Annotated in this window: 47 protein-coding genes and 1 tRNA gene (2 of these 48 running past the window's edge); 16 read left to right on the top strand and 32 right to left on the bottom strand. The window is 65.9% G+C overall.

The window, feature by feature from the left end; genetic code table 11:
• Positions 1-293 carry the 5' portion of a Crp/Fnr family transcriptional regulator gene (locus N825_RS00525; protein WP_037445883.1) on the bottom strand. It extends 439 nt beyond the left edge of the window, so 293 of the gene's 732 nt are visible here — the first part of the coding sequence; the start codon lies at positions 291-293; its stop codon lies off the left edge, out of view.
• 209 nt (positions 294-502) lie between these two features.
• Between N825_RS00525 and N825_RS00520 the strand changes: the two genes are divergently transcribed.
• Positions 503-1,390: a universal stress protein gene (locus N825_RS00520; RefSeq protein ID WP_037445881.1), complete on the top strand. Its 888-nt coding sequence runs from the start codon at positions 503-505 to the stop codon at positions 1,388-1,390.
• 18 nt (positions 1,391-1,408) lie between these two features.
• On the opposite strand, the gene N825_RS00515 is transcribed toward N825_RS00520, so the two are convergent.
• Genes N825_RS00515 through N825_RS40715 form a run of 3 tightly spaced genes read right to left on the bottom strand, consistent with a single transcriptional unit; the run spans position 1,409 to position 3,733 of the window.
• Entirely contained in the window at positions 1,409-1,894 is a 486-nt protein-coding gene (locus tag N825_RS00515) for a GNAT family N-acetyltransferase (protein ID WP_245612957.1), read from the bottom strand.
• 60 nt (positions 1,895-1,954) lie between these two features.
• Positions 1,955-2,947, bottom strand: a complete 993-nt coding sequence (acuI, locus tag N825_RS00510) for an acrylyl-CoA reductase (NADPH) (protein WP_198038124.1) — start codon at positions 2,945-2,947, stop codon at positions 1,955-1,957.
• Between the two features lie 42 nt (positions 2,948-2,989).
• Complete coding sequence (locus tag N825_RS40715; protein ID WP_281174344.1) at positions 2,990-3,733, bottom strand: FadR/GntR family transcriptional regulator; 744 nt, start codon at positions 3,731-3,733, stop codon at positions 2,990-2,992.
• A gap of 172 nt (positions 3,734-3,905) precedes the next feature.
• Between N825_RS40715 and N825_RS00500 the strand changes: the two genes are divergently transcribed.
• The 5 genes from N825_RS00500 (at position 3,906) to N825_RS00480 (ending at position 9,698) form a co-directional block, all read left to right on the top strand.
• Positions 3,906-5,153, top strand: coding sequence for an ABC transporter substrate-binding protein (locus N825_RS00500; RefSeq protein ID WP_037445877.1), 1,248 nt, complete (start codon positions 3,906-3,908; stop codon positions 5,151-5,153).
• A 21-nt stretch (positions 5,154-5,174) separates the two neighbouring features.
• Complete coding sequence (locus tag N825_RS00495) at positions 5,175-6,410, top strand: MFS transporter (protein WP_051511334.1); 1,236 nt, start codon at positions 5,175-5,177, stop codon at positions 6,408-6,410.
• Positions 6,411-6,441: 31 nt separating this feature from the next.
• On the top strand, positions 6,442-7,263 hold the full coding sequence (locus tag N825_RS00490) for an enoyl-CoA hydratase/isomerase family protein (protein WP_037445873.1): 822 nt from the start codon (positions 6,442-6,444) through the stop codon (positions 7,261-7,263).
• A complete protein-coding gene (locus tag N825_RS00485) occupies positions 7,260-8,675 on the top strand; it encodes a class I adenylate-forming enzyme family protein (RefSeq protein WP_051511333.1) in 1,416 nt (471 codons plus the stop codon). Before N825_RS00490 ends, N825_RS00485 begins: the two co-directional genes overlap by 4 nt.
• 177 nt (positions 8,676-8,852) lie before the next feature.
• Positions 8,853-9,698 (top strand): calcium-binding protein, encoded by an 846-nt coding sequence (locus N825_RS00480; protein WP_037445871.1) that lies wholly within the window; start codon positions 8,853-8,855, stop codon positions 9,696-9,698.
• Positions 9,699-9,834: 136 nt separating this feature from the next.
• On the opposite strand, the gene N825_RS00475 is transcribed toward N825_RS00480, so the two are convergent.
• From N825_RS00475 to N825_RS00440, 8 genes are all read right to left on the bottom strand, one after another.
• Positions 9,835-11,163 (bottom strand): MFS transporter, encoded by a 1,329-nt coding sequence (locus N825_RS00475; protein ID WP_084164077.1) that lies wholly within the window; start codon positions 11,161-11,163, stop codon positions 9,835-9,837.
• 119 nt (positions 11,164-11,282) lie between these two features.
• The gene (locus tag N825_RS00470; protein ID WP_051511332.1) at positions 11,283-12,008 is read right to left on the bottom strand and encodes a hypothetical protein; all 726 of its coding nucleotides are present in this window, start codon (positions 12,006-12,008) and stop codon (positions 11,283-11,285) included.
• Between the two features lie 112 nt (positions 12,009-12,120).
• On the bottom strand, positions 12,121-13,581 hold the full coding sequence (locus N825_RS00465; RefSeq protein ID WP_037445869.1) for a sigma-54-dependent transcriptional regulator: 1,461 nt from the start codon (positions 13,579-13,581) through the stop codon (positions 12,121-12,123).
• Entirely contained in the window at positions 13,566-15,014 is a 1,449-nt protein-coding gene (locus tag N825_RS00460; protein WP_245612956.1) for a sensor histidine kinase, read from the bottom strand. The genes N825_RS00465 and N825_RS00460 overlap by 16 nt, the downstream gene beginning before the upstream one ends.
• Before the next feature lie 163 nt (positions 15,015-15,177).
• The gene (locus tag N825_RS00455; protein WP_157618903.1) at positions 15,178-15,378 is read right to left on the bottom strand and encodes a YbdD/YjiX family protein; all 201 of its coding nucleotides are present in this window, start codon (positions 15,376-15,378) and stop codon (positions 15,178-15,180) included.
• Positions 15,371-17,476, bottom strand: coding sequence for a carbon starvation CstA family protein (locus N825_RS00450; protein ID WP_051511331.1), 2,106 nt, complete (start codon positions 17,474-17,476; stop codon positions 15,371-15,373). The genes N825_RS00455 and N825_RS00450 overlap by 8 nt, the downstream gene beginning before the upstream one ends.
• Before the next feature lie 222 nt (positions 17,477-17,698).
• Positions 17,699-18,133 (bottom strand): hypothetical protein, encoded by a 435-nt coding sequence (locus N825_RS00445; protein WP_198038123.1) that lies wholly within the window; start codon positions 18,131-18,133, stop codon positions 17,699-17,701.
• A 114-nt stretch (positions 18,134-18,247) separates the two neighbouring features.
• A complete protein-coding gene (locus N825_RS00440) occupies positions 18,248-18,862 on the bottom strand; it encodes a glutathione S-transferase family protein (RefSeq protein WP_037445864.1) in 615 nt (204 codons plus the stop codon).
• 148 nt (positions 18,863-19,010) lie between these two features.
• Between N825_RS00440 and N825_RS00435 the strand changes: the two genes are divergently transcribed.
• Positions 19,011-19,904: a LysR family transcriptional regulator gene (locus tag N825_RS00435; RefSeq protein ID WP_211098363.1), complete on the top strand. Its 894-nt coding sequence runs from the start codon at positions 19,011-19,013 to the stop codon at positions 19,902-19,904.
• Positions 19,905-19,980: 76 nt separating this feature from the next.
• Here the strand turns inward: N825_RS00435 and N825_RS00430 are convergent, their stop codons facing one another.
• The 4 genes from N825_RS00430 to N825_RS00415 all read right to left on the bottom strand — a co-directional run bounded on the left by N825_RS00430 (position 19,981) and on the right by N825_RS00415 (position 24,969).
• Positions 19,981-20,349 (bottom strand): c-type cytochrome, encoded by a 369-nt coding sequence (locus N825_RS00430; RefSeq protein WP_037445859.1) that lies wholly within the window; start codon positions 20,347-20,349, stop codon positions 19,981-19,983.
• A 5-nt stretch (positions 20,350-20,354) separates the two neighbouring features.
• Positions 20,355-22,124 (bottom strand): GMC family oxidoreductase, encoded by a 1,770-nt coding sequence (locus N825_RS00425; protein ID WP_037445857.1) that lies wholly within the window; start codon positions 22,122-22,124, stop codon positions 20,355-20,357.
• A 70-nt stretch (positions 22,125-22,194) separates the two neighbouring features.
• Positions 22,195-22,953 carry a gluconate 2-dehydrogenase subunit 3 family protein gene (locus N825_RS00420; protein WP_051511330.1) on the bottom strand — a complete coding sequence of 253 codons (759 nt, stop codon included), beginning with the start codon at positions 22,951-22,953 and terminating at the stop codon, positions 22,195-22,197.
• 51 nt (positions 22,954-23,004) lie between these two features.
• A complete protein-coding gene (locus N825_RS00415) occupies positions 23,005-24,969 on the bottom strand; it encodes a methyl-accepting chemotaxis protein (protein ID WP_037445855.1) in 1,965 nt (654 codons plus the stop codon).
• A gap of 966 nt (positions 24,970-25,935) precedes the next feature.
• Here N825_RS00415 and N825_RS00410 point away from each other — a divergent pair.
• Complete coding sequence (locus N825_RS00410; RefSeq protein WP_084164073.1) at positions 25,936-27,195, top strand: right-handed parallel beta-helix repeat-containing protein; 1,260 nt, start codon at positions 25,936-25,938, stop codon at positions 27,193-27,195.
• 363 nt (positions 27,196-27,558) lie between these two features.
• Here the strand turns inward: N825_RS00410 and N825_RS00405 are convergent.
• Positions 27,559-27,633: transfer RNA gene (locus tag N825_RS00405), tRNA-Thr, on the bottom strand.
• Positions 27,634-27,945: 312 nt separating this feature from the next.
• On the opposite strand from N825_RS00405, the gene kdpF reads away from it, so the two are divergent.
• Genes kdpF through N825_RS00380 form a run of 6 tightly spaced genes read left to right on the top strand, consistent with a single transcriptional unit; the run spans position 27,946 to position 35,885 of the window.
• Positions 27,946-28,050, top strand: a complete 105-nt coding sequence (gene kdpF, locus N825_RS37485) for a K(+)-transporting ATPase subunit F (RefSeq protein WP_157618902.1) — start codon at positions 27,946-27,948, stop codon at positions 28,048-28,050.
• A 15-nt stretch (positions 28,051-28,065) separates the two neighbouring features.
• On the top strand, positions 28,066-29,790 hold the full coding sequence (gene kdpA, locus N825_RS00400) for a potassium-transporting ATPase subunit KdpA (RefSeq protein ID WP_037445853.1): 1,725 nt from the start codon (positions 28,066-28,068) through the stop codon (positions 29,788-29,790).
• Entirely contained in the window at positions 29,787-31,847 is a 2,061-nt protein-coding gene (kdpB, locus tag N825_RS00395) for a potassium-transporting ATPase subunit KdpB (RefSeq protein ID WP_037445852.1), read from the top strand. The genes kdpA and kdpB overlap by 4 nt, the downstream gene beginning before the upstream one ends.
• Before the next feature lie 17 nt (positions 31,848-31,864).
• On the top strand, positions 31,865-32,470 hold the full coding sequence (gene kdpC, locus N825_RS00390) for a potassium-transporting ATPase subunit KdpC (protein WP_051511327.1): 606 nt from the start codon (positions 31,865-31,867) through the stop codon (positions 32,468-32,470).
• Positions 32,471-32,489: 19 nt separating this feature from the next.
• Positions 32,490-35,183: a sensor histidine kinase gene (locus tag N825_RS00385; RefSeq protein ID WP_037445850.1), complete on the top strand. Its 2,694-nt coding sequence runs from the start codon at positions 32,490-32,492 to the stop codon at positions 35,181-35,183.
• A gap of 3 nt (positions 35,184-35,186) precedes the next feature.
• Positions 35,187-35,885, top strand: coding sequence for a response regulator (locus N825_RS00380; protein WP_037445848.1), 699 nt, complete (start codon positions 35,187-35,189; stop codon positions 35,883-35,885).
• A gap of 4 nt (positions 35,886-35,889) precedes the next feature.
• Here the strand turns inward: N825_RS00380 and N825_RS00375 are convergent, their stop codons facing one another.
• From N825_RS00375 to glgC, 6 genes are all read right to left on the bottom strand, one after another.
• Positions 35,890-36,567 carry a pentapeptide repeat-containing protein gene (locus N825_RS00375; RefSeq protein WP_084164071.1) on the bottom strand — a complete coding sequence of 226 codons (678 nt, stop codon included), beginning with the start codon at positions 36,565-36,567 and terminating at the stop codon, positions 35,890-35,892.
• A complete protein-coding gene (locus tag N825_RS00370) occupies positions 36,564-38,474 on the bottom strand; it encodes a methanol/ethanol family PQQ-dependent dehydrogenase (protein ID WP_342665998.1) in 1,911 nt (636 codons plus the stop codon). Before N825_RS00370 ends, N825_RS00375 begins: the two co-directional genes overlap by 4 nt.
• A gap of 364 nt (positions 38,475-38,838) precedes the next feature.
• The gene (locus N825_RS00365) at positions 38,839-39,315 is read right to left on the bottom strand and encodes a hypothetical protein (protein ID WP_037445844.1); all 477 of its coding nucleotides are present in this window, start codon (positions 39,313-39,315) and stop codon (positions 38,839-38,841) included.
• Positions 39,316-39,380: 65 nt separating this feature from the next.
• Entirely contained in the window at positions 39,381-41,222 is a 1,842-nt protein-coding gene (gene recQ, locus N825_RS00360) for a DNA helicase RecQ (RefSeq protein ID WP_051511326.1), read from the bottom strand.
• Between the two features lie 86 nt (positions 41,223-41,308).
• Positions 41,309-42,760, bottom strand: a complete 1,452-nt coding sequence (glgA, locus tag N825_RS00355) for a glycogen synthase GlgA (protein WP_037445843.1) — start codon at positions 42,758-42,760, stop codon at positions 41,309-41,311.
• Positions 42,761-42,774: 14 nt separating this feature from the next.
• Complete coding sequence (glgC, locus tag N825_RS00350) at positions 42,775-44,040, bottom strand: glucose-1-phosphate adenylyltransferase (RefSeq protein ID WP_037445842.1); 1,266 nt, start codon at positions 44,038-44,040, stop codon at positions 42,775-42,777.
• A 633-nt stretch (positions 44,041-44,673) separates the two neighbouring features.
• On the opposite strand from glgC, the gene N825_RS00345 reads away from it, so the two are divergent.
• On the top strand, positions 44,674-46,014 hold the full coding sequence (locus tag N825_RS00345) for an ammonium transporter (protein ID WP_037445840.1): 1,341 nt from the start codon (positions 44,674-44,676) through the stop codon (positions 46,012-46,014).
• A gap of 517 nt (positions 46,015-46,531) precedes the next feature.
• On the opposite strand, the gene N825_RS00335 is transcribed toward N825_RS00345, so the two are convergent.
• From N825_RS00335 to N825_RS00300, 7 genes are all read right to left on the bottom strand, one after another.
• Entirely contained in the window at positions 46,532-47,947 is a 1,416-nt protein-coding gene (locus N825_RS00335; RefSeq protein ID WP_037445837.1) for a DUF1254 domain-containing protein, read from the bottom strand.
• Between the two features lie 27 nt (positions 47,948-47,974).
• The gene (locus N825_RS00330) at positions 47,975-48,910 is read right to left on the bottom strand and encodes an HlyD family secretion protein (protein WP_037445835.1); all 936 of its coding nucleotides are present in this window, start codon (positions 48,908-48,910) and stop codon (positions 47,975-47,977) included.
• Positions 48,907-49,146 carry a DUF3302 domain-containing protein gene (locus tag N825_RS00325; protein ID WP_037445833.1) on the bottom strand — a complete coding sequence of 80 codons (240 nt, stop codon included), beginning with the start codon at positions 49,144-49,146 and terminating at the stop codon, positions 48,907-48,909. Before N825_RS00325 ends, N825_RS00330 begins: the two co-directional genes overlap by 4 nt.
• Before the next feature lie 160 nt (positions 49,147-49,306).
• A complete protein-coding gene (locus N825_RS00320) occupies positions 49,307-51,328 on the bottom strand; it encodes an alkyl/aryl-sulfatase (RefSeq protein WP_051511325.1) in 2,022 nt (673 codons plus the stop codon).
• 203 nt (positions 51,329-51,531) lie between these two features.
• Positions 51,532-52,098, bottom strand: coding sequence for a hypothetical protein (locus N825_RS00315; RefSeq protein ID WP_157618900.1), 567 nt, complete (start codon positions 52,096-52,098; stop codon positions 51,532-51,534).
• 185 nt (positions 52,099-52,283) lie between these two features.
• Positions 52,284-52,607, bottom strand: coding sequence for a hypothetical protein (locus N825_RS00310; protein WP_037445828.1), 324 nt, complete (start codon positions 52,605-52,607; stop codon positions 52,284-52,286).
• Between the two features lie 856 nt (positions 52,608-53,463).
• Positions 53,464-53,649: a hypothetical protein gene (locus tag N825_RS00300; protein WP_037445825.1), complete on the bottom strand. Its 186-nt coding sequence runs from the start codon at positions 53,647-53,649 to the stop codon at positions 53,464-53,466.
• Positions 53,650-53,769: 120 nt separating this feature from the next.
• Here N825_RS00300 and N825_RS00295 point away from each other — a divergent pair, with 120 nt between their 5' ends.
• Positions 53,770-55,728 (top strand): transglycosylase domain-containing protein, encoded by a 1,959-nt coding sequence (locus tag N825_RS00295; RefSeq protein ID WP_063833565.1) that lies wholly within the window; start codon positions 53,770-53,772, stop codon positions 55,726-55,728.
• A 56-nt stretch (positions 55,729-55,784) separates the two neighbouring features.
• Here the strand turns inward: N825_RS00295 and N825_RS00290 are convergent, their stop codons facing one another.
• Positions 55,785-57,182, bottom strand: coding sequence for an NAD(P)H-dependent flavin oxidoreductase (locus N825_RS00290; protein WP_037446256.1), 1,398 nt, complete (start codon positions 57,180-57,182; stop codon positions 55,785-55,787).
• A gap of 171 nt (positions 57,183-57,353) precedes the next feature.
• Positions 57,354-57,671: the final stretch of a glycerophosphodiester phosphodiesterase gene (gene ugpQ / locus N825_RS00285; protein WP_342665997.1), read on the bottom strand. The gene runs 411 nt beyond the window's last position; 318 of the gene's 729 nt are visible here — the last part of the coding sequence; the start codon falls outside the window, past its right edge; the stop codon is at positions 57,354-57,356.

The following is a 57,671-nucleotide window of genomic DNA, read 5'->3' as shown; positions in this document are numbered from 1 at the left end:
ATCAGGTCGCCGGGCAGCACGAAGCGGATGATCTGGCGGTGGCCATCCTCGAACAGTTTCGATGTCAAGGCCCAGCCGGCCTGGAGCGTGAAGACCCGGTCGAAGGCGTCGCCCTCCCCGAACAGGACGGAGCCCGCCGCGAGGTTCCGGACACGGGGTCCGTCCGACGCCATCCTTTCGAAGTCATGGGGATCGACCTGATCGCACACGCCGTGGCGGCGGATCGGGCACCGCTCGCACAGGACCACGCGGGGCACCGATGCGATGGGTGACAACCTGGTACCAAGGACCATGGCGCTTCCCCGATAACGCTGTACCGACGATCACGATCGAGCCTAGGCGCATGGGCGATCCCTGTCCACCAATCGAAAGGTCAGGACGGGCTTGGTCAAGCGCTGGGCATAACATGATTAATCCAGGTTAAGGCACGGAACCCACCCGCGGCGCAGGATGAGGACGATCGCCGGTCCGGGAATGCCGGATGCCGTGATGGGGGGAAACAATGATCAGGAAGATCCTAGCGCCTTTGACGGGACAGCCGTCCGACCAGACGACGCTCGGGCTGGCGTTCATGGCGGCTCGACTGTTCGACGCCCATGTCGACGCGGTGTTCATCGCCTTGGACCCGCGTGAGGTCATCCCGATCATGGGCGAGGCGGTTCCGCCCGACATGATGGAGCGGCTGATCCAGCAACGGTGGGAAGCCATGGCCGCCGCCTCGCGGGAAGCCGATCTGTTCTTCAACCGCGCCAGATCCGCCGCCGACGCGCCTTTGGTCGAGCATCCCGCGGCGGAGGGACCAGAGGCGGGAACGCCGCAGGCGAGCGCGTGGTTTCACGTGAAAACAGGGCGGATCGACCGCGTCCTGACGCAGGTCGCCCGCTGCGCCGACCTGATCGTCGTGCCGCAGGGCAGCCACGCCGCTCTCGGCCCCCTGGCGACCGCCCGTGACGCCGTGCTGTTCGACGCTGGACGGCCGCTGCTGCTGGCGCCTCCCGTGTCGCCCCAGCGGTTCGGCCAGTCGGTCGCGGTGGCCTGGAACGACAGTGCCGAGTCCGCGCGCGCGGTCACCGCCGCGATGCCGTTCCTCGCCAAGGCCGGCAGGGTCTTCATCCTGGTCCGGGAGGACCCGCGCCGGCAGGTGGATGGCGCCGCCGATCTCGTGGCCCATCTGGCGTGGCATGGGGTGGACGCGGCGATCGACCGGCTGCCCCGGATCGCCGAGGAGCCGGTGGGCCATGTCCTGACGCAGCGCGCCCTCGATCTCGGTTCCAGCCTGCTGGTGATGGGAGCCTATGGCCACAGCCGTTTCCGCGAGATGATGCTGGGCGGGGCGACGCGTCAAGTGCTGGAGAACGCCTCGCGCATCCCCGTGCTGATGGCGCACTGACCGCCGGAAGAAAGCGGCTCAGCCCACCATGTAGGCGGCATCCTCGCCATAGGACGCCAGCTTCGCCGCCAGCACCGCGTCGCCGGGATACCGCTTGAACCCGCGCCGGCTCCAGTAGGGCGCCGAGCGGTTGACGGCGGTGAGCGCCAGCATCGGCAAACCTTGGCGGCGCGCGAGATCACGCAGCAACACGGTCAGCGCCTCGCCCAGCCCCAGCCCGCGGGCTTCGGGCAACAACGCGACGTCATGCAAATAGAGGCAATCGGCGTCGCGGGGCAACCCGCCAAGCCGGCTGTCCAGCGCCGGAGGGCGCCCGAGCCGGCTGGGATGGCTGACGGCGTAACCGAGCGCGGCGCCGGTACCATCCACGGCCCCATCCTCGGCGACCAGACAGCCGGCGGGGAACAGCGCCAGCCGTTCCGCCGGCACCTCCGCCGATTCGGGATATGCTGGGTGGACGATCTCCGCGATCCGCTCCACCAGCGGCAGATCAGCCACCGTCATCTGTCGCCACCGCGCCCGCATTCCCTTGTCAGCTCCCCTCGCTCGAACCCGCCCCGTGGGTCAGCCGGCGATCCGAACCACGGTGCGGCCGCGGACCTGCCCTTTCAGGATATCCTCGGCCTTTCCCGGCAGTTCCTCCAGCGTGATCTCGGTGGTCACCGCGTCGAGCGCCTCGGCCGGCAGTTCCTTCGCGATCCGGGCCCACGCCTCCTGGCGGCGCGGCTTCGGGCAATTGACCGAATCGACACCCAGCAGCGCCACGTTCCGCAGGATGAAAGGCATCACCGTCGACGGCAGGTCGGCGCCCCCCGCCAGTCCACAGGCGGCGACGGCACCACCATAGGCGGTCCCGGCCAGCACGCTGGCCAGCGTCACGCCGCCCACCGTGTCGACCGCCCCGCCCCACCGTTCGGAGGTCAGCGGCTTGGACGGCTGCGACAGCTCGTTGCGGTCGACGATCACCGAGGCGCCTAGCGACTTCAGGTAATCGGCCTGTTCCGGCCGGCCGGTGGAGGCCGCGACCGTGTAGCCGAGATTGGCCAGCAGGCGGACCGCGACGCTGCCAACACCCCCAGCGGCGCCCGTCACCAGGATCTCGCGCTCGCGGTCGATGCCGTGTCCTTCCAGCGCCATGACGCAGAGCATCGCGGTGAAGCCCGCCGTGCCGACCGCCATGGCTTGGCGCGCGCCCAGGCCGTCGGGCAAGGGAACCAGCCACTCCGACTTGACGCGGGCGCGTTCGGCGAACCCGCCGGACCAGCTCTCGCCGACGCCCCAGCCGGTCAGGATCACGCCGTCGCCGGGCTTGAAGTCAGGCGACTTGGATTCGGTCACCGTGCCGGCGAAGTCGATGCCCGGCACCATCGGGAACTTGCGGAGGATGCGGCCCTTGCCGGTCAGCGCCAGCCCGTCCTTGTAATTGAGGCTGGACCATTCGACCGCGACGGTCACGTCGCCATCGGGCAGATCGGCGTCGGTCCAGCGCGTCAGGCCGATCTTCGGCTTGCCGTCGGCCTGCTCCGCGACGAGGGCTTTAAAGGATTCAATGGTCATCGCGTTCTCTCCCGTGTTGATCGTTCTTGATGTTCTTTCGACCTAGCTGGCCCGGCGCTCCAGCGCCTCGCGGTAGCGCTCGCGGATATAGGCCATCAGGTCCTGGAGCGCCGTGACGCCGGCCTCGCCGTCGCGATCCTCGATCGCGGCCAGGATGCGTTCGTGGAACCCCGCGATGGTGTGGCGGTCGCGGACGCGGAAGATGATCATGTTGCTGACCGGCTGCAGCGCCTCGACCACCGAATGCATCACGAAGCTCAGCAGCGCGTTGCCGGTGGCGTCGACCAGCGCCCGGTGGAACCGGACATCCGACGCGCAGAACTCCTCGTCGGTGATGGCCTCGTCGCGCTGGCGGGCCAGTTCGGTCCGCATGGCCTTCAGGTGGACATCCGCCCGATTGGCCGCCGCCAGCCGGCAGCAGACCGATTCCAACTCCAGCCGCGCGGTCGCCACGTCGTCCAGGCTGAAATCCCCCACCGCGACCATCAGGGTCGTGGCGTTGGCCAGCGACAGGGCGGCGTCCTCGGGCGCCGGGCTGGCGACGAAGTTGCCACCGGTCGGTCCGCGGCGCGAGCGGATCAGATGCTGCGCCGCCAGCCGCTTCAGCGCCTCCCGCACCGTCGGACGCGACACGCCGAACCTATGGGCCAGTTCGTCCTCCGTCGGCAGCCGCTCATCGATCTTGAGCCTGCCGTCGAGGATGGCGGCACGGATACTCTCCGCGATCTGCTTGGCGGCACTCGCGGTGACCACGTCCTTGAACTCGATGCCCATCCCGTTCCGCATCCCGCCGTCGCTTCCATTGACCCGCACCCTAGCATAGTCGGCGGCGGCCGAAAGGCAAAAAAGTCATCAGATTATTTGTTTGACAAATAGCGACATCTGGGGCGAGCCTGACGCTTAGCTGTCGAATGTCGGGCACGGAGAGGCCCGCGCGACACCAAAAGGGAGGAAACACATGCGTTCCATCGCGGCGGGCCTGATCGCGGCCTCCATGCTGGCTTCGGCCTATCCGGTCCAAGCCCAGACCCAGAACTCCACTCTGCCGGTGTTCCGGATCGGCGTGCTCAACGACCAATCCGGCCTGTATTCCGACATCGCGGGCATCGGCTCGGTCGAGGCTACCCGGATGGCGGTGGAGGACTTCAAGCCCGAGGAGAAGGGCTTCCGGGTCGAGATCGTCTCGGCCGACCACCAGAACAAGCCCGACATCGGCGCCAACATCACCCGCCAGTGGTTCGACCGCGACAAGGTCGACGTCGTCGCCGACGTGCCGACCTCCTCGATCGCCCTGGCGGTGTCCGAGATCGCGCGGGAGAAGGACAAGGTCTTCCTGATCGACAGCGCCGGCACCTCGGACCTGACCGGCAAGGCTTGCACGCCCAACAACGTCCATTGGACCTACGACACCTGGGCGCTCGCCAATGGCACGGCCAAGGCGGTGATCGCCAACGGCGGCAAGCGCTGGTTCTTCCTGACGGCGGACTACGCCTTCGGCCACGCGCTGGAACGCGACGCCATGTCGATCATCAAGGCCAATGGCGGCGAGGTCGTGGGCCAGGTCCGGGCGCCCTTCCAAAGCAACGACTTCTCGTCGTTCCTGCTCCAGGCGCAGGGTAGCGGCGCCGAGATCGTGGCGCTCGCCAATTCCGGCGGCGACACCATCACGGCCGTCAAGCAGGCGGCGGAGTTCGGGCTGTCGCAATCGGGTCAGAAGCTGGCCGGACTTCTGGTGTTCCTGACCGACGTCCACTCGATCGGGCTGGAGACCGCGCAGGGCCTGCTGCTGACCGAGGCGTTCTACTGGGACCTCAACGACGGCACCCGCGCCTGGACCGAGCGCTTCGTCAAGCGCAACGGCGGCCGCTACCCGACCATGAACCAGGCCGGCGCCTACGCCTCCACCCTGCACTGGATGAAGGCGATCGCCGCCATGCCCGACAAGGAGGCGGCCCGCTCCGGCCGTCACATGGTCGAGGCGATGAAGGCGATGCCGACCGACGATCCCCTGTTCGGCAAGGGAAGCATCCGGATCGATGGCCGCAAGATCCACGACATGCACCTGTTCCAGGTCAAGACGCCGGCGGCATCGAAGCAGCCCTACGACTACTACGACACCGTCGCCACCATCCCCGGCGACCAGGCGTTCCGGCCCTTGAAGGACAGCGAGTGCCCGTTGGTCAAGACCACGGCCGCGGCCCAATGACCTCGCAGGGCTTGACCCGGCATGGCTAGTCCCGGCGGTCAGGTGGCGGCGCGCTCGGCCGGCAGGACGCTGTCGCTGGCCCTGTTGCTGGCCAGCGAGGTGGCGGCCATGTCGGTGTGGTTCGCCACCACCGCGTCGCTCGCCAGCATCAAGGCCCAGTGGACGCTGGGACCGTTCCAGGAGGCGCTGCTGACCAGCAGCGTCCAGGCGGGGTTCGTCGTGGGAACGCTGGGCAGCGCCCTGCTCAGCCTGCCCGACCGCCTGGACCTCCGGCATCTGTTCGCCGCGTCGGCCCTGATCGCGGCGATCGCCAATGTCGCGATCCTGGCGTTCGAGCCGGTCGACGCCATGCTGCCGGTGCTGCGCTTCGTGACCGGCATGTGCATGGCCGGCGTCTATCCCGTGGGCATGAAGATCGCCACCACCTGGGCCAAGCGCGACCTTGGCCTGCTGATCGGCTTGCTGATCGCGGCGCTGACGCTGGGCTCGGCCTCGCCCCATCTGCTGGCGGCCTTCGGCGGGGTCGATTGGCGGGCACCCTATGTGACGGCGTCGGCGGCGGCCTTGCTGGCGGCCGTCCTGATCAATTTCGTGTCGATCGGACCGAACGTGGCGAAGGCGCCGCCGCTGCGGCTGGGCAACGCGCTGGAGGCGTGGCGGAACCGGCCCCTGCGGCTGGCCAACCTTGGCTATCTCGGCCACATGTGGGAGCTTTACGCCATGTGGGCGTGGTTCGGCGTCTTCATCCACGCCAGCTTCGCGCTGACGCTGGGCGAGGGTTCCTCGACCACCGCCAAGTTCGCGACCTTCGCGGTGGTCGGGGCCGGCGCCTTCGGGGCCTTGGGCGCCGGCTGGCTGGCCGACCGCTGGGGCCGCACCCTGGTGACCTCGGTCTCGATGGCGGTCAGCGGGATCTGCGCCCTGACCATCGGCCTGCTGTTCGATGGTCCGCCAGCCCTGCTGGTGGCGGTCGGCATCATTTGGGGTGTCAGTGTCATCGCCGACTCCGGTCAGTTCTCCGCCACGGTGGCCGAACTTTGCGACCGCTCGCTGGTCGGAACGATGCTGACGATCCAGACCTGCGCCGGCTTCCTGCTGACGCTCGTCAGCATCCATCTGCTGCCTCTGGTGGTGGACGCGGTCGGCTGGTCCCACGCCTTCATGGTGCTGGCGATCGGCCCGTTCCTCGGCATCATCGCCATGCTGCGCCTGCGGGCCGATCCGGCCGCCCTGTCGATCGCCAACGGCAAGCGCTGAAATCCTCTTTCCAATCCCTGGGTGATCCACCATGAGCCGCACGACCATCCTGTTCGAGAAAAACGACGGCGTCGCGATCCTGACCCTCAACCGGCCGGAGCGCCTCAACGCCATCAACCAGACGATGCTGAAGGAGCTTGATCAGGCGCTCGATGAGATCGAGGCCGATCCCGAGATCCGCGCCGTCGTTGTGACAGGCGCCGGCACCGCCTTCTCCTCCGGCTTCGACCTCAAGGAACAGATGGAGAGCCAGCCCTCGGGCGTGGCGCGCTGGCGGACCCTGCTGCGGAACGACTTCGATCCGGTGATCCGATTCTGGCGGCTGTCCAAGCCGACCATCGCCGCCGTCAATGGCCACTGCCTGGCGGGCGCCTGCGAGCTGGCGCTGGCCTGCGACATCACCGTCGCGTCGGAGAAGGCGGTGTTCGGCGAACCGGAGCTGAAGTTCGGCGCCGGCATCGTCGTGATGATCCTGCCCTGGATCGTCGGCCCCAAGATCGCGAAGGAGATCATCCTGACCGGCGAGGACCGCATCCCGGCGGAGCGGGCGTACCAGATCGGCATGGTCAACCGGGTGGTCCCGCCCGACGACTTGATGGAATCAGCCCTGCGGACCGCCCGCCACATCGCGGCGATCGACCCCAACCTGGTCAAGCAGACCAAGCGGGCGATCAACCGGACCTTCGAGATCATGGGCATGGGCGAGGCGCTGGAGGCCGCCCTGGACATCGACCTCCAGATCGAGGGCGAGGGCTCGCCCGACAAGCTGCGCTTCATGGAGATCGCGCGGGCCGAGGGCCTGCGCGCCGCCATCGCGTGGCGCGACGGCCGCTTCCCGGAGAGATCCCGATGACGTCGGCAAATCAGGGCCGCAACCTCGCCAGCCTTCTGCGGGAACGGCTGGAGCGGGCCCCCGCGACCGTCGAGGACCCATCGGAACGGCTCGACGCCGGGGCCCTCCTATCCCGCGCCGACGCCCTCGCGGCGGAGTTGCGGCGCCATGGCATCACCCCCGATGAGCCCGTGATGATCGGCGTCGGCAACCGCGCCGCCGACATCGCCGCCTTCCTGGGTGTCTGGACCGCCGGGGGCGTCGCCATTCCGATCCACGCGTCCTCCCCGGCCGCCGTGGTCGAGACGTTGCGCGCGGCCACTGCCACCCGCCTGATCGTGGAAGGCGCCACCGGTGACGTGACCAAGGTCGCCGCCGAGCCGCCGCCGCAGCGCCCGCTGCTGGACGGCGCCGCCCTGGTGATCCTCACCTCCGGCTCGACCGGCACCCCCAAGGGAGTGGTGATCGGCCATGACAGGTTCGCCGCCAAGCTCGATGCCCTTCAGGGCATGCTGGGGTTCACGCCGCGGACGGACACGCTGTTGCCGTTGCAGGTGACCTTCATATTCGGCATCTGGGCGGGTTTGCTGACCATCCTGGCCGGCGGACGGCTTCGGATGATGCCGAAGTTCACACCCGCCGCCGTCCGCGCCGCCCTGGAGGACGGTGTCACCACGGCGGCGCTGGTCCCGACCATGCTGCGGGCCTTGTTCGCCAGCGAGGGCCAAGTGCCGTCCGCTCCCCGGCTCCGGCAAATCCTGACCGGCGGGGAACCGCTGGGAGGCGGCTTGGCGGCGATGATCGGCGAGGCTTTTCCCGATGCCGGCCTGTTCGACCTTTATGGCCTGACCGAGACGGGATCGTGCGACTTCCACGCCACGCCGGAAATCCGGGCCGCGGCGGCTGGCACCATCGGTCTGCCGACCCCTGGCGTCGAGTTCCGGATCGACGCCACGACCGGCGAGTTGCTGATCCGGACGCCCTTCGGCATGCTGGGTTATCTCGACCAGCCGGACCTCACGGCCGCCTCGTTCGACGACGGCTGGTTCCGCACCGGCGATCTGGCGCGGCTCCATCCCCTGGGCCATGTCGAACTGGTGGGACGGGCGAAGGACATCATCTCGCGCGGCGGCAACAAGATCGCGCCGATGGAGATCGATCGCCTGTTCTGCGGCCACCCCGACGTGGCGGCGGCCCTGACGACTGGCGTGCCCGATCCGCTGCTGGGCGAACGGCTGCACGTCCTGATCGTCCCGCGCGCCGGTGCCACGCTCGACGCCGGGACGCTGGCGGGCTGGGCCACCGGCCGGATCGAGCGGTTCAAGATCCCCGACGCCTTCCACTTCGCTCCGGAACTGCCGCTGGGCCGCACCGGCAAGGCCGATCGGGGAGCGCTGCGGGGCTGGATAAACGACAGGATCGAGAAGCCATGACCTCGCGCGCGCAAATGCCGCGAATAAGGGTGAATTACCCTTAATCTCGAAGTGTTCCCTGGTATTTTGTGACAAATAGCGAGTCCACGACAGCCCGCTTGATCATTCGAATGAGTTAAGCCAATTTCGCGTTCAGCGAATTTGAATCACGATAACGGACTTGAAGCGAGGCTGTTCATGGCGACTCTTCCGGGCGGGGCATACGACACCCATTACGGCACCAACGAAGCCGACTTCATATCGGGCGGCGGCGGCCATGACCTCATCATCGGAGGCCAAGGCGACGACATGCTGTTCGGCAACTGGGGCGAGGACGTGCTGGACGGCGGGGCCGGCGAGGACTATCTCAGCGGCGGCGCCAGGTCCGACACGCTGCTGGGTGGCTCCGGCAACGACACCCTGCTGGGCGGCACCTCCGACGATATCCTGATGGGCGGGGCCGGGGACGACCTGCTGAAGGGCGAGCACGGTCACGACATCCTGGAGGGCGGCAGCGGCAACGACATCCTCGAGGGTGGCACCGGCAACGACATCCTCAGGGGCGGTTCGGGCAACGACATGCTGTATGGCGGCGGCCATAACGACGTCCTCCACGGCGGTTCCGGCGACGACTACCTGCGCGGCGACAACGGTGACGACATCCTATACGGCGGTTCCGGCAACGACACGCTGTCGGGCGGCAATGGCGACGACATCCTGTTCGGCGGAACGGGCGACGACGTCCTGCGCGGCGGCACCGGCAACGACACCCTGACCGGCGGCGCCGGCGCCGACACCTTCACCTTCCGGGGCGGCGGCGGCCAGGACGTCGTGATGGACTTCAACAAGGGCGAGGACATCCTGCTGGTCTCGCGCAACATCAACGGCCTGTCGGTGTCGAGCGCCGACGATCTGGCCGCGCGCGTCACCACCATCGATGGCCACGCGGTGGTCGACCTCGGCAACGGCGACACCATCACGCTGATGAACGTCTCCGCCGACGACATCCAGTCCAACCCGAACGCCTTCTTCGCGATCGGCTGATGGCGGCTGTGTGAAAACACCGAGGGAAGCGCGGGCGGCGTTCCGAGACCAAGCGTCTCGGGACGCCGCCCGCGCCGACTTCCAGGCCCTCACGCCAACGCCCCGCTCCCAACTCCTCGATTGGCGATGGCCGCCATCATCGGCGCCGGACTTCGTTGACGCGGGCTGTCGTTGATGGCTTGTAGGCCTTGGTCTCGGGCATCGCCACCGCGTAGAGGACGAAACCAGCGCCGCCGATCGCCGCGAGCGTCAGGAAAGCCGCGTCATAGCTGGCGTTGACGATGATGAACCCGGCCAGCGTCGCGCTGACGGCACCTCCCAGTCCCTGCGCCGTCGCGACAGCGCCTTGGCTGACGTTGAAGCGCCCGGTACCCCGGGTCAGATCCGCGACGATCACGGCGAACAGCGCTCCATAGATCCCGGCGCCGACACCGTCGAGGCATTGCACCGAAACCAGCCAGAAGGGATTGTCGGAGACGGTGTAGAGCACGCCGCGCGCCATCAGGACCCCGAACGCGGCCAGGAAAAGCGGCTTCCGTCCCCACACGTCCGCCTTGGCGCCCACCACCATCGCGACCGGCACCATCACGAGCTGGGCCACGACGATACAGACGGCGACCAACGTCGTGGCGTATTCCTTGCCGACGGTCTGGGTCAGGAGTTGCCCGACCGATGTCAGCATCGCCGCGTTGGAGAGGTGGAAGAGAACGGCCAGCACCGCGAACACCAGCAGATCACGGTTCATCAGGAGCGCCGACCACCCGGAGGGTTGGTCCCCGGCCGTGCCGTCCTCCTCCTTTCCATCCTCGGAGAGGCCGCGTGCCAGATCGTTGTCGATCGCGGCCGCCGGAACCATCAGCAGCGATCCTATGCTGGCGACCGCCAACGCCCCCATCAACCAAAACACCACCACCGGACCGAAGAAATAGGCGGTGACGCCGGCTATCGCCGCCGAGGTGGCGTTGCCGGCGTGGTTGAAGGCCTCGTTGCGGCCGATCCTCTTCGACAACGCCTTCGGACCGACGATGCCAAGGGTGATCGCCGCCAACGCAGGCGGAAAGATGGTCCCGGCGATGCCCGCCACCGACTGGGTCGCGGCGACGAGATAGAAGTCGGTGATGAACGGCAGGGCGAGACAACTGAAGGTCACCGCGACGGCACCCGCGATCACGATCGCGCGCTTGTTGTTCGTACGATCGATCAAGGCGCCCGCGGGAGTTTGCGCGATCAGGCCGGCAACCGCCGCGATGGTCATGACAAGTCCGGTGGTGGCCTCGTTCCAGCCGTGCTCCGGTCCCCGCACGGCTATGAGATAGATCGCCAAGTATGGCCCCAAGCCGTCACGGACGTCGGCCAGGAAGAAGTTCAGCCAGTCAAGGCCGCGCAGGACGGTACCGGCGGGCCGCCCTCCCCCGCGCTTCGAGACATACGGACCGGAGACGTCGATGGTCGGGTTCGCCGTCAAGGCATCCTCCGGATCGAAGGTGCTTGGTCATGGTTCGACATCGGAAAGGGTCCGCGCGCGGGAGGCCGGCTCATCTGGGATCTTCCATCCACTTGAAGGGTTTCGCTCTGAAGTTCCACTCAGCCGCGTGGAGGAGGCGGCGGCGCGATCCCGTCCCGTCCGCCGGGGCCATGCCCCGGACCGGCGCCGGGACCATGACCTTTGGGTCCCATCGGTGGCCTGACGGCGAGTTCGGTCAATTGTTCGGGCGTGGCGCCGATGGCGCGCGCTTCCACCAAGGTTCCCATGAGAGTGGTGAGACTGATCCCCCGAGCGCTGATCATCCGTCCCGTCTGGAGCAGGTCGGAGAAACGCGCCGCTTCCGGCGGCGGCAGACGAAGCGTCACGCCATCCTCGAGCACCGCCCCGTTGACCTCGCCACGTTTTCCATGCAGGACCGTCGCGATCCGTCCCGATACCGTCGTCTCGGTTTCGTTCGCGTCGGGAGGCCCATTGTCGGTCACCGTCACCCCGGTCGCGTCGTTGGTGATGGAAGCGCCATCGACCAGAGGTACGGCGCGAGCCTTCAAGCCGCGCACCGTGACCTGATCACCCGGCTTGACGGCGAACACCACTTGACTGGTGAGGTGGGGCGGCAGCTTCACTTCCGTGCCGTCCGTCAGGATCAGGCCGTCGATATCGCCGCGTGGCGTTGGCGTGTATTGTTTGACGACGCCCTTCGTCTCGGGAAGCTGAGCCGGGTCCCAGAGGGATGGCCCGGACTGGGCGTAAACGGTCGCGGCGCCGAGAGCGATCGTCGCGATCAGCGCGCCGGAAATCGTGTGGTGTCGTGACATCTTGAACATTGCCAAAATCCTTGGTGGCGGTAGGCGATGTCGCCTCCAAGGTGTCTCAAGGCAAAGGGCGTGCCATGTACTTCGCCGCGGAGCGTCGGGATTTCACGCTCCACCCAGGGTGTCAGGTGTCGTCTTTCCCGACACCGGGTGTCGTTTTCGCCGACAGGTCGCCGGCCGAGTCCGGGCCATGGGAGCCCATGCCATTGGAGCCCAGGCCATGACGCTCCATCTTGGCGTAGAGAAGCTGGCGCTGGACGCCAAGGCGCCGCGCGGCCTCGGCTCGGTTGCCATTGGCTTCGTCCAAGGCCCGCCGGATCATCGCCACCTCGAGACGCGCCACCGCGGTCGGCAAATCGCCGGCCAGCCAGTCGACGGCGGCGCCGCGCTCCCCCGACGCCGGTGGGCCGGCGATGAGATGGCCGAGATCCGACGCCTCGATCACGGGTCCGCGCACCAGCACGCTGGCCCGCTCGATGGTGTTTCGCAGCTCGCGCGCGTTTCCCGGCCAACCGTGTTCGAGCAGCCTGGCGGCCGCTTCGGCCGACAACCGTTTGGCGATGCCGCCAACGGCGCTCAGCGCCAGGAAGTGTTCCGCCAGAGGCACGATATCCGCCAGCCGCTCACGCAAGGGCGCCAGGGCGATTGGAACCACGTTCAAGCGATAATACAGGTCCTCGCGAAAACCGCCTTGGGCCACTTGATCGGGCAGATCGCGGTTGGTCGCGGCCAGGATGCGGACATCGACCGCGGCCGCGCGGCCGCCCAGGGGGGTGACGATCCTATCCTGCAGGACGCGCAGGATCTTGGCCTGCATGGCCAAGGGCATGTCGCCGATCTCGTCGAGGAAGAGCGTGCCCCGGTTGGCATCCCGGAAAGCGCCGGATCGGTCCACGGCCGCCCCGGTGAAGGCGCCCCTGACATGACCGAACAACTCGCTTTCCAAGAGATCGGCGGGGATGGCGGCGCAGTTCACGGCCACGAACGGTCCGCCCTTGCGCCAGCTATGCTCATGAAGGGCGCGGGCGACCATTTCCTTTCCGGTACCGGTCTCACCGGAGATCAGCACCGTGGCGTCGCTGTCGGCGGCCATGCCGATGATCTTCTGGACGCGCCTCATCGCCTCGCTGGAACCGATCAAGCCATCCTGGACGAATTCGGGGGGGCCGGACTCGGCGGATGGCGGGCCGCCACAGACATCAGCCCCGCGCCCAGCCCGGTCCTGGAAAGGAATACGCGCCAGCAGCCGTGCCAGTTCGTCTCGCCCGATCGGTTTGGTCAGATGGTCGAAGGCGCCAAGGCGCATGGCCTCTATCGTGTTGTCGGCGCTGGCATAGGCCGTGACGATCACCACCGGGGGCGGCGATGGCGTCTCGCGCATCCGCCTCAGCACGGCCATGCCATCCAGCTCGCCCGGCATCCGCAGATCGAGCAGGACGGCGTCCACCAACCGCTTCCCATCGAGATGGGAGAGCGCCTCCCGCCCCGTCGCGGCGGTCGCGGCGACGTGGCCAAGATCGACGATCGTCTCGGCCAGGCTTTCGCGGAACGCGGTGTCATCGTCGACGATCAGGACGGTTGCCATGGCAGCTCGATCTCGAAGGTTGCTCCCCGCCCGGTCTTGACCAGCCGGGCGTCGCCCCCATGGGCGAGCGCGATCTCGCGGGTGATCGCGAGGCCAAGGCCGGTTCCATCGGCCCGGCCGGTCACGAAGGGTTCGAACAAGTGCTGGCGCAAATCGTCCCGCACCCCCGGTCCCGTGTCGCTCACCCGGAGAAGCAAGGTCTCCCCGTTCCGGAAAGCGCCGAGCTGGATGGTGCCGCCGCCTTCGGGGATGGTCTGGATGGCGTTGAGGACGAGATTGTCCAGGCAGCGCGCGATCTGGCCGGCGTCCAGGCAAGGCCGCTCGTCCCCCGCCTGGATCGCGGCGTCGATGACGACCTCGACCACGATGCCCTTCGCTTCGGCCAAGTCCCGATGCAGGTTGGCGCAGAGCGAGAGCAGCGACGCGATATCGACCGGCTCGCGCCGGGGCTCGCGATGCTGCGTCAACGCCAGCAAGTCGCGGAGCAGGCCATCGAGGCGCGCGATCTGATCCAGGATGGCGGTCAGCGCCCCCCGGCCGCGCTCCGGGTCGTGACTGGCCAGCGCGTTCTCGGCCTTGAGCCTCATGGCCGCGATCGGATTGCGGATCTCATGCGCCATGCCGGCCAGAAGCCGCCCGACCGCCGCGAGGCGTTCCGCCGTCGACGCGCGCCGCCGCGCGTCCGCCAGCCGCTGTCCGGTCGCGTTGAGCGCGTCGACCAGTCGGTCCAGCTCGCGCTCCCCCGTGCGCTCCAACACCGGAAGGTCGCCCTTCCCCCACTCGTGGGCGTTCTGATCATGGGTGGCGAGCGTCTGTTCGAGCACGGCGATGCGCCGTGAGAAAATCAGGAGAAGACGCCCGAGGAACAGCGCCGACCCAAGCACGGTCACTGTCAGGAGCGCCAAGCCCGCGAGCAGTTGGTTGAAGGCGGGTCCCTGTCCCGTGAAAGCCCGCGTCATCGCCCAGGCGGTCGCGTCCCGGATCGGCGGTGGCAGTGGACAAGCCTGCAGGACCAGGGTCTGCGACTGCCCGGCCCGGCGCAGGCCCACGGGCCGTTCGGAATCCAGGGCGTCGTTGTTGATGCGGGAGATGGCGGACAGTTCGGCGGCGGGAAGGTCGCTTTTCGGACCGGTTCCCTCATAGGTCGGATACGCGTAGGCGAGCGATCCGGATCGGGCTTGCCATATGCCGCCCTCGACGCCGAGCGATCGGGCGAGGGCGGATTGGACGACGAGGACAAGATCGGCTTTCAGCGCCGGGTCCGCATCCACGACGGCGGGCCGCGCCCAGCCCGCCGTGAAGAAGGCGTATCGGTCGGTTATGTCCTGGCAGGCGCGCGCCACCGCCGTCTCGGCCTGCGCCACCTGGACGGTCGCCGATTGCCGGTAGAACTCGACCAGAAGGAAGCCGGTCGATCCGGCGGAGGCCAGCAACAGGATCCATAATGCCAGGAGGCGTCCGCGAAGTGATCTCACCGGAGCTATATGACCTTGGGGATGGCGGGCGGCAAGACGGTGGTCAAGATGCCCGCCAAGAAGGCGGGACGCCGATCCCATCGGCGTCCCGCCCCGGCTTGGTTCCCCATCTCTCCCCGGGTCAGCAGCAGCGGTTCATGCCACCGCCACCGACCCCGTACCGCTTGTCCTGCCGCTCGCGGAAGAACTCCTCGTAGGTCATCACCGGCTGGTCGGGGTGGTTCTCCAGCCGATGCGCCACATAGGTGTCGTAGCAGGGTATCCCGATCATCAGCCGGCCCGTCTCCTTCAACCGGCCGATCATGGATCTCAGGTCATGCATGACGCGGTCCCTTGGCGCCCAGACGTGGGGCCACGCGGGCGGCGGGGGCCGGACCGACCTCGTGGGTGGTGACATTCGGGTTGGACAGCGCCTTGCGGATCGCGGTGACGCCGTAGAACACCATCGCCAGCACGACCAGGATGAACAGGGCGCACAGGCCGGCGTCGATGTAGTCGTTGAAGATGATGCGGTTCATCTCCTCGATCGTCTTCGCCGGGGCCAGGATCTGACCGGACGCCAGCGCGTCGCCGTACTTGTTGGCGTGCGCCAGGAAGCCGATCGCCGGGTTGGGGTGGAACAGCTTCTGCCAGCCGGCGGTCAGCGTGCAGATCAGCAGCCAGACGGTGGGGACCAGGGTGACCCAGGCGTAGCGCTGCCGCTTCATCTTGAACAGCACCACGGTGCACAGGATCAGCGCGATGGCGGCCAGCATCTGGTTGGAGATGCCGAACAGCGGCCACAGCGTGTTGATGCCGCCCAGCGGATCGATGACGCCCTGATACAGGAAGTAGCCCCAGGCTGTCACCGCCAGCGCGGTGGCGACCACGTTGGCGCCCCAGGATTCGGTGCGCTTCATGGCGGGCACGAAAGTGCCGAGCAGGTCCTGGATCATGAAGCGGCAGACGCGGGTGCCGGCGTCGACCGTCGTCAGGATGAACAGCGCCTCGAACAGGATGGCGAAGTGGTACCAGAACGCCATCAGCGCCTTGCCGCCGATCGCCGACGACAGGATGTGCGCCATGCCGACCGCCAGGGTCGGGGCGCCGCCGGCGCGCGACAGGATGGTGCCCTCGCCGACGTCGACCGCCGTCTGGGTCAGCATCTCGGGCGTGATGACGAAACCCCAGGAACTGATGACCTGGGCCGCCTGGTCCGCCGAGGTGCCGATCAGGCTGGCGGGGCTGTTCATGGCGAAGTACAGGCCGGGTTCCAGCACGCAGGCCGCGATCAGCGCCATGATGGCGACGAAGCTTTCCATCAGCATCGCGCCGTAGCCGATCATGCGGGTCTGTTCCTCGTTCTCGACCATCTTGGGCGTGGTGCCCGAGGAGATCAGCGAGTGGAAGCCCGACACCGCGCCGCAGGCGATGGTGATGAACAGGAACGGGAACACCGAGCCGGCGAACACCGGGCCGGTGCCGTCGACGAAGCGGCTGACCGCCGGCATCCGCAGCTCGGGCATCACGAACAGGATGCCTAGCGCCAGACCCAGGATGGTGCCGATCTTGAGGAAGGTCGAGAGATAGTCGCGCGGGGCCAGCAGCAGCCAAACCGGCAGGACGGAGGCGACGAAGCCATAGCCGATGATGATCAGGGCCAGCGACTCGCCGCTGAAGGTGAACATCGCCGACAGCGTCGGGTTCAGGCTGACGACCTGTCCGAGATAGATCGCGGCCATCAGCGCCAGGAACCCGATCACGGACATCTCGCCGATCCGCCCCGGCCGCAGGAAGCGGGTGTAGACCCCCATCAGCATGGCGATCGGAATGGTGGCGAAGACGGTGAAGGTGCCCCACGGGCTGTGGGCCAGCGCCTTGACCACGACCAGGGCCAGCACGGCCAGCAGGATGATCATGATCAGCAGCACGCCGAACATGGCGATGACGCCGGCCACCTGCCCCATTTCGGTCCGGATCATGTCGCCCAGCGAGCGGCCGTCGCGGCGCATCGAGATGAACAGGATCAGGAAGTCCTGGACGGCGCCGGCCAGCACGACGCCGACCAGGATCCAGAGGGTTCCCGGAAGGTAGCCCAGCTGGGCCGCCAGGACGGGGCCAACCAGCGGGCCGGCGCCGGCGATGGCCGCGAAATGGTGCCCGAACAGCACGTATTTGTTGGTCGGCACGAAGTCCAGGCCGTCATTGTACCGGACCGCCGGCGTTTGCCGCCGGGGGTCGAGCTGAAGGACGGTCCGGGCGATGAACAGACTGTAGAAGCGGTATGCCAGGAGAGCGACGCAGACCGCCGCGACGACGATCCAGAGGGCGTTGAGCGTTTCACCCCGGTTGAGGGCGATCCAGCCGAACGCGACGGTCGCGGCGAGGGTGACGGCGATCCATATCAGCGTCTGGCCGAATGTTTGAGCGGACCTACTCATGGAAGGAGTGCCTTTCATGGCGCTACGAATTTCATCCGCCCCCCGTCCCTCACGAAACCCGCACCCTTCCGAAAAATCGGGCCGTTTCGAAAAAGGCTCTTGAAAACGGACGTCCCAGCGCAATATCCGCCAACTCGACGCGCCGAACAACCACACGATTGCGATAATCGTGGGTGCTGATTGTTGCGCGCGCTCCTAACCACGCGTCATTTCGTCTCGCCCCTATCCTCCCACCCTCACCGGCGGGCGAGCGCCAGCGCCGGCTTCCTCCTCATCACCACCAGCGATGATCGCGATGGACGCGACGACGAGCACCGGCGTGACGATTTCTCCCAGGAAGATGATCGACGCGAACAGCAGCAGCGCGCCGGTGCCGGCGGGAATCATGGAATAGGCGAAGGAGAAGGTGATCGCGTAGGCGAACAGGGCGCAGGCGCCGAGCCATGTGCCCTCCATCTCCCGGGTCCGCTTTCGCGACCACAGGACAAGCCAAAGCACCCGGGCGCCCGACAGCAACCGGATGGCGACGAAGGAAGTCGGATCGATCGCCGTCTGCTTGAGCGCGATGCGGCACAGCAGGGAATTTCCGGCGAAGGCCAGCAAGGAAAGAAGCGTGAGGACGATCAGCTTGGGATGCATGGAACCAGGCGTTGCCATTCCCGCTCTCCTTTTTCATCGGCCCATGGATCGGCGGGCTCGATCCGGAAGGTCATGGAGGATGGAGCCCCCCTCCCTCAGCTTGGATGAAGGCCGGCTCAAAGGCGATCGGGTTCAGGCCGCCAAACCGATGGCGGTGCGGGGCATCGCCACGAAGCCCGGCAGGGCCTCGACCCGCGCCAGCCACGCGCGCAGGTTGGGATAGGGATCGAGCGAGACGTTCCCTTCGGGCGCGTGGGCGATGTAGGTGTGGTTGGCGATATCGGCGATGGTCGGTTCGTCCCCGGTGAGGAACGGCCGCTCGGCCAACTCGTCCTCCATCACGGCGAAAAGCGCGTGCGCGCGGGCGATGACCTCGTCGGCGTGGAAGCTCATCTTGAAGACCGTGACCAGCCGGGCGGCGCAGGGACCATACGCCACCTGCCCGGCGGCGACCGACAGCCAGCGCTGCACCTGGGCGGCCTTGGCCGGGTCTCGCGGCGCCCAATGTTCGGCGCCGTGGCGGGCGGCCAGATAGACCAGGATGGCGTTCGCGTCGGCCAGGGTGACGTCGCCGTCCTGGATGACGGGAACCTGTCCGAAACGGTTGAGCGCCAGGAAGGCGGCGCCACGTTGTTCACCACCCAATAGATCGACATCTATTGGTTCGAAGGGAAGTCCCAGGAGCGAGAGGAACAGTTCAACCCGGTGACTATGGCCAGATAAGGCAAATCGATAAAATTTTATCATTTGTGGTCAAGCTTTCATGATCACGCGTCCGACCTTTGGAGGTCTCGAGTTGTGTTTTGCCCGATTGACGCGATCATAAAAATACGTTTTTTAGGATTTCATAGTTCCGAAAAGTAGAGTAATCCTTCGGATGAACAAGTTTAAAGCCATGACAACCTTCGTCTGCATCGCCGATCGCGGCAGCTTGAGCGCCGCCGCCGATGCCATGGGGGCATCGCTGCCCACGGTGGTGCGTGTCCTGGCCGCCTTGGAGGCCGATCTGGGTGTCAGGCTGTTCAACCGCACCACGCGGCACATCGCCTTGACCACGGAGGGACAAGGCTATCTGGAAAGCTGCCGGAACTTGCTGGCGGCGGTCGAGGAGGCGGAACAAGCGCTCCGCAACGAGGCCGGCGAACCGGCTGGCCGGCTGACCATCACGGCGCCGGTCCTGTTCGGCCAGATGCACGTGGCGCCGGCCGTCATCGACTTCGTGCGCCGGCACGACAAGGTCCGATGCGGCCTGATACTGGCGGATCGGATGATCAACCTGCACGAGGAGCGCGTCGATGTCGGGGTGCGGATCGGTCCGCTGGAGGACTCGACGCTGATCGCCCACCAAGTCGGCAAGGTCCGCCGTATGGTGGTCGCGTCGCCCGACTATCTGGCGGACCGGCTTCCGACCCATCCGCGGCACCTGCTCGACGCCAATTGCATCGATTTCTCCGGCGCCGGGCACCCGTGGTGGAGTTTCGAGGAGAATGGCCGCGGCTTCGCGGTGCCGGTGACCGGCAACCTGGAATTCAACCAGGTCGCTCCCGCGATAGACGCCTGCGTCGCCGGGATCGGTTTCGGCATGTTCCTGTCATATCAGGTGGCGAACCACGTGACGGAAGGCCGCCTGCGCATCGTCCTGGCCGAGTTCGAACCGCCGCCCCGGCCGGTCAGCGTCATCCATCCCCACGCCCGGCCACTGCCGGCGCGGACCAGGGCCTTCGTCGATTGGATCACCGCGGCGCTCCGGGCGAAGCTGGGCGCCGCGTGGGACTACGCTTCGGCCTGAGCCGATGGAACTGGGATTGCGGAAAGGCGGCCCCGCCGGAACGTCCCGGCGGGGCCGCCCACGTCACGTCACACCCTTACTTCAGGCCTTCCAGATACGTCACCACGGCGTCCCGCTCGGCTTCGTCGTGGACACCGTCGAACGGCATGCGGTTGCCCTTGACCTTGGCCTGCGGGTTGGCGAGGAACGCCTTCAACTGTTCGGCGTCCCAGGTGATGCCGCTGCGCTTCATCGCCGGGGAATAGCGGAACCCGCTGGCGGAGCCCGCCTTGCGGCCAACGACGCCGGTCAGCGCCGGGCCGCTGTCGGTTCCCTCGCCCTTCTCGCCATGGCAGGCGGCGCAGGTCTCGTAGACCTCCGCTCCGTCCGCCGCGTGCGCGGTGGCGGACAAGCTCGCCATCATCACGCCGAGCAGGCTCGGCGCGAGGATAATCATGCGCTTCATGTCGATCAGGCCTTGATCAGGTGGTTGGGGTTCTTCAGGTACTTGTTGACCACGGCGTCGGCGACCCAATAGGTCAGGGCCCCCACGGCGCCGGTCGGGTTGTAGCCGGCGTTCTGCGGGAACACCGAGGCGCCCAGCACGAACAGGTTGTGGGCGTCCCAGTGCTGGAGATAGCGGTTGACGACGCTGGTCTTCGGGTCCGTGCCCATCGGCGTGCCGCCGGTGTTGTGGCTGGACTGGTAGGGCACCACATCGAAATCGCCCTTGCGCGGGTTGGCGGAGATGTGGGTGGCGCCCATCGCCTTGGCGATCCCGGCGCCCTTCTCGGTCAGGAAAGCCGACATCTTGCGGTCGTTGTCGGTGAAGTTGTAGGTCATCCGGACCAGCGGGCGGCCCAAGATGTCCTTGTAGGTCGGATCCAGGTCCAGGTAGTTGCCCCGGCTGGCGTAGTTGGAGCCTTGGCAGTTCATGCTGGCGGCGCGGCGGTACCACTTGGCGGTCGCCTCCTTCCACTCCGACCCCCAGCGCGGCGTGCCCGGCGGCACCGGCCGGTTCAGGATCGGGCGGCCGTTGGTCGAGTTCAGCGCGATGTAGCCGCCACCCAGGAAGTCGACGTCCTTGTGGTCGAAGTTCTCGCCGTTGAAGTCGTCGATCACCATGCCGAGCGAGCCCGCCGCCATGAACGGGTTCAGCTCCTTGTCCTCGAAGAAGACGCCGACCGCCGACTGGATCTGGTGACAGTAGTTGCGGCCGACCACGCCCTTGCCGGTCTTGGGGTCATAGGGCTGGCCGATGCCGGAATGCAGCAGCATCTGGGTGTTGCCGAACACCCAGGCCGACAGGAAGACCATGCCGGCCGGCTGCTCGTATTCCTCGCCGGTGCGCAGGTCGACATAGACGACGGCGGTGACCTTCTTGCCGGCCTTGTCGTAGACCAGCCGGCTGGCGTAGCAGCGGTCGCGGATCTCGACCTTGGGCTCCTTGACCAGCACCGGCAGCAGCGTCGTGTTCGGGCTCGACTTGGCGTTGGCCTCGCAGCCGAACCGCTCGCAGTGGCCGCAATACTGGCAGGCGCCCAGGCGGACACCCTCGGGGTTGACGTAGGACGCGCTCATGTTGCCGGCGGGTGCCGGGAACGGGCTGTAGCCCAGCTCGGTCGCGGCCTTCTCGAACATCACGCCGGCCATCGACGGCTTCAGCGGCTTGTTCGGATACTCGGCGCTGCGCCAGCCCTCGAACGGGTTGCCGCCCTTCTGGATCTCGCCGCGCAGGTTGCCGGCCTTGCCCGACAGGCCGCACAGCTTCTCGAAGCGGTCGTAGTGCACCTCCAGCTCGTCATACGTGACGCCCCAGTCGGCGATCAGCATGTCGTCGGGGATCTTCTTCTTGCCATAGCGCTTGGTCAGGTCGGTGCGCAGGGTGTGGTCGCTCGGCAGGAAGCGGTAGGTCTGGGCGTTCCAGTGGGTGCCCATGCCGCCGACGCCGTCGCCCGGCAGGAACGAGCCGAACCGGCGCATCGGCAGCGCCGACTTGTCGGTCGCGTGGCGGAAGGTGACCGTCTCCTGCGCCGGGTCCTGCATCAGCTCCTGGCGGACCGAGAAGCGCAGCTCGTCGCGGATGTTCGGCAGGGTGAAGTCCTCGCCGGGAATGCGGTTGGGGCCGCGCTCCAGCGCCACGACGTTCAGGCCGGCCTTGCTCAGTTCCCGGGCCATGATGCTCCCGGTCCAGCCCATGCCGACCAGGACGACGTCGACTTCGTTCAGTTTCTTTGCCATGTCTGCTTGTCTCTACCCTTTGAGGCGCCCGCCCCCGCTGGGGAAAAGGGGGGCGGGCCGCTGGCCTTGATTACGAGAAGTCCGCGATCGACTGCGGCTCGACCTCGTATCGCTTGCCGCGATAGGTCTCGATCTTGTCGGCGTATGTGGCTGGCAGGCCGGGGTAGCCGATCATCCGCCACGAGGCCATGTTCCGGTTGCCGCCGTACATCGGGTCGGAGAAATAGCCCTCCATCACCAGCTGGAGCAGCGCGTTGAAGAACGGCTTGGAGCCGATCGCCGCGAATTCCGCCTTGCCGCCGTCCATCGCCTTCAGCGCCTCGGCCACTTGGGCCGGCTCCAGGCCGTCCAGCTCCTTGCCGTACTTGCCCTTGACCCAGGTGTTGGCGGCGGAGATGCCGGCGCGGATGAACTCCAGCGGCGACAGCGGCGACTGCTCGCCCGCACCCTGCTGGGGCGTGCTGAACGGACCGGCGCGGTACATCCTGGCCCCGGCGCCGTAGGCCCCCGCCAGCTGCCCGTCGATATAGGTGACGACCCCACATTCCGAGCCCGACGGCGACAGGTCGTCGGCTGGGATGATGGCGTCGGCCGCGGCGGTGATGAACGCCGCCTCCGTGGCCGTCAGAATCCGCATCGGCTCCGGCACGTAATCCGGAGCGGTCGCGACTTGGCCCGTCGGCGTGGTTTCCGGCTTGGCCTCGGGAGCCGCGGCTTCCGGGGCGGCCAGGGCGATGTCGGGGGCCGCGAAGGCGCCGACGGTGGTCACGGCGGCGGTTCCCGCTGCGGCGCCGATCAGGAATCGGCGCCGGGGCAGTGCTTCGGTCATGTCTCTCGTGATCCTCGATTATGCTCTTATGATTCTTCGATACGCGGGTTCTCAGGCGGCCCTGATGGTCGCCAGGAACTGCTCGGCCTCGGCGCGCAGCCGGGTCGACTGGGTCGCGAGGTCGTCGGCCGACGCCACGACCTGGGCGGCGGCGCTGCCGGTCTCGTTGGCGGCCGCCGTGACCGAACCGATGGTGGAGGAGACCTCCTGGGTGCCCAAGGCGGCTTGCTGGACGTTGCGGGCGATCTCCTGGGTCGCCGCACCCTGCTCCTCGACGGCGCTGGAGACCGACGCGGTGATGCCGCTCAGCTCCTCGATCCGGGCCGAGATGTCGCGGACGGCGGCCGCGGCCCTGCCGGTCTCGGTCTGGATCTCGCTGACCTGGGCCTGGATGTCCTCGGTCGCCTTGGAGGTCTGGGTCGCCAGTTGCTTGACCTCGGACGCCACGACCGCGAAGCCCTTGCCGGCCTCTCCGGCGCGGGCCGCCTCGATCGTCGCGTTCAGCGCCAGCAGGTTGGTCTGGCTGGCGATCTGCTGGATCATCTGGACGATCTCGCCGATTCGCTGGGCCGAGTTGGTCAAGCCCGACACGATCACGTCGGTCCGGCGCCCCTCCTCGCTGACCCGCGCCGCCACCGACGACGCGTTGGAGGTCTGGCGGGCGATCTCGGAGATGGAGGACGACAGCTCCTCGGCCGCCGTGGCGACCGTCTGCACGTTGGTCGAGGTCTGTTCCGACGCGGAGCCGACCGCCAGCGTTTGGCGCTGGGTCTCCTCGGCCGTGGCCGACATCGACTGGGCGGTGACCCGCATGTCGGTGGCGGCGGACGAGACGGCGTCGATCACGTGCCGGACGCTCGCCTCGAAATTGTCGGCGAGCTGGTTCATGCCGCGCTTCCGATCCACCTCGACGGCGGCGCGGTCGGCTTCCTGGCGACCGCGCAGGGTTTCCGCCTCGACCATGGAGGTCTTGAACACCTCCACCGCCTCGGCCATCGTGCCCAGCTCGTCGCGCCGGTCGCGGCCGGGGATCTGGACGGAGGTGTCGCCGGTGGACAGGCGGCGCATCGCCTCGCGCAGCCGCTCCAGCGGACGGGTCAGGCCGCGGCCGACCATCAGCGCCACCAGGATCGCGGCCAGCAGGACCACGCCAGTGGCGGTGCCGAGATACCAGACGGTGCCGCTCTCGATCGCGACGAAGCTGGAGATGTCCTGGACCAGTTCGATCACCGCGACCGGCTCGCCGGCGAAGTTCTTCAACTGGCCGAGATACAAGGCGACGGGGTGGCCGTCCAGCTCGCTCCGCCGCAGCACCACCGTGCCATCCAGCGCCTGGGCCAGTTCGGCGGGGCTCGCCAGGGTCTTGTCGGCCAGGCTGCTGCCCAGCGTGGCGAAAACGTCGCCCTGCATCCGGTGGACCGCGAAATCGACCCCGAAGCGCGACTTGATCCGCTCGACGAAGACCGGACCAAAGGTGACGCCGATGTCGATCGCACCGATGAAGCGGCCGTCGCGGACCACCGGGCCCACGCTGTAGACGCCCAGGTTGTCGCGGCCCGGCTCGATGCCGGTGACGCCCTTCTGGCTCTGGTTGACCAGGGCCACCGTGCGGCGGCGCTGCGAGACGTCGTCGCCGAAGCTCTTCGGATCATGGACGCGGTACGTCGTGATTCCGGGCGGCTTGGTGAACGACCAGGGTCCGACGCCCAGGGCCTTGGACGCCTTCTGGGCCGCGCCCAGGGTGGCGCCGAGCGCCTCGCGGTTCTCGTCGTCCAAGGCGGCCTGGACATCGGGAAGGGCGCCGACGACCGCCGCCACGGCGGAGGCGGTGCGCCCCTCGTACTCGAAGGCCGCGATCACGCTTTCATATTGAAGGCGCATCTCGCGCTCGAGGGCCAGACTGGTGACCTCGTTCTGTTTCATCGTGGCGAATACACAAAGGACGCCGGAAGCGACCGCCGCGGTGGCCGCGATGGCAACCACGAGCCTCATGGCGATGGAACGGATCTGAAACATGCAATTCACTTCCTGATCAAGCGCGGCTCCGGTGGACTTGGGTCAGGCACCGCCACGGCTAAATTGACCGCGCGCCACCCATGTCGGAGTTTGTCCGGGCGATCTTCATCAGGAAATTCTTGCTGAAACGATAATAATGTAAGTCATTTTAGGTTTTTTCTGAGTAACGATCCTAAGCCTTAGGTAATAGTTTTTTAGAATATGGAAAACTAAGTCAGCTATATTTGGCATTCTAACTAACAACGGCCACTTTTAAGGGCATGATATTTTCCATTTCGCGGCATGTCTGCCTGTAGCGTCAGACCATAAGCGGAAAGGCGATCCGCAGAAAGTCAGGGTTTGAAATCATGGTTAATGAACCGTCCCAATGTCATACCGATACTTGGCATTTTCCGGACTGTTCGGGCGGTATCGGCATCATGGCTGATCGTTTCTTGTACTTCCAATGATAAAACACAAAAAATCTGAATAAAATCCGATTTTAATCACAGGCTGTCAATATTCTGCGTGTTCCCGAAGGCATGCGAGCCCCCACTAGAGATCGCCAGCTCAGCACCCACACTGATTGGATAGCGGCCACCAAGCACCGGCGCCATTGGGATTAGACGAACTAGATGATTTCAACAATGTGATATTTGAATTTATACATTTTTCCGGAATTCCCATATACAATCGTGTATATTGACCTTTAAATTTTATTCTCTACCTTAGCATCCAAGCTCGATCCCAACAAAATCAGCGGGCGCGCCAGTGGCCGCCCACCCCATCCACCAGATCAGTTTCCGCCAGTACTCCACCACTCCGTCCCGCCGCCCAAGTCCATCGCCCGATCCTGGCTCCCATCCGGGATGATCCCTTCCGGCGTGAGGCTTTCCTTCGCGTCATCCCCCTTCGTGTCGCTGACGAACAATCCCCGCGAGCGCGGCCCTTCACATCGGCTCCCGTTCCGCGGCCAAGGAGGCTTCAATGGCATATTCCGCGCTGTCGATCAGTTCCCAGGCCAAGTCCGTCATCTCGAGCTTCTCCGGCGTCTCGCCGACCACCACGCTGTGGGTCGACGACAACGCCAGAAGCGGCGGGAACGGCTCCTCCGCGTCGCCGTTCAACACGATCCAGGCCGCCGTCAACAAGGCGGCCGCCGGGACCGCGGTCATGGTCAAGGCGGGAACCTACAACGAGAACGTGTCGCTGGACGGCAAGAGCGGAACCTCGACCAAGCCGATCTGGCTGGTGTCCGCCGATGGCGAGGGCTCGGCCAAGATCGCGGCATCCTCGTCCAAGGCCGCGATCTACGCCTATGGCGAGGACAACCTGATCATCAAGGGCTTCACCATCCAGGGCGGCAGCGAGGGCATCAAGCTGACCCAGGGCGGCAACGGCCTGTCGAACATGACGACCAACATCGTGATCGAGGACAACAGGATCAGCGGCTCGGCCGTCGACGGGATCAAGCTGGCGCAGGCCGTGAACGTCGCGGTGGTCGGCAACACCATCGCCAATTACGGCCGCGAGGAGGGCATCGACAACGTCTATGTGCGGAACGCCATCATCGCCTACAACGACATCTCGGATGGCAGCAAGGACGGCAACCGCTCCGGAATCACGGTCAAGAGTGGATCGGAGGACATCAAGATCCTCTACAACGACATCGGAAACGTGCTCGACGGCGTCATCGTCGGCGGCTGGAGTTCCGCCGCGGGCAGCACCTGGCCCAGGAACCTCGACTACGAGGCGAAGGACATCCTGGTCTCCGGCAACTACATCCACGACCTCGCCAAGCGCGCGGTCAACGTCCTGGCCGGGACCGACAGCACGATAACCGGCAACAAGTTCGCCCCGAACAACAGCTACCCCTCGGTCGTCAACGTCGCCTCCGACAACCACGGCACGGCGTCGAGCGACATCGACATCCTCAACAACATCGTCTCGAAGGCGAAATGGCTGACGGTCCAGTCCGGCAGTTCATCGGGCCTCACCAACAGCGGCAACACCACGACGGGCAGCTTCGACACCGGCAGGGCCGGCGCCGTCCTGGGCGTCTCCGCCGCCGCGTCGGACGAGATGGCCACCACCGACACGGCCCTGACGCTGTTCTTCGGCACGACCGAGGCGGCGGCATCCGGCTCGGCGGCGGGCGATACGTCAGCCGCGTCGGCCACCGACCCCGCCCACACGCTGACGCTGCTCGGCATCGGCGACGACGCCGGGTATCTCGCCTTCGTCTGAGGCATCATCGCCCAGGCCATGGTGGAGCCACGGTAGTGAACGAGCGCGGTTCCACTATGGCGTTGATTATCATCAGGATGTCAGTGGGTTACCCTACCCAATCCGGGACGATGTCACCCGGCGACCTGTGAGCAGGTTATCGCGCCTCGAACGACCATGACCTCGGGGGGCTAGTAGATCAGGACGCCGACGACTGGTTCGCCAAGCGGAAGTGGGCGCCGCTCTTTCAATCGGTCGGGCTTTGACTTTCAATCAGTCGGCATCGTGTTTTCAAACGGTCAATCCAATGACGCCGCCGCGCGACGCGGATTCGCTTGCCGGGCGCAAGCTGGTCGTTCTTTGGGAGGTGCTTTTTGGGGAAAATGGTGCCGGTTGTCAGATTTGAACTGACGACCTACCGCTTACGAAGCGGGTGCTCTACCACTGAGCTAAACCGGCGATCGTGGCTTGATCCTCGCTTCCTACCCGGTTCCGCCGCGGCGATCAAGCGTTTTTCCGGCTGGTGACGTCGAGGCCGGCAGCCGGCGTTTACATCTTCCTTACATCCCTTGACGCAGCGCTTACCAAAGCCGCGAAACTCCGCATGGAGAATTAACGCGGCTCCGGCCTAGCCTTGGATCCTCGATTTCCTCGTGGTTTCCCAAGGGAGTTTCCAACCATGGCCGATCTTGTTTTCCTGATCGTGACGCTGGCGTTCTTCGCCGCGTTCGATCGGCTGACCGGCGCGCTGGAGCGATTGTGAGCGGCGCCATGTCTCTTGAATCGCTATCGCTCGACTTCATCCTGGGCGGCACCGTCGCCGCCGGGTTGCTGGTCTATCTCGGGTACGCCCTGCTGCGCCCGGAACGGTTCTGAGCGGAGGAACCAGACATGGATTCCGCCGGGCTGCTTCAGATCGCCCTCTATCTCGTCATCCTGACCGCCCTCACCCCCGTGCTGGGCGGCTACATGGCCCGTGTCTTCGGCGCCGGTCCCGCTCCCCTCGACAGGGTGCTGGGGCCGGTCGAACGCGGGCTCTACCGGCTGTGCGGCGTCGATCCGGCGCGGGAGCAGCATTGGACGCATTACGCCGCCTCGCTGCTGGCCTTCAACCTGCTGGGCTTGCTGGCGCTCTATGGGTTGCTCAGACTCCAGCACGGGCTGCCGCTAAATCCGGCCGACATGTCCGCCGTGGCGCCGGATCTCGCCTTCAACACGGCGGTCAGCTTCACCACCAACACCAACTGGCAGGCCTATAGCGGCGAGGCGGCGCTGGGCTATCTGGTCCAGATGACCGGCCTGACCGTGCAGAACTTCGTGTCCGCCGCGACCGGCATCGCCGTGCTGGTGGCGCTGATCCGCGGCTTCGCCCGGCGTGGCACCCGCACGGTCGGCAACTTCTGGGTCGATCTGGTCCGCGGCACGCTCTACCTGCTGCTGCCGTTGTCGATCGTCCTGGCGCTGTTCCTGGTTTGGCAGGGTGTGCCGCAGAACTTCGACGCCTATGTCACCGCCCAGACGCTGGAAGGCGGCCAGCAGGTGATCGCCCAGGGTCCGGCGGCGTCGCAGATCGCGATCAAGCAGATCGGCTCCAACGGCGGCGGCTTCTTCGGCGTCAACTCGGCGCACCCCTACGAGAACCCGACGCCCGCCACCAACCTGGTCGAGATGCTGTTCCTGCTGGCGCTGGCCGCCGGCCTGACCGACACCTTTGGCCGCATGGTCGGCGACCGCCGCCAGGGCTGGGCGATCTTCGCCGCGATGGGCGTCATGCTGGTGATCGGCATCGGCGTCGCCACCTGGGCCGAGAGCGCCACCAACCCCGCCCTGATCGCGGCGGGAGTCGATGGGCTTGGCGGCAACATGGAGGGCAAGGAGGTCCGCTTCGGCGTCGCCAACTCGGCCCTGTGGGCGGTGGCGACGACCGCCGCGTCCAACGGCTCGGTCAACGCCATGCATGACAGCTTCATGCCGCTGGGCGGCATGGTGCCGATGGTCAACATGATGCTGGGCGAGGTCGTGTTCGGCGGCGTCGGCGCCGGTCTCTACGGCATGATGATCTTCGTGCTGCTAGCCGTCTTCATCGCCGGCCTGATGGTCGGGCGGACGCCCGAATACCTCGGCAAGAAGATCGAGGCCAAGGAGATCAAGCTGGCGATGATCGCGGCGCTGACCGTGCCGTTCGGCGTGCTGGGGCTGTCGGCCCTGACGCTGGTCGTGCCGGCCGCCGCCGCCTCGATCCAGGACGCCGGGCCGCACGGCCTGTCGGAGGTGCTCTACGCCTACGCGTCGGGCACCGGCAACAATGGCTCCGCGTTCGGCGGCTTCGGCGCCAACACGCCGTTCCACAACACGGCGCTGGCGGTGGCCATGCTGTTCGGCCGTTTCCTGGTGATCCTGCCGGTCCTGGCCATCGCCGGCACCCTCGCCGCCAAGAAGACCCTGCCGGCGTCGGCCGGCACCTTCCCGACCCACGGCCCGCTGTTCGTCGGGCTGCTGATCGGCGTCGTCCTGATTGTCGGCGGCCTGACCTTCTTCCCCGCGCTGTCGCTGGGACCGATCGTCGAACACCTGCTGATGACCCAGGGAATTTCCTTCACGGGCGCCCCCCAATGATACACCGCACCTCAGAGATCTCCCTGTTCGACGCCGGCATCGCCGCCCAGGCGGCCACCTCGGCGCTCCGCAAGCTCGACCCGCGCGAGCTGGTGCGCAATCCCGTCATCTTCGTCACGGCGGTGGTGGCGGCGCTGACCACCGTCCTGTTCGTCCGCGACCTGTTCACGGGCGGGACCGGCCCCGATGCCGGGGCCAACCTCGCCGTGGTCGGCCAGATCACGGCCTGGCTGTGGTTCACCGTCCTGTTCGCCAACTTCGCCGAGGCGGTCGCGGAAGGCCGCGGCAAGGCCCAGGCCGCCAGCCTGCGCAAGACCAAGACGGAGACATCAGCCCGCAAGCTGGCCGATGTCGCGGCCACGGACTGGCAGTCGGTGCCGGCCGCCAGCCTCCGCGCCGGCGACCTGGTCGTGGTCGAGGCGGGCGAGGTGATCCCCGGCGACGGCGACGTGGTCGCCGGCATCGCGACGGTGGACGAGTCGGCGATCACCGGCGAATCGGCGGCCGTGATCCGCGAGAGCGGCGGCGACCGCTCGGCGGTCACCGGTGGCACCCGCGTTGTGTCGGACCGGATCGTGGTCCGGATCACCGTCAATCCGGGCGAGAGCTTCCTCGACCGCATGATCACGCTGGTCGAGGGCGCCAAGCGCCAGAAGACCCCCAACGAGATCGCGCTGAACATCCTGCTGGCCGGCATGACCATCATCTTCCTGGTGGTGGTGGTGACGCTGGAGGCCTTCGCCGTGTACTCCGGCATCACCCTGCCGGTCGTCTTCCTGGTGGCGCTGCTGGTCACGCTGATCCCGACCACCATCGGCGGGTTGCTGTCGGCCATCGGCATCGCCGGCATGGACCGGCTGGTCCGCTTCAGCGTCATCGCCAAGTCGGGCCGCGCGGTCGAGGCGGCGGGCGACATCGACACGCTGCTGCTGGACAAGACCGGCACCATCACGCTGGGCAACCGGCAGGCGGCGGAGTTCGTCCCGGTCGCCGGCATCAACGACCGCGATCTGGCCGAAGCCGCCCTGCTCGCCTCGCTGGCCGACGACACCCCGGAGGGCAAATCGATCGTGGCGCTGGCCCGCCAGAAGTTCGGCTTCCAGGCGGGTTCGGCCGAAACCCCCGGCTACACCTTCGTGCCCTTCACAGCGCAGACCCGGATGAGCGGCGTCGACACGCCGGCCGGCTCGATCCGCAAGGGCGCCGTCGATTCGATCATCCGCCATGTCGGCGAGGACGCCGTGCCACGCGACCTGCGTCAGTCGGTCGAGCGGATCGCCAAGGCTGGCGGCACGCCGCTGGTGGTCGCCCGGGACAAACGGGTGCTGGGCGCCATCCATCTGAAGGACATCGTCAAGCCCGCCATCCGCGAGCGCTTCGCGACACTGCGCCAGATGGGCATCCGCACCGTCATGGTCACGGGAGACAACCCGCTGACCGCGGCGGCCATCGCGGCCGAGGCCGGCGTCGACGATTTCCTGGCGGAGGCGACGCCCGAGCGCAAACTGGAGCTGATCCGCCACGAGCAGGCGGAGGGCAAGCTGGTCGCCATGTGCGGCGACGGCTCCAACGACGCCCCCGCCCTGGCGCAGGCCGATGTCGGGGTCGCCATGAACACCGGCACCCAAGCGGCGCGCGAGGCCGGCAACATGGTCGACCTCGAGAGCGATCCGACCAAGCTGATCGAGATCGTCATGATCGGCAAGCAGCTGCTGATGAGCCGGGGCGCCCTGACCACCTTCTCCATCGCCAACGATGTCGCCAAGTACTTCGCGATCATCCCGGCGCTGTTCGTGGCGGCCTATCCCCAGCTGGGCGCCCTCAACGTCATGGGGCTCGGCAGCTCGTCCAGCGCCATCCTGTCGGCGATCATCTTCAACGCGCTGATCATCGTGGCGCTGATCCCATTGGCGCTGAAAGGCGTCAGCTACCGTCCCGCCGGGGCCGCCAGCCTGCTCCGGCGCAACCTGCTGGTCTATGGATTGGGCGGGCTGGTCGTCCCGTTCATCGGCATCAAGCTCATCGACCTGGGCGTCAACGCGCTCGGTCTCGTCTAACCAGGGCTCACCAAACCATGCTGAAGGAACTGAAACCGGCGCTGATGATGCTGGTGGTCCTCACCATCATCACCGGCGCGCTCTATCCGCTGGCCGTCTCCGGCCTGGCCTGGGCGCTATTCCCGACCCAGGCCCATGGCAGCTTGGTGACGCGCGACGGCGAGGTCGTGGGCTCGACGCTGATCGCTCAGGGCTTCACCGAACCGGGGCACTTCCAGCCCCGGCCCTCGGCGGCCGACTACAAGGCGGAGGCGTCGGGCGCCTCCAATTACGGCCCGACCAGCGGGCCGCTGATCGATCAGGTCAAGGCCCGGATCGACGCGCTGCGGGCGGCCAACCCGGACGCCGCGGCGCGCGGCCCGATCCCGGTCGAATTGGTCACCGCGTCGGGCAGCGGGCTCGACCCGCACCTGTCGCCGGGCGCCGCCCTGTGGCAGGCGCCGCGGATCGCCGCCGCCCGCGGCATTCCGGAAGCCCAGCTGCGCACCCTGGTCTCCTCCCTGACCGAGGGCAGGACGCTGGGACTGTTCGGCGAGCCGCGGGTCAACGTGCTGGCGCTCAACCTGGCGCTTGACGCCTTGCCCGCCGTGGTGCCCGATGGCGCCGAACCGCCCGGCACCTGAAGACCAGCCTGAAGAGTAGATGGCCGAATCCGACAGACCCTCGCCCGACGCGCTGCTCGCCGAAGCCAACCGCGAGCGGCGCGGCCGGCTCAAGATCTTCCTCGGCGCCGCTCCCGGCGTCGGCAAGACCTACGCGATGCTGGAGGCGGCGCGTGACCAGAAGCGCGAGCATGTCGATGTCGTCATCGGCATCGTCGAGACCCATGGCCGGCGCGACACCCAGGCGCTGGTGGAAGGTTTGGAGGAACTGCCGCGGAAGCCGGTCGAATACCGCGACCGCGTCTTTCCCGAGATGGACCTCGACGCCATCCTCAAGCGCCGGCCCCGGCTGGTGCTGGTCGACGAGTTGGCCCACACCAACGTTCCGGGCAGCCGCCACCTCAAGCGCCACCAGGACGTCGCGGAGCTCCTGGCGGCGGGGATCGATGTCTACTCGACCCTCAACGTCCAGCACCTGGAAAGCCTGAACGACGTCGTCGAGCGCATCGCCGGCGTCACGGTGCGCGAGACGGTCCCCGACGGCGTGCTCCAGACCGCCGACGAGATCGAGCTGATCGACCTGCCGCCTCAAACGCTGATCAAGCGGCTGGCCGAGGGCAAGGTCTATGTGCCGGAGCAGGCGCGCCGGGCTGTCGATCACTTCTTCTCCGCCGGGACCCTGACGGCGCTGCGCGAGATGGCGCTGCGCGTCGCCGCCGAGCGGGTCGACGCGCAGATGGTCAGCTACATGCGCGCCCACGCCATCCCCGGGCCCTGGCCGACCCGCGAGCGCATCCTCGTCTGCGTCGGTCCCGGAACATCGGTCCAGCGACTGGTGCGGACGGCGAAGCGCACGGCGGAACGCCGGCAGGCGCCGTGGATGGCGGTGCATGTCGAGACCTATCGCCACGCCAGCCTGGACGAGGAGACCAAGACCCGCATTTCCGAGGCGCTTCGGCTGGCGGAACAACTCGGTGCCGAAACGATGGTGATCCAGGGCGACGACACCGTCGCCGAACTGCTGGATCTCGCCAGCACCCGCAATGTCAGCCAGATCATCGTCGGCCGCGCCGAGAGGGACGGCTGGCTGCCGTTCCGTCACCGTAACGTCACGGCGGAGCTGCTGGCGCGGGCCGATCGGTTCGACGTGACCGTGGTGGCGGGCGATGACGAGCCGCGGCGCCAGCTCCCTGTCCTCGCCACGCGCCAAGCCGGCTTCGACTGGACCGGCTACGCGGTGGCGGCGGCGGCGACCGCCGCCGCGTCCGCCTTGGGATATGGCCTCAGCCTGTTCCTGGATCTCCCCAACATCTCGCTGATCTACCTGATGGCGGTGCTGCTGGTGGCGATCCGCCATGGCCTGGGGCCGTCGATCGCGGTCTCGGTCGCCAGTTTCCTGGCCTACAACTTCTTCTTCACCGACCCCCTGTTTACCCTGGATATCTCGGATACCCGCAACATCCTGACGGTGGTTTTCTTCCTGATCACCGCCTTCATCACCAGCAATCTGGCGGCCCGCGTTCGGATGCAGGTGGAATCGACCCGGACCAGCGCCCGCCGGACCACCAACCTCTACGATTTCAGCCGGCGGATCGCGGCGGCGGCCAATCAGGACGACGTGCTGTGGGCGGTGGTCCACCATGTGGCGGCGACATTGCGCGGCCGATCGCTGATCCTGCTGCCCGAACGCGACAGCCTGACCATCAAGGCGGGATTCCCGCCGGAGGACAGGCTGGACGACAAGGCGCGGGCCGCGGCGGACTGGGCGTGGTCGCACGGCCAGCCGGCGGGCCGGGGCTCGACGACCCTGCCGACCTCGGAATGGCTGTTCCTGCCGCTCAAGACCGGGCGGGCGCCGGTCGGCGTGCTGGGCGTCCAGATCGAGGCGGGCGACCGCCTGCTCTCGCCGGAGGAGAACCGCCTGCTCGACACCCTGGCCGATCAGGCGGCGCTGGCGATCGAGCGCACCAGCCTCGTCTCCGACATCGAGCAGGCCCGGCTGGCGGCCGAGACCGAGCGCCTGCGCTCCGCCCTGCTGTCGTCGCTGTCGCACGATCTGAGGACGCCACTGGCCTCGATCCTGGGCGCCTCGTCCAGCCTGATCTCGTATGACGCGTCGCTGAACGCCGTCGACCGGCTCGATCTGGCCCAGACCATCCAGGACGAGGCGGAACGGTTGAACCGCTTCGTCCAGAACCTGCTGGACATGACGCGGCTGGGATCGGGGCAGTTGAAGCCGCGCGCCGACTGGGTCGATCCGCGCGACATCATCGCCTCGGCGGTCGAGCGGGCGGGCAAGCTGCTGCGCCGCCGCGCCGTCAAGGTCGAGATCGACCCGGCCTTGCCGCTGCTCCGCCTGGACCCGATGCTGATGGAGCAGGTGATCTTCAACCTGCTGGACAACGCCTGCAAATACTCGCCGGCCGGAACGCCGATCACGATCTGGACCGTGCGGCGTGACGACACCGTCCTGATCGAGGTCTGCGACCAAGGGCCCGGCATCCCGGAAGAGGACCGTGAAAGGGTCTTCGACATGTTCTATCGTGTCGAGGACGGCGACAGCCGCACCGCCGGAACCGGATTGGGGCTCGCCATCTGCCGGGGCATCATCGAGGCCCATGGCGGCCGCGTCTCCGCCCAGCCGGGATTGAACGGGGCCGGCACCTGTGTCGTCATGCGCCTGCCGGTGCCAGCACCAGCCGAACTGGTCGAGCCGAACCCCGAGAGCGCCTGACGCATGCTGAAGATCCTGGTGATCGATGACGAGCCGCAGATCCGCAAGTTCCTGCGGATCAGCCTGACCGCGTCTGGCTACAAGGTGGTCGAGGCGGAGGCCGGCGGTCCCGGCGTCGATGCCGCCAAGGCGGAGAAGCCCGATCTGGTGATCCTGGACCTGGGCCTGCCCGACATCGACGGGCAGGAGGTGATCACCGCGATCCGCGAGGATAGCGCCGTGCCGATCATCGTCCTGTCGGTCCGCGCCGACGAGACCGATAAGGTCGAGGCGCTGGACCGCGGCGCAGACGACTATGTCGTCAAGCCGTTCGGCATCGGCGAGCTGATGGCCCGCATCCGCGCCGCGTCGCGCCAGCGCGGTGCCGCCGCCGCTGGCGAGACCGAGGTGGACACGCTGGCGATCGGCGGGCTGACGATCGATCTGCCGCGCCGGCTGGTGATCCGCGACGGGATCGAACAGCGCCTGTCGCCAAAGGAACACGCGCTGCTCACCCTGCTGGTCCACAACCGCGACAAGATCCTGACCCATGGCCAGATCCTCCGCGAGGTCTGGGGCCCCGCCCACGCCGACGACACGGTCTATCTGCGCGTCTACGTCAACCAGCTCCGCCAGAAGCTGGAACCCGACCCCGGCCGCCCCACCCTGATCATCACCGAACCCGGCGTGGGATATCGGCTGAGGACCGGGGAAGGGCGGTGACGCCTCACCAGTCGAACGGACAGCCCCGGCACCCTTCCATGAAGGCGTCCTGGAAGATCGCGTATGTGTTCCGCGTCCCCTCCATGACGGCGTCCTTCAGGTTCGCCTCGTACAGCTTGGCCTCCTGGAGGTTGGTGTTGACGAGCCGGGCTCCGACCAATTGCATCCGGTCGCCCCTGATCATTTCAAGATTGGCGGCGGTCAGGTCGGCTCCGCTGAGGTCGGCGCCACTGGCCCGCGCGAACTCCAGGTTGGCGCCCCGCAGGGTCACCCCCTTCAGGTTGGCTCCCTGCATGAAGGCCAAGCGGAGGTCGGCGCCATCCAGGTTGGCTCCGGCCAGATTGGCGCCGCGCAGGTTGGTGTGGCGCAGGTCGGCGCGCGCCAGATTGGCGCCCCTCAGATCCGCTCCGGCGAGATCGGAATCCCGCAGCCTGCCGTGCCGCATGTCGGCGCCGGGGCATTCGACCCGGGGACCGATGACGCAGCCTCCGACCACCGGGTCGAAGGCGGCGTCCGCGGTCCCGGCTTCCCCACCCGTGGTTTCCCCGCTTTCCGTCACCGCGAGCGGTGACGGATCGGCGGCCCGGACCGGGGCGGCGGACACCATGAACGCCAGGGCGGCGGCCATCACGGACCGCGCCAAGACGGAGCGGCCGTTCAAGTCGGCCCAGCCGCCGGTCATTGGGGTTTCGCCGCTGGCTGGGCGGCGCTCGACACCTTGATGTCGGCCAGCTTGAACACCCAGAACGACCCGCCCTGGGTCACCCGCGTGGTCAGGTCGGCCATGTCGCCGCCCCACAGGGGAACAGCGCCGCCATAACCGGACGCGACGCCGACATACTGCACGCCGTCCCGCGCCCAAGTGATCGGCGACGAGACGATCCCCGAGCCGGTCTGGAACCGCCAGACCTCCTCGCCGGTCTTCGCGTCGAAGGCCTTGAGAAAGCCCTCGCTGGTGCCGGTGAACACCAGATCGCCGGCGGTGGTCAGGACGCCGGCCCAAAGAGGCAGCTCCTCCTTGTGCTCCCAGACGATCTTGCCGGTCTTGGGGTCCATGGCGCGTAGGACGCCGACATGGTCGTCGAACATCTTCTTGATCCTGAACCCCATGCCCAGATACGCGGCACCCGGCGTGTAGGTCACCTTCTCGGTCCAGTAGTCCTCCTTCCAGTGATTGGCCGGTATATAGAACAACCCGGTCGACTCGCTGTAGGCCATCGGGTTCCAGTTCTTGCCGCCCAGGAAGGGCGGCGACACCTCGACCGCCTTGCCTTTGGTTTCCCCTTCGGCGGGCAGTGGCGGGCGCTGGTTCCCGGCCTCGATCGGGCGGCCGGTCTTGACGTCGATGCCCTTCGCCCAGGTGATGCCGTCGACGAACGGCCACGCCCCGATCAGCGCGGTCGGCTTGTTGATCTCGCCGCCCCGCTTGGCCAGCTTCTCCCGATCCGTCACATAGAAGAAGCCGTTGCGGTCGGCGTGGGCCGCCGCCTTGACGGTCTTGCCCCGATCGTCCTTGAAGTCGAACAGGATGATCTCGTTGTTGCCGGAGAAGTCCCACGTGTCGTTCGGCGTGTGCTGGTAGAAGCCGACCAGCTCGCCGGTGCTCGGATCGACATAGGCTTGCCCCGAGGTGAACAGGCTGTCGCCGGGCGAGCGCGCCCAGCCGTTCCACGGCGCGGGATTGCCGGCGCCGATCACGATGGTGTTGGTCGCGGTGTCGAAGGTGGCGCTCTGCCACGGCGCCCCGCCGCCATGGTTCCAGGCGTCCACCATGGTGCCGTCGGCCTTGCGCGGCCAGGATGGCGCCTCGACATTGCCGGTCGGCGTGCTGTCCTTGCCGTTCAACCTGCCCATGTGGCCTTCGACCAGCGGCCGCATCCAGACCTCCTCGCCCGTGTCGGGATCGCGGGCGAAGAGCTGGCCCACCACGCCGAACTCGTCCCCGGACGACCCGTGGATCAGCAGCACCCTGCCGGTCTTCTGGTCCTTCACGATGGTCGGCGCGCCGGTCATGGTGTAGCCGACCTTGTGGTCGGCGAACTTCTTGCGCCAGACCACCTTGCCGGTCTTCTTGTCCAGCGCCACGATCGCGGCGTCCAGCGTGCCGAAGAACACCTTGTCGCCATGGATCGCGGCGCCGCGGTTGACCACGTCGCAGCAGGGGCGGATGTCCTCCGGCAGGCGGGCGGAGAAGGCCCACAGCCGCTTGCCGGTCTTGGCGTCCAGCGCGAACATGCGCGAATACGACGCGGTGATGTAGATCACCCCGTCATGGACAAGGGCCTGGGTCTCCTGGCCGCGCTGCTTCTCGTCGCCGAAGGAGAACGACCATGCCGGGACCAGATTGGCGACATTGGCCTTCTTGATCTGATCCAGGGGGCTGAACCGCTTGCCTTCGAGACCGGCGCCATACATCAGGACGTCTTCCGGGGTTTCCGCGTCCTTCGCGATGTCGTCCCACGTGACCAAGCCACCTTGCCCGGCCGCGACCGGAGACGCGGCCGCCAGAAAGCCCAGCAAGGCGAAGGCTGCCGTACCCGCGAGCGGCGGCCGCGCGGCGTCGAATCGCCACATCGATCGATTGGACATCAACGTTCCTCCTGAAATGCTCATTTTTGATGGTCGGTCCGGACGACGGGCTGACAGGCATCCTCAAGGCGAAAATGGAGTCACCGCTGGGGATTGAAGAAAAAATCCCCCACACGAGTCCATGATCGCTAAAGATACTTGGGTACCTATTGAACCAATCTTTTTGTCATCCGCTGGTGAGTGAGCCGATGATGTAACCGACATCATGATCCATCAATAGGACCAAAGAACAAGACCAATAGTCTTCGCGATTTACTCTTTTTCTTCCTGCTCAAAATCGGGAATTATTGGCAATCAATCGGCATCTTATTCCCCGTACCCAAACATCCCGTCACCGATCGAGATCGGGAGGGACCGCTTTCCATCAATGCCGCGCGGCGGTGCCCGGCACCGGAATAGCGCCACGTCCCGGGTCCTTGATCACCAGGGTCGAGACGCGGCTATAGGTCACCACCATGGTCGCCATGTCGCGGATCATCGCGGTCATGCCCATGTCGATGTCCTCGAAGTAGATCAGCGTCGTCGGGTGGCCGTTGATGTCGCAGCAGCCATGGACGAACTTGTCCCGGCCAAGCTTGATCAGCCGCAGGCCCGTGACCCGGCAGGATGTCCCGAGCAGGTCCTCGCCGATGATCCTCAGCGTCGCCCGCAGCAGCGGGCTCTGGTTCTTCTCGCCCAGCGCCATGAAGGCCCGGTCGGTGACCACATCGTCGAAGAAGATCCGGTAGACGCGGCCGAAGTCGTCGTCCGTCGCCAGGATCCTCTTCATTTCCTCGAGCTTCCGCTTGTAATCGCTCATGACGGCTTCCAAGGTGACGGTGACACGCGCGACGCACGCCATCGTACACACCCCGGGACCAGCCGAAACGGGCGTTTGGCCGCACCTTCGCGCCGCACCACCCCGCCTCAGCCGTGCCGCTTGACGACCTCCAGGAAGGCGTCGCCGTAGCGCTCCAGCTTGCTGGTGCCGACCCCGGGAAGCTGACCCAGGCGCCAGGCGTCGCGGGGCTTGACGCGGACGATCTCCAGCAGCGTGCTGTCATGGAAGATGACATAGGGCGGCACGCCCTGCGACCGCGCCAGCTCCATCCTGCACGCCCGGAGCTTGTGCCACAGATCGTCGTCCGCCGGGCTGAGCGCCGCCGGCGCGCCGCCTTTGGCGCCCCGCTGGGCGCGCAGCGACTTCTTGACCGCCGCCTGGTTGTCGCGGCGCAGGCGGATGCCCTGCTGACCCTTCAGCACCGGCCCGGCCGCCTGGGTCAGGTGGAGCGCGCCATAGCCCTCGTGATCGACCTTCAGGAATCCGGCCGCCACCAGCTGGCGATAGACCGAGCCCCACTCCTGCTTGGTCATGTCGGAGCCAACGCCGAAGGTCTTGATCTGGTCGTGGTTGAACTTGGTGATCTTCTCCGTCACCGTGCCGCGCAGCACGTCGATCAGGTGCCCGGTGCCGAACATCTGGCCGGTCCGATAGACGGCGGCCAGCGCCTTCTGGGCGACGATGCTGCCGTCGAAGGTCTCGACCGGCTCCAGGCAGGTGTCGCAATTGCCGCAGGGCGCCGGCAGCACCTCGCCGAAGTAGTTCAGCAGCACCTGCCGCCGGCATTCCGCCGTCTCGCAGAAGCCGATCAGGGCCTCCAGCTTGTGCTTCTCGACCCGCTTGACCTCCGCCGGCGCCTCGCTCGACTCCAGCATCTGCCGCATCGCGACCACGTCGGACAGGCCATAGGCCATCCAGGCGTCGGCCGGCAGCCCGTCGCGGCCCGCCCGGCCCGTCTCCTGATAATACGCCTCCATGCTCTTGGGCAGGTCGACATGGGCGACGAAGCGCACGTTGGGCTTGTCGATGCCCATGCCGAACGCGACGGTGGCGACCACGATGACGCCCTCGCCCTTGATGAAGCGATCCTGGTTGGCCTCCCGCGTCTGGGCGTCGAGGCCGGCGTGATAGGGCACGACATCGCGGCCCTGCGCCGCCAGCCAGGCGGCGGTGTCGTCGACCTTGGCCCGGCTCAGGCAATAGACGATGCCGGCGTCCTCGGCGTGGTGGGTCTGGATGAACGACCACAGCTGGCGCCGGGGCTCCTGCTTGGGCACCACGCGGTAGGTGATGTTGGGACGGTCGAAGCTGTCGATGAAGACCTTGGCGTCACCCAGGTTCAGCCGCGCCTGGATGTCGGCGCGGGTCTGCTCGTCGGCGGTCGCGGTCAAGGCGACGCGCGGCACCGTCGGGAAGCGCTCGTGCAGGATCGAGAGCTGCAGGTATTCCGGCCGGAAGTCGTGACCCCATTGCGAGACGCAATGCGCCTCGTCCAGCGCGAACAGGCAGACCCGGCTGCGCTCCAGCAATTCCAGGAAACGGGGGGTGACCAGCCGCTCCGGCGCCACGTAGATCAGGTCCAGCTCGCCCTGCGCCACCTGCCGCTCGACCTCGGCGGCGTCGCGCCAGTCCAGCGACGAGTTGAGGTAGGCGGCGTTGACCCCGACTTGGCGCAAGGCGTCGACCTGATCGCGCATCAACGCTATCAGCGGCGAGACGACCACCGCGATGCCGGGACGCACCAGCGCCGGGATCTGGAAGCACAGCGATTTGCCGCCGCCGGTCGGCATCAGCACCAGCGCGTCGCCCCCGGCGATCACATGGTCGATGATGCCGGCCTGCTGACCCCTGAAGGCGTCGTAGCCGTAGACCCGCTGAAGCGTTTCCAGCGCCTTGTCCCGGCCGTTCCTGGTGAGGACCTGGCTCAATATCTCGACGATTTTTCGGGTTCGGTTAAACAGGCCGCATGAATTGCACGGATGGCCCCCCGCTGTGAACCGGATAATATTCCGTCTCACTCATCGGGGTAAGCCGACCGGTACATGTCGAGATAGCGCTTGGCCGAGGCCGTCCACGAGAAATCCTGACGCATCGCGACCCGCTGGACCGAGCGCCAGCGCGCCTGATCCCGCCACAGCTCCAGAGCTCTGCGGCAGGCGGCCAGCAGTTCCTCCACCGTCGGCTGGTCGAACACGAAGCCGGTGGCGCGCTCCTGGTCGATCGCCCAATCCTGGGCGTCCACCACCGTGTCGGCCAGCCCGCCGACCCGGCGGACCAGCGGCAATGTGCCATAGCGCAGGCCATAGAGCTGGATCAGCCCGCACGGCTCCGAGCGGGACGGCAGCATGATGACGTCGCACCCCGCCTGGACCCGGTGCGACAGCGGCTCGTCATAGCCGACGAAGACCCCGACATCGCCGGCGTGGCGTTCGGATAGCGACCGGAAGCCGTCCTCCAGCCATCCCTCGCCGCTGCCCAGCACGGCGAACTGCGCGCCCTCCTCGACCAGCGCGGGGATCGCGGACAGCAGCAGATCGAAGCCTTTCATCGGCGTCAGCCGGCTGACCACGCCGAACAGCGGCGCGTCGTCGCGTTGCCGCAGGCCGAACTCCTCCCGCAAGGCCGTCTTGTCTATCCGCTTGTCGTCCAGGGTGTCGAAATCATAGCGCTGGACCAGCGCCGGATCGACCGCTGGCGACCAGACGTCGTAATCCACGCCGTTGAGAATGCCCCACAGATCGGGAGCCCGCGACGCCAGCAAGCCGTGGAGCCCCCAGCCGCCATCGATCGACTGGATCTCGTCGGCATAGGTCGGGCTGACCGTGCTGATCCTGTCGGCATAGTACAGCCCGGCCTTCAGGAAGCCGATCTGGCCGTGATATTCCAGTCCGTCCACATCGAAACTGGAGGCTGGCAGCTGGAGTTCGCCCAGCAGGCTGGCGGGGAACAGCCCCTGATAGGCGATGTTGTGGATGGTCAGCACCGTCGCCGGACGCGGTCCGCCCCGTAACTCCAAGTAGGCGTGGGCCAGTCCCGATTGCCAGTCATGGCCGTGGACGACATCCGGCCGCCAGCGCCAGCCACCGTCGGGACCCGCCAGCCAGGCCGCGACCCAGCCGAGCAGGGCGAAGCGCAGGTGGTTGTCCGGCCAGTCCCGGCCATCAGGCCCCAGATAGGGGTTGCCTGGTCTGCCGTACATCTCCGGCGCGTCGACCACATAGCAGGGCACGCCGTCGGGCGTGCGCCCCAGCATCAGCACGGTGCCGCCCGTGGTCCACGGGTCCGCCAGCGTGCGGACCGGCTTCAGGTCGGCCAGCTTGTCCAGCACGGCGGGATAGCCCGGCACCAGCAGCCGGGCGTCGACGCCGATCTTGATTTGGGCCGCCGGCAGGGCCGCCGCGACATCGGCCAACCCCCCGGTCTTGATCAGCGGATAGACTTCGGAGGCGACATGGAGGACGCGCATGATCCGGTTTCCTCTCAGGCGCCCAGCCGGGCGAGCATCTCGCGGGTGATCAGGGTGACCCCCGAGTCGGTTCGGTGGAACCGGCGGGCGTCCTGGTCGGGGTCCTCGCCCACCACGAGATGGTCGGGTATACGGCAGCCGCGATCGACCACCACCTTGGTCAGCCGGGCGTGCCGGCCGATGTCGCAGTCGGGCAGCACGACCGCCTCCGTCAGGCTGGAATAGGAGTTGGCGCGGACCGAGCTGAACAGCAGCGACTGGCGGATCTGGGCGCCGGAGATGATGCAGCCGCCCGACACCAGGCTATCCACCGCCATGCCGCGGCGATCGTCGTTGTTGAACACGAATTTGGCCGGCGGCAACTGCTCCTGATAGGTGAAGATCGGCCATTGCCTGTCGTACAGGTTCAGATCCGGCGTCACCTTGGTCAGGTCCAGGTTGGCCTCCCAGTACGCGTCGATCGTGCCGACGTCGCGCCAGTACGGCTCGGCGTCGGGCTGGCTGTGGATGCAGCTGTCCTGGAACCGGTGGGCCATCACCTTGGCGCGCGGCACCAGGTAGGGGATCAGGTCCTTGCCGAAATCCCGGCTGGAGGTCGGGTCCGCCGCGTCGCGCTTGAGCTGGTCATAGAGGAACTTGGCATTGAAGACATAGATGCCCATGCTCGCCAGCGCCTTGTCCGGCTTGCCCGGGATGGCGGGCGGATCGGTGGGCTTCTCCAGGAAGCTGACGACCTGATCGTGGTCGTCGACATGCATGACGCCGAAGCCGGTGGCGTCCATCCGGGGCACTTCGACGCAGGGCACCGTGACATCGGCGCCCCGGCTGATGTGCCACGACAGCATCGCGGCGTAATCCATCTTGTAGATGTGGTCGCCGGCCAGGATCAGGACGTGCTCCGCGCCGCGGCTCTGCAGGATGTCCAGGTTCTGGTACACCGCGTCGGCGGTGCCCTGATACCACGACGTCTCGTCGATCCGCTGCTGGGCCGGCAGGAAATCGACGTACTCGTTGATCTCGCCGCGCAGGAAGCCCCAGCCGCGCTGCAGGTGGACCAGCAGGCTGTGCGACTTGTACTGGGTGATGACGCTAATCCGCCGGAACCCGGAATTGATGCAGTTCGACAGTGCGAAATCGATGATGCGGAACTTGCCGCCGAAATGAACCGCCGGCTTGGCGCGCCGGTCGGTGAGCTGCTTCAGGCGACTGCCCCGCCCGCCGGCGAGCACCAGTGCTATGGCGCGGCGTGGTGCGAGCCGCAGTTCACGTTCGATAGCCACGTGGGGTTCTCCTCGACCCTTTTTGGGAGCCCTTGTCCAAGGCCCTTCCTGGAATGCCCTTACTTGGGACACGGCCCGGATTCCCACCCTATCGGGGCGGCACCATCCCTCCCGGACCATCCCGGACGCATCCTTGCGGCCACCCTGCCACATTTCGCCGTCGTGGGCCAATCCAACGAGGTGCCGATTAAGGGGAGGATCGCCGATGGCGTCCAAGAAATGCACAATTTTTGGGCTGACTTTCGCGGTCAACCGCATTAGGATCGAATTATGACAAAGTCGAACCACCGCTGGTCCTTTGTTTGCGGGATAAGCGGTTGGGTTGGACCTCGTGTTTACCGCCTATTTTTTAAGCAAAGCCATCAAGCGACTCGGAGGCGGTGCCCTGCCCTTACGCTTGGGTTTTTCTGGTTCCGCCCGCAACTGCTCATTTTTCGAGCGGCACGGATCTTGAAACAGCGGGAGGACGAAGGGCGTCGGCCGTTCCGCCGAGGCCCACCGCCAGAACCCGTCGTAAGGATCAGGCCCCGTCGTCAAGGTCAGGACCCGGACCGCCCCACCCCAGGGTGGCCTTGGACCGGATCCATAAGATCAAGCGGGCCGTGCCGAACTGATCGAGAGGATGTGTCTAGAATGAGCCGTCTGTTTGCCTTCGCTGTTCCGCTGCTTGCGGCGATACTGGGAGCGGTCGCCTTGCCGGCCGGCGCGCTGGCCCAGACCGATGCCCCCACCATCGACACGGGCGACACCGCCTGGATGCTGACCTCCACCGCGCTGGTCCTGATGATGACCATCCCGGGCCTGGCGCTGTTCTACGGCGGCATGGTCCGCAAGATGAACCTGCTGGCCACCGTGATGCAGAGCTTCGCGATCTGCTGCCTCGTCGCCGTGATCTGGGTGGTGGTCGGATACAGCATCGCCTTCGGCAACGGGGGCGCCTATTTCGGCGACTTCTCCAAGGTCCTGATGGCCGGGATGGACATGAGCGCGCCGTTCTCGCTCGGCGTCGGAACCGAGACGCCGGTTCCCTTCACGATCCCCGAATCGGTGTTCGTGATGTTCCAGATGACCTTCGCGATCATCACCCCGGCCCTGATCACCGGCGCCTTCGCCGACCGCATGAAGTTCTCGGCCATGCTGGTGTTCTCGGGCCTGTGGTCGATCATCGTCTACTCGCCGATCGCCCACTGGGTCTGGCATCCGAACGGCTTCCTGTTCGCCGACGGCGTGCTCGACTTCGCCGGTGGCACCGTCGTCCACATCAACGCGGGCGTCGCCGGTCTGGTCGCCGCCCTAGTCATCGGCAAGCGCCGCGGCTATCCGACCGAGCACTTCGTCCCGAACAACCTCGTGCTCAGCCTGATCGGCGCCTCGCTGCTGTGGGTGGGCTGGTTCGGCTTCAACGCCGGTTCCGCCGGTGGCGCCAACGGCCGCGCCGGCATGGCGATGCTGGTCACCATGGTCGCCGCCGCGTCGGCCGCCCTGGCCTGGATGTTCGCGGAATGGATCGGCAAGGGCAAGCCCAGCGTCCTCGGCATCATCTCGGGCGCCATCGGCGGTCTGGTCGCCATCACCCCGGCCTCGGGCTTCGTCGATGTCGGCGGCAGCCTGGTGATCGGCGTGGTCGCCGGCATCATCTGCTTCTGGGGTGCCACCGGCCTCAAGCACATGATGGGCTATGACGACAGCCTGGACGCCTTCGGCGTGCACGGCGTGGGCGGCATCGTCGGCGCCATCCTGACGGGTGTCTTCGCCAAGGAGGCGATCGGCGGCAGCGCCGCGATCGGCCTGCTGGAAGGCAACAGCGGTCAGGTCGTCACCCAGATCTGGGGCATCGCCGCCACCATCGTCTGGACCGCCGTCGCCTCCTTCATCCTGCTGAAGGTGATCGACGTGGTCATCGGCCTGCGCGTCAGCGAGGACGTCGAGCGCGAGGGCCTCGACCTCGCCCTGCACGGCGAGGCGGTCCACTGATCGTCCCCACCTGACGAACGACCCAATGACCAGCCGCCGCCGGGACCTTCCCGGCGGCGGTTTCTTTTTTGGGCTGATCCAGTGGGCCAGGCGCTGGAACCCGCGGTTTGCGATCCCTTACCATGATCTTGGGCTGATGCCGCGGGAGCACGGCGTGTCGGAGCGGCTGGTCCGTCCCGGCCATGGTTTCAAGAGCTTCCGAACCATGTGGCGCACGCTGGAACGATGAAACCTGGGCGGTGATGAGAAAAGAATAGGTAAAAGCGATCGGCGCTAACGACATCGTCGCCAGGAAACCTTGATCAGTTCTTTGTTCGACATGCCCGCCCAGAAATGGCTTAAAATCGCGGGAGTTTTGTCTCAAGCAAAATCTTGCAACAGGACCGTGTCGAGCGGTCTTATCAGACACGCCGAGAAGCTGAAACCGGGCTACTCGACCTGTTTCAGCATATTGTCGAAGTGCATGTCCGTCTTGGTACGAACGAAGTGCCGACGGTGACCGGAAAACATTCCTCACTCAGTTGGAGTTCGCCATAAACCGTTCGACATCCGGCAGGCGCCATGTCTTGTCGAAAAGCGGCTTCTGCGGTCCGTAGAAGCGCATCATCACCTCCCAACCGCGGCCGGCCTGGGTGGGAATCCAGTTCGATTCCTTGCCGGCGGGTGGACTTGGGCCAAAAAATAGATCGACCGAGCCATCGCCGTTCACTTGAAGTCCAGGCGTCGTCGAGCCACGGGAGGGCCACGTCTGATTCCGGATCAAGGCGTGGGTGGTGCGATCATAGACTGTAGCCGACCAGTAGAGCTGAGCCGGCACATCCGCTGGCACCGTCAGCCGATAGCTTTGGCCGCCGTCGAACGGCTGGCCCGTCCTGTCATGAAGCGCCACCAGATAAAATTGGCCTGTTCCCAAGTGCTTGACGCTGGAGAACGCCATGGAGAAAAAGACGCCTCGGGTATCCGTGGGATACACTCCGGACTTGGCGAAGTTGTTCGATAGGCCCTCGGTCAATTCATGGGCAAGTGGGAGCGCCCACTGTCCATTCGGGTAATAGGGTGAGAACAGCGCCTCATAGCCGCGATCCAGCAGGGCATGGGCCTCGGTGGCGGCCTGATTCAGAAGTTCGCGCGTCTCGTCGCCGGGCTTGAACGGCTTGCCCTGTTCGATGCCGAGCGACTTGAGCGGGTCGATCATGACCCTGTCCCGCTCCAGCCACGGCTCCCTTTGAACGAAACGGCCAAGGGACTCGAAGAAACGGATGTCGTAGGGGATCGTGCTGTCGAACTCGACGCTGATCGCATCGACGAAAGCTGTCGGTGGAGGATTAACCGCGCTGGACAGCGGATAGAGCTTGATCTGCTTACTGTAGGCCACCGCCTTGGCTATGTCGGCGGCGGAGCCGCTGCTGACATTGGACCGCAGCAGCGCGCCGGCCATGTTGGTACCGGACTGGAGCACGATGTAACCGTCAGGCACCCTGCCGCCATAGCCTGGGGGAAGTATAAGGTACTTGCCGCCTTTGCCCTTGTCGGCACCAGCGGGACCGACATCCTCCAGGGCCACTTGCCAGGCATCGAAAATGGTCCCGGTGATCGAGCCTCCTTCGGCGATTGGAACCTCCACCACCACCGGGCCGACATCCTTCATGTCGATGAAGGGCATGAGGTAGATCGTGGTGGGGTTCGGGGTGAGCGTCTGGTTTTTCCAATCGAGGAAGTTCGACCAGTAGACGATCTGGTTCTCCTTTGCGCCTGCCTTCAGGGCGGCCTGGAGCATCAGGTCGTAGTTGACCGCGGGCATACCCCAGATCACGGCCTCGACCGCCCGGCGGTGAATCTGGCGCTTGTCAAGATCCTCGCCGGACGGGACCTGTGCATGCGCGGGTGCCGCCAAGACGATGAAGGCGAGGGCGGCGAGAACACATCTCCTCATGCTTTCCTCCGGTTTCCGCGATCTCGGTCAGAATGGGTTCAGGTAGTTCAGGATCGCCGTCTGCCGCAGCAAGACCTGACGGATGACGTGGGCCGCTCGTATATGATCGGTGAAAATCGCAGCGGCCCCGACGCTGCCGGCCGGCAGGCGGCGTGCCGCTTCGTGATCGTCAAGGCGAACCCGAACGACGAAGGGCGCCGCCTGGATCTCGGACGGCGCGGCAGCGAGGCCGCCAGGCTGGATCTGCCCGGTCGCGAGCGCCTGTAATACCGCCTCGACGCGCCCGGTGAAGATCTCACCCGGCAAGGGCTTGAACGTCAATTCCACAGGTTGGCCAGCCTCGACATAGCGCGCATAGATCTGTGGGACTTCCATGCCGAGGATAGTCTCCGACGTGTCGATGAAGGCCATTACCGGGGTCTGGGCGGTGACGCGAGCCCCTTTGCGCAGGGCCAGATTGGTGACATAGCCATCGGCCGGTGCCCGCACGCTGGTCCTGTCGAGGTTCCATTTGGCGCCGTCGAGCCGGGCTCGCAGTTGCTCGACCTCGGATTCCCGCTGCTGCACGTCGAAGGACCGCCCCGTGTCCCGGCTCCTGAGTTCCGCGAACTGGGACAGGCGCAACTCGGCGAAACGCAACTGCGCCTCGATGGCATCGACTTCCGCCTTGTAGGTGGTCGGGTCGATGCGGAACAGCACATCCCCCTCCTTCAAAGGGGTATTCGCCACGACCGGCACATCGGTCACCTCCCCGGACACGGAGGGAATGACCTGGACCGCGTTGCGGATCACCGCCACCGGTCCCGAAGGCGCACCCCAGCCCATCGGGATGAACAGGCCGACGAGGAGAGCGAACAGCACGAGGACCGGCGACAGCTTCCAAAACGTGTTCAGGGGAATGAACCGGAGCCAGACGAACAGGGCCAGCAGTGCGATGTAGGAATTGAGCAGGACAACGATCATCGCGGCGGCTCCCGCCGGGCCGGCACATCGACGTAGGCCCAGATCAATACCAGAGGCCAGAATACGAACCCGAAAACCAAGGTGGCCCAACTCCCGACCGTCACCGCCTCCGCCCAGGGATGGCCGCGCCTGCGGGCGATGCGACCCGGCATCAGTCCGAGCGCCGCGACGACGGCTACGATTGTCACGACGAGAACGATCAGGACAATCCAGGCGAAAATGTCGATGAAGGGCATGATGACCGTGTCAATCCTGTGCCGGGAACCGAAGCTTGATCATGGAAGCCGCCCTTGGGCGGGCACGCTGGCGCGATCAGCGCGTTTCGCCACCGGCGAAGCGGTCGGCAGGATGGCAGCGCCCGCCAGCAACTCAGATCCCCATGGGGGTCTCCTGGGCTCAGGGCGTGACGATGGCAAACCAGAACGGGGGCTTCTCGAACAAACCGGCGAATTCCGACACCGCTTCCCGGCGGCCGTCGATCCTTATGTCGCCGGACGTGAGTGCTTGCTCGACCGACATCTGACCCGATTGCAGCCGATCCAACGTCGCCTTGTTGAGCGTCAGCCTGGCATCCGTCGTGGCCGGTTTCCTGGAGTAGTTGAGCACGCGGTTCTCGACAAACAGCGCATACGACTCCCCGAGGTCGCTGAAAGCCATCGTCAGCGACAGCTTCTTGCCTGCCGCCTTGTCGGCATCGAGCTGCACCGCAAGATAATCGAACGTCATCTCCGGCGGCATTGCCCTGACCGTGTCCGGCCCCGCCGTTTCGATCTCGCCTGCGTTCGGAACACCGCGCCGCAACTCAAGCGCGCCTTGCAGATAAATCGAGCGCCACGGACCTGATTCGGCCTGGTAGCCCATCTGCTCGTAAGTGTCCGCGAGCAGTTCCTTGGCGACTTTGTTCTCCGGATCGGCGAAGACGACATGCTTCAAAGCCTCCGCGACCCAGCGGTACTCACCCTTGTCAAAGTCCGCTTTCGCCTTTTGCAGAATCGCGCCAGCTCCACCCATGTACTCGACGTATTTCCGGGCGGCATCCTCAGGCGGCAACTGGTCGAGCGTCGAAGGATTGGCATCGTAGAAGCCCATGTAGCGCTGGTAGACCGCGCGCGCGTTGTGCTTCAGGGAGCCATAGTAGCCACGATTGTACCAGGCCTTGTCCAACTCCGGCGGCAGCTTGATCGCGTTGGCGATCTCGACGCCGGTGTAGCCCTTGTTCATCAGGTTCACCGACTGGTCATGGATGTACTTGTACAGATCGCGCTGGTTCTTCCAGTATTCGATAATCCTGGCGTTGCCCCATATCGGCCAGTGGTGTGCCTGGAACTTGACGTCCGTCGCGTCACCGTAGAGGTCGATCGTCTCGTTGATGAACTTCGACCATGCCAAGGCATCGCGCACCTGCGCGCCGCGGAGCGTGAGGATGTTATGCATCGTGCTGGTCGTGTTTTCCGCCATCCACATGGCGCGGAACTGCGGGAGGTAGGTGTTCATCTCCGCGGGCGCCTCGGTGCCCGGCGTCACCTGGAACACCATGCGCACGCCATCGATGACGACTTCCTCGCCGGTCTGCTTGATCTCCCTCGTCGGGAGAATCAGGCCGCCGGTGCCGTGGCTCACCGTCTGGCCCAGTCCGGCCGTGACACCCCCTTGCGCGTTGCGTGGCAGGAGTGGTCCGTACATGTAAATGCCACGCCGACCCATGGCGTTGCCGGCGATCACGAACTCGCTGATCGCGTGTTCGGTGAAGTGCTCCGGGGCGAGGATTTGTACCTTACCCGCGCCAACGTCTGCCTCGTCAACGAGCGCACGCACACCGCCGTAGTGGTCGCCGTGGCTGTGGCTGTAGACGACCGCCAGCACGGGCCGTTGCCCAAGATGCTGATTGACAAGGTCATAGGCTGCCCTGGTGCTCTCGAAGTCACTGCCGGCATCAAGGATGATCCAACCGGCATCGCTCTGGACGAAGGTAACGTTGGCGAGGTTGTAAGCCCGCACCTGGAAGATGCGGTCATGAACGCGAAAAAGACCGTATTGCATGTTGAGTTGCGCATTGCGCCACAGGCTCGGATTTACGGTGTCCGGCGGCGGTTTGTCGAGATCGATGAACTGTTTGTACGCCTCGAGGTCCCAGACGACCTGGCCATCGGCACCTCGGATCGTCAACGTGTCCGGCCTTGCGATCAAATCACGCGTGGCGTTCTCGAAATCCTCGCGATCCTTGAAGTTCAGGTACTCCTGCACGGCACGGTTGGCCGCCTTGGTCGCCTCGGTCGCCGGCTTGGGCGCTGCACCGCCCGACGTGACGGCTTCCGCACCAACCGGGGTGGCGGTCTGTGCCTGGGCGAGTTGCATCGTCAACGGCACGACGGCCGCGGACGCAAATAGACCAATGGAATCCCTGCGGCTGAACTTCATGACGGCCTCCCGAGAAGAGGTTCAAAGTGTGAACCGTCCGTTTTGCCCTGAACTTATTGCTTGGCTCTTTGCAGGAAGTCCTGCACAACGTTGGTCATGTCGATGGACGACCCGCGCTGCACAGGCGGATACTCGGCAAGTGTCCTGAGATGCTCGCCAATGATCCCGTTACCTTGGCTGGAGATGCCGTTGCCCGCCGGCCGCTATTCCGTGACGGCAACGGCAATGGCCTCGGTATGACGGACCCGCACCTGGTCACCCCGCCTGACGGCTTCCAGGTTCGTGACATCCGGTCCGACTTTGACCTTGCGGATCTGGCCTGACGGTCCGCGGAGGGTGACCAAGCGATTGGAGTAGTCGATGTCCTCGACCATCGCGGTCAGTTCGCGGATGCGCAGGTTGTTGGCTTCCGGCTTATCGCCGAGTGGGGCGCGCTGGTCGGAGCTTGTGTCTTTAATCGTCGGCTTTCCCGTCGCCGGTTCCACCGCGATCGCTATGGATTCGTAGTACTGAGCTGTCACCACGTCACCAACTTCTATCTGGTCGAAGTTACGCACGCGCTCGTCCAGGGCATACCCCATCGTCGTGCCATCCTGGCCACGGAGCACAACCTCACGCTCGGGACGGTTGATCGCGATCACTGTGGCTTGGGTTTGAATGGTGTCGGTGGCCGCGACAACAGGCTTGGCCATGTTCTCCGTCTGCGAGCAGGCGGAAACCAGGAGCGTGGAGATACCAATGAGACATGTCATATGACTCTTGCGGTTCACGGAGGCTACTCCCTGCGAAGCCGCGCGGTCGCGGCGATTTTGGGGACCAGCAAACTAGCGGAGCGCTGGAAGCTCATGCCAGAAAGGACCTCTCATGCTATGAATAAGAATAATTTTTCTATGGGCATGGATAATCATCAGTATTCAGAAGCGAAAATCTATCGCACCGAGATCCTACTTTGAAACTAACGCGCGGCCATTTTCCAACTTCCGTCATCCACTCGGCATAGAGGAATGACGTACACGACCTTCTTGTCAGCCAACATGCCAACCACTCTGGTATCGCGACACGGCAGGCTTTTCTTATTATAAGTCATGTTGTAGGTGCGGATGACCGTGATGTCGCCGTAATGGCCAGTTTGGGGATTTGACCAGGAACGGGTTTCTCCGTCTGGCGCGCTGCCCAACATATCAGAGCTGACTTGCATGATGATCTTTGTGTCATCACCTTTGTAATGAGCCTCACCCAAGCGGTCGCCGAACAACAGTTGTGCCTCGACAACCTGCATGGGGAGAATGAGTACGGCGATTGGAACAAGAGCGTGGATTAATCTCACAACGTCCTCTCCAGGTGAACCAGAAACTTTCCCAGCGAACCTTCACCTTCGACGCCGCACACGGGTGGTTCGCAATACTAATGTGCGTCCAACATCTTATTGTTGTTCATATATGGACACAAAAAGAAATGTTTGGAAAAGGAAATTTCAGGTTAGACCAAACCTAAAGTTAATAGATAAGTCTAAAGAACACCCTCAATTTCAATAACTTCTAAACTCGCTGTTCATAATGCATATGAGAACCATGATACACGATAACAATGATATGTATAGTGAGAGGAAAATTAATAGGAAAAAATAAATATTAAAACTAACTTTATGGCAAAACTGTTTCGTGTTCTGATGCGGCGCGGATAGATCAAGCAAATCAGACCAAGATCATGATAGGGGATCGCAAACCGCAGGTACCAGCGCATGGCCCACAGGATCACCTCAGACGTGAACTGACGACCCTTGAACCGAAGCCCGCTCTTGGCCGTTGCTCTCGCTCAGAACTCGGCGTTCCACACAATCCGCCTTCGCGCGAAAAGCTGCGATAGAACCCAATGCCACGGCTTGCCCATTGGCTGTGTGACGCTGGAGGCGATCCTGATCGAGCCGCAGTCCATTGCCATTGACCAGTGCGTCATCCTGCGTTTCCCCAGCGCTAACAATATCATCGTAAAAAAACCCCACGCGCCGTCGAGTAGCGGCGTCCTAACGTAACCGAGGTTCGCCACGCCCTTACACGGCGTCAGCCATCCTTTCCGACCAACGTTTGAAATTTCTAGATAATTTCACCGCTCTTTCTATAATTATTTATACCTTATTATTTATCAATGCTTTTTGGTTCAGTGTCCATCCCGGATTCCTCTTTATCCATGTTGAAAGACAACTCCCCCAGCCCGAGCCATGCCGGCATCACCGTCAACTCTTCAGACTCCATCGAAGGATCGGCGGATAATGCCGTGAAATCGCCGCGTTGATCAGGCATCGTGTTGGTGTCAATGGGCAACGCTGAACGATCACCTTGAGAAAACCACCTGAACGACCGGATGACCGATCTTCCCGGAAGAAGTCCCCAAGCCGCGGCGGTGGTGACCGGCCGCCGTTTCTCCGCCGGCCACTCCTCCGGGTGCTGGGCGGCTGGGCCGCCGTGGGCGTCATCTGGGTTTGCGTCGCCGTGGCGGCGGTGGTGGCTTGGTACGCCTACGATCTCCCCGACGTGTCCCAGGTGGCGCAGGCGGAACGCCGGCCCGCCGTGACCGTGCTGGCGGCGGATGGCGCCACGATCCAGCGCTATGGCGACATCCACGGCACGACGGTCAACGCCGCCGACCTGCCACCCAACCTGATCCATGCCGTGGTGGCGACCGAGGACCGGCGCTTCTTCAGCCATTTCGGCATCGACCCGATCGGCCTGCTCCGCGCCGCCTTCGTCAACTTCCAAGCCGGCAGGGTTGTCCAGGGCGGCTCCACCATCACCCAGCAGCTCGCCAAGAACCTGTTCCTGACACCGGACCGGACGATGGGCCGCAAGGTCCAGGAGGCGATCCTGGCGATCTGGCTGGAGCGCACATATTCCAAGAACCAGATCCTGACCGCCTATCTGAACCGGGTTTATCTGGGCGCCGGCACCTATGGCGTCGACGCCGCGTCGCAGACCTACTTCAACAAGCCCGCCACCCAGGTCAACCTGCGCGAGGCCGCCATCCTGGCCGGGCTGCTGAAGGCGCCGTCGCGCTATTCGCCGACCACCAGCCCGGAGCGCGCCGCCGAACGCGCCGATGTCGTTCTGTCGGCCATGGTCGACGCCGGCTACATCACGCCGGACGACATCAAGACGATGCGCGCCGCCCCACCGACACCCCGGCGGAAACCGGAAGGCGACGGCGACCGCTATTTCGCCGACTGGGTCGCCGATCAGGTCGTCGGGTTCATCGGCAAGGAACACGACGACATCACCGTCCACACCACCATGGACCGCCGGCTCCAGCGCGCGGCGGAACGGCGGCTGGCGGCGACGCTCTCGGGGGCGGCCGTGGCCGCCGGCGCCGAGCAGGGCGCCGTGGTGGCGCTGAGCCCGGACGGCGCCGTCCGGGCGCTGATCGGCGGGTCCAGCTATGACGACAGCCAGTTCAACCGGGCGACCCAGGCCTTGCGGCAACCTGGTTCCGCCTTCAAGCCGATCGTCTTCCTGGCGGCGCTCGAGGCCGGCATGACCGCCGACACCCTGGTCGACGACGCGCCGATCCAGATCAAGGGCTGGCGGCCCGCCAACTTCGAGAAAGGCTTCCGCGGGCCCATGCCGCTCCGCGACGCGCTGGCCCATTCGGTCAACACGGCGGCAATCCGGGTGCTGGAACGGACGGGGATCGATCCCGTGCGCTCGGTGGCGCGGCGGCTCGGCATCACGTCGCCGGTCGCCAAGGACCTCAGCGTAGCGCTTGGCACCAGCGAGGTGACCCTGCTGGAACTGGCCGGGGCCTACACGGCCTTCGCCAACGGTGGCAGGGCGGTGTGGCCCTACGCGGTGACCAGGATCGAGGACCGCGCCGGGCGGGTGCTCTACCAACGCCGCGGTTCGGCCGGAGCCACGCCGGTGATCGATCCCACCAATCTAGCGGAGCTGAACCGCATGCTGATGGCGGTGATGGAATACGGCACCGGCAAATCCGCCAAGCTCGACCGCATGGCCGCCGGCAAGACCGGCACCAGCCAGGATTACCGCGACGCTTGGTTCATGGGGTTCACCGCCGATTACGTCGCTGGCGTCTGGCTCGGCAACGACGACAACCAACCGATGAAGCGGGTGACCGGCGGCGGGTTGCCGGCGAGGGTTTGGCGCGACTTCATGACCGACGCCCATATGGGATTGCCGGCCCGCGACATTCCCGGTCTGAACCACGCGCCACGCCGCCCCAGCGGTCCCATGCTGGTGGCCGACGATCCGGATGCTGGATCCGAGGCGGTTCCACCCCCGGGACCGGCCGGCCCCTTGTCGGATGTGCCGCTGCTGAACCAGTTCCAGCGCCTGATCCAGAACCTGACGGGAAGCGACAAGGTCGAGTACACGTATCCCGAAAGTAACTGACCGGCGACAACTCCGGGACGGTGAGTACCGCCCCGGAGTTGTCGCCAGGAACCCCGTCAGTCGCCCGACGCGATCCGATCCACCAGTTCCTTCACGGTTGGAATGAAGCCGTTCGAGTAGAACGGATCACTGGCGAACCGATAGGCGTTGTGGCCGGCGAACATCAGCTGGGTCTCGCAATCGTCCGAGTGGCTGATCTGCTGCAGGGTCTTCTGGATGCAGAAGGATCTTGGGTCGGCCTTCTTGCCGGTCGAGCCTTCCTCGTTCTGCGCCCAGTTGGAGAACATGCAGGCCGACAGGCAGCCCATGCAGGCGATCTGGTCCTGCAGGATCTCCCGCGACTTCTCGGTCGTCACGAAGATCAGCGTGCCGTCCGGCGTCCGCAGCGCCTCCTTGAAACCGGCCTCGACCCAGCCGAAGGCGCGGTCGCGGTCATGCGCGGTCAGGTAGACCGGCCGGCCCCGCGGACCGACGCGGAACTCCGTGTCGTGCTCGCCCACCGGCTGGACCGAATACGCCACCTGGCGCTCGCCGCGGCCCCGCAGTTCCTGGATGAACGGGTTGTTGACCGCTGACGAGTAGAAGCCGGTCGGCGAGAACTTGTTCAGGAAAACCTCGCCCTCCTTCAGCGTCAGCAGCTTCCGCTTCCACGCCTCGGAGATCGGGCTTTCCTGGGTCAACAGCGGACGGGTGCCATACTGGAAGGCGATCGGTCCCAGGTCGGGATTGTCGATCCACTCCTCCCACTCGCGCAGATACCAGACGCCGCCGGCCATGACGATCGGCGTGTCCTGCAGCCCGAAGCTGTTCATCATCTGGCGCAGCGCCAGCACGCGGGGGAAAGGATCCTCCGGCACCGTCGGGTCCTCGCCGTTGGACAGGCCGTTGTGGCCGCCCGCCCGCCAGGGGTCCTCGTAGACGACGCCGCCGAGATTGTCGGCGAACTTGTGATAGGCGCGCTTCCACAGCGCGCGGAAGGCGCGCGCCGACGAGACGATCGGATAATAGTGGATGCCGTAGCTGACCGCGATCTCGGCCACCTTGTACGGCATGCCGGCGCCGCAGGTGACGCCGTGGACCATGCCCTTGGCGCCCTCCAGGATGCCATGGAGGATCCGCTCCGCCGCGGCCATCTCCCACAGCACGTTCATGTGGATGCGGCCCTGGCCGTTGGAGGCCTCGTGGGCGATCCGGGCCTGGGTGATGCCGCCCGCGATCGAATAGGCCACCAGCTCCTCGTGCCGCTCGCGGCGCGTCTTGCCATGGTAGACCTGATCGACGGTGTTGCCGTCATCATCGAAGCTGTCGGCGTTCACGCCGGAAAATGTGCCGACCCCGCCTGCCGCTGCCCAGGCGCCGGAACTCTCGCCGTTGGACACGGAGATGCCTTTACCGCCTTCGACCAGCGGCAAGACCTCCCGACCCGAGATCAGCAAAGGCTTGAGCGCCTTCAACGAACCCTCCAAAAACTGCTGCTTCGAACTCGCGGACACGGCGACCCGCGCGCCGGTTCGACCCGGCGGCGGTGACAACCATACCCTCACAGCCTCCATATATGAAAAATTTACGACGCAGAAGAGTGCCAACCGAATAATTATCGCGAATCAGGGCGTTCAGTCGCCGTGTCAGTCGCCCAGCACCGGCAGGATGTCGCGCGGCCGGTCGGTGAACACGGACGAAACCCCAAGCGCCACAAGGGCTTGCGCCTTGACGGGGTCGTTCACCGTATAGGCCAGCACGGGCCGCCCGGTCGCGAGATAATCGGCGATGGTATCGGCGTCCTCGCGGGACTGGTTGATGTTGATCGTCGTCGCGGCGATCCGGTCGGCGATGGCGGACCAGTCGTCCGGGCGGCGGTCGATCAGATAGCCGCGCGGCCAGTCCGGGGCGACGTCGCGGGCCGTCTCCAGGCTCGGCACCTCGAAGCTGGAGATCAGCGGTGG

Origin of the sequence: Skermanella stibiiresistens SB22, assembly GCF_000576635.1 — a bacterium.
GTDB lineage: Bacteria > Pseudomonadota > Alphaproteobacteria > Azospirillales > Azospirillaceae > Skermanella > Skermanella stibiiresistens.
This window is presented reverse-complemented; position numbering and strand designations above follow the sequence as displayed.

Bases quoted from the DNA above. Each gene is read 5' to 3' on its own strand.
- N825_RS00520 (WP_037445881.1), top strand. From the start codon at position 503: ATGATCAGGAAGATCCTAGCGCCTTTGACGGGACAGCCGTCCGACCAG.
- N825_RS00515 (WP_245612957.1), bottom strand. From the start codon at position 1,894: ATGACGGTGGCTGATCTGCCGCTGGTGGAGCGGATCGCGGAGATCGTC.
- acuI (WP_198038124.1), bottom strand. From the start codon at position 2,947: ATGACCATTGAATCCTTTAAAGCCCTCGTCGCGGAGCAGGCCGACGGC.
- N825_RS40715 (WP_281174344.1), bottom strand. From the start codon at position 3,733: ATGCGGAACGGGATGGGCATCGAGTTCAAGGACGTGGTCACCGCGAGT.
- N825_RS00500 (WP_037445877.1), top strand. From the start codon at position 3,906: ATGCGTTCCATCGCGGCGGGCCTGATCGCGGCCTCCATGCTGGCTTCG.
- N825_RS00495 (WP_051511334.1), top strand. From the start codon at position 5,175: ATGGCTAGTCCCGGCGGTCAGGTGGCGGCGCGCTCGGCCGGCAGGACG.
- N825_RS00490 (WP_037445873.1), top strand. From the start codon at position 6,442: ATGAGCCGCACGACCATCCTGTTCGAGAAAAACGACGGCGTCGCGATC.
- N825_RS00485 (WP_051511333.1), top strand. From the start codon at position 7,260: ATGACGTCGGCAAATCAGGGCCGCAACCTCGCCAGCCTTCTGCGGGAA.
- N825_RS00480 (WP_037445871.1), top strand. From the start codon at position 8,853: ATGGCGACTCTTCCGGGCGGGGCATACGACACCCATTACGGCACCAAC.
- N825_RS00470 (WP_051511332.1), bottom strand. From the start codon at position 12,008: ATGTTCAAGATGTCACGACACCACACGATTTCCGGCGCGCTGATCGCG.
- N825_RS00465 (WP_037445869.1), bottom strand. From the start codon at position 13,581: ATGGCAACCGTCCTGATCGTCGACGATGACACCGCGTTCCGCGAAAGC.
- N825_RS00455 (WP_157618903.1), bottom strand. From the start codon at position 15,378: ATGCATGACCTGAGATCCATGATCGGCCGGTTGAAGGAGACGGGCCGG.
- N825_RS00450 (WP_051511331.1), bottom strand. From the start codon at position 17,476: ATGAGTAGGTCCGCTCAAACATTCGGCCAGACGCTGATATGGATCGCC.
- N825_RS00445 (WP_198038123.1), bottom strand. From the start codon at position 18,133: ATGGCAACGCCTGGTTCCATGCATCCCAAGCTGATCGTCCTCACGCTT.
- N825_RS00440 (WP_037445864.1), bottom strand. From the start codon at position 18,862: ATGATAAAATTTTATCGATTTGCCTTATCTGGCCATAGTCACCGGGTT.
- N825_RS00435 (WP_211098363.1), top strand. From the start codon at position 19,011: ATGACAACCTTCGTCTGCATCGCCGATCGCGGCAGCTTGAGCGCCGCC.
- N825_RS00430 (WP_037445859.1), bottom strand. From the start codon at position 20,349: ATGAAGCGCATGATTATCCTCGCGCCGAGCCTGCTCGGCGTGATGATG.
- N825_RS00425 (WP_037445857.1), bottom strand. From the start codon at position 22,124: ATGGCAAAGAAACTGAACGAAGTCGACGTCGTCCTGGTCGGCATGGGC.
- N825_RS00420 (WP_051511330.1), bottom strand. From the start codon at position 22,953: ATGACCGAAGCACTGCCCCGGCGCCGATTCCTGATCGGCGCCGCAGCG.
- N825_RS00415 (WP_037445855.1), bottom strand. From the start codon at position 24,969: ATGTTTCAGATCCGTTCCATCGCCATGAGGCTCGTGGTTGCCATCGCG.
- N825_RS00410 (WP_084164073.1), top strand. From the start codon at position 25,936: ATGGCATATTCCGCGCTGTCGATCAGTTCCCAGGCCAAGTCCGTCATC.
- kdpF (WP_157618902.1), top strand. From the start codon at position 27,946: ATGTCTCTTGAATCGCTATCGCTCGACTTCATCCTGGGCGGCACCGTC.
- kdpA (WP_037445853.1), top strand. From the start codon at position 28,066: ATGGATTCCGCCGGGCTGCTTCAGATCGCCCTCTATCTCGTCATCCTG.
- kdpB (WP_037445852.1), top strand. From the start codon at position 29,787: ATGATACACCGCACCTCAGAGATCTCCCTGTTCGACGCCGGCATCGCC.
- kdpC (WP_051511327.1), top strand. From the start codon at position 31,865: ATGCTGAAGGAACTGAAACCGGCGCTGATGATGCTGGTGGTCCTCACC.
- N825_RS00385 (WP_037445850.1), top strand. From the start codon at position 32,490: ATGGCCGAATCCGACAGACCCTCGCCCGACGCGCTGCTCGCCGAAGCC.
- N825_RS00380 (WP_037445848.1), top strand. From the start codon at position 35,187: ATGCTGAAGATCCTGGTGATCGATGACGAGCCGCAGATCCGCAAGTTC.
- N825_RS00375 (WP_084164071.1), bottom strand. From the start codon at position 36,567: ATGACCGGCGGCTGGGCCGACTTGAACGGCCGCTCCGTCTTGGCGCGG.
- N825_RS00370 (WP_342665998.1), bottom strand. From the start codon at position 38,474: ATGTCCAATCGATCGATGTGGCGATTCGACGCCGCGCGGCCGCCGCTC.
- N825_RS00365 (WP_037445844.1), bottom strand. From the start codon at position 39,315: ATGGCGTGCGTCGCGCGTGTCACCGTCACCTTGGAAGCCGTCATGAGC.
- glgA (WP_037445843.1), bottom strand. From the start codon at position 42,760: ATGCGCGTCCTCCATGTCGCCTCCGAAGTCTATCCGCTGATCAAGACC.
- N825_RS00345 (WP_037445840.1), top strand. From the start codon at position 44,674: ATGAGCCGTCTGTTTGCCTTCGCTGTTCCGCTGCTTGCGGCGATACTG.
- N825_RS00335 (WP_037445837.1), bottom strand. From the start codon at position 47,947: ATGAGGAGATGTGTTCTCGCCGCCCTCGCCTTCATCGTCTTGGCGGCA.
- N825_RS00330 (WP_037445835.1), bottom strand. From the start codon at position 48,910: ATGATCGTTGTCCTGCTCAATTCCTACATCGCACTGCTGGCCCTGTTC.
- N825_RS00325 (WP_037445833.1), bottom strand. From the start codon at position 49,146: ATGCCCTTCATCGACATTTTCGCCTGGATTGTCCTGATCGTTCTCGTC.
- N825_RS00320 (WP_051511325.1), bottom strand. From the start codon at position 51,328: ATGAAGTTCAGCCGCAGGGATTCCATTGGTCTATTTGCGTCCGCGGCC.
- N825_RS00310 (WP_037445828.1), bottom strand. From the start codon at position 52,607: ATGCAGGTTGTCGAGGCACAACTGTTGTTCGGCGACCGCTTGGGTGAG.